We start from the raw sequence: 55306 nt of genomic DNA, 5'->3' as shown, positions 1-55306 counted from the left end.
GATCGCGGGGAGCAACGACGAGGTCGTCGTCCCCGCATCCAGGTAGTAGACGCCGTCGTCGCGGAGCAGCTTCCCCGCGGCGAGGCCGATGGCCGCCTTCTGCGCCCGCTCCGAGCTCGCCTTCGCGTCGAAGCTGGGCTCGACCGCGACGGAGCGCGCCGAACGCACTCCCCCGGGCACCACCGCGGCGACACCCTGGCTCACGAGCTCCCCGATGTCCCGGCGTACCGTCATGTGCGACACCCCGAGCAGCTCCGTGAGCTGATGCACGCTGAGCACCTCGTGAGCGCTCAGCAGCTCGAGGATCTTCTGACGTCGCTGGTCCGGAATCAACGGCGGCTCCTCGGTGTGGCTTCTCATGCGACCTCTAGATCAGTCCTGCGTAGTACAGCACGAGAACGATAGCGAATCCCGTCACGCCCGAGATGATCGAGGCGACGCCGATCGACCTGATCCCCTGGCCGACCGTCATGTTCGACAGGGTCGTCGTCACCCAGAACCCGGACGAGTTGGCGTGCTTGAAGATCTGCGCGCCCGTGCCGCAGGCGAGGTAGACGGCGAGCGCCGACACACCGAGGTCGTCGATGAGGGGAGCCATGATCGCCGACGCGGTGAGCATCCCGAGGATGTTGGAGCCCGTGATGGTGCAGATCGCCGCCGCGACGAGGAAGGGCACGACGAGGGGCGGGATGCCGACGTCCTGGATGACCACCGACATGCGCTCGGCCACCCCGGTCTCGCGGATGAGGAGGGCGAGCGCGCCGCCGACTCCGGTCAGGGCGAGCGGCATTGCGGCCGTGCGCAGGCCGTCCTCGAACATGCCGTTGACGATCTCCTTGCGACGCCACGCGCCACCGAAGAGGGGGAGGGTCGACAGCACGCCGATCGCGAGCGCCATGATGGGCGCTCCGACGAAGCCGACGAGCTCCTGGATGAACGAGCCCTCCGGAAGCGTCGGCCCCAGCAGCGAGTCGATCATGATGAGCGAGATCGGCAGGTAGATGGGGAGCAGGGCGAAGCCGAGTCGAACGGGGAGCCCCGTGAACGGGCTGAGCGCGAGCGTGCGTCCGACGCCGCCGTTCTGAGCGGTGAGCGTCTTCGTGGTGCCGGAGCCGCCTTCGCGCTGCTCCTGCTCTGCCTGCTCCGCCTTGGCGATCGACTCGATGAACTCCGCCTTGGGCGCGACGTAGGTCTTGATGCGCGTCAGGTAGAACGTGGCGACCGCGATGCCGGGCAGCCCGACGAGCAGTCCGTACATGATGGACACGCCGAAGTCGAGGCCGAGGACCCCCGCCGCGGCGAGGGGGCCGGCCCCTGGCACGACCAGCGAGGTCATCACGTAGGCGCCGATGTAGAGGATCGGGCCGAACTTCATCATCGACTCCTTCGACCGGTAGGCCATGGCGGAGACGATCGGGATGAGCATGATGACGGTGGTGTCGGCGATCAGGGGGATGCCGATGATGGTCGAGGCGAGGGCGATGCCCCATGGCATCTTGCGCTTCGTTCCGAGCATCTTCTCGACGGACTGCGTGATGCGCAGCGCCCCGCCGCTGATCTCGAGCGCCTTGCCGAGCACGCAGCCGAACACGATAAGGAGCCCGACGTTCGCGAGCGTGTTCCCGAAGCCCTCGTTGATGAGGGACACGGTGCCGGCGCCACCCTGCCCGAACATGAGGCTCAGCACGGCGACCACCACGAAGAGCACGAACACGGGATGCACCTTGAACCGTCCGATCATGAGCACGAGGCCCACGATCGCGAACGCGAAGGAGAGGAGGATGAAGACGTCAGACATGGCTGCCCTCCCGGACGTCTTCGCCAGCCCACGCGGCGAGGAGCTCGGCGTCATGATCGGCGAGGTCCTCGATGAGGATGAGCTCGCCGGCACGCACGTCCCGGGCGAGCGTCGCGCGCGACGAGACGTAGAGCGGGGCCACCCTCGCAGACTCGGATCCCGCCTCGAGCAGCACTGCCTGCACGCCGGTCACGTCGTGGTGGTGGCCGCCCATCTCGAGCAGCGTCCCCGCGGCCAGGTCCGCTTTCGCTCGCCCTGCCATGAGGATGCTCCTCGTCGGCTCTGGACTGCCGTACGGCGCCCCGAGGTGCACGGCGAGGAGCAGTGTCATCGGCGTCTCGACGCCCATGAAGTGGTAGGGCAGGTAGATGCAGGCGTACTCGCCGGAGCGACTGACGACGTGGCCCTTGCCGCGCAGCACCTCCCAGGTCTGGGCGTCGTAGGTGCGCACGACGACGAAGACGCCGCCCCCGAACGATGCCTCGTCCGGGGTTCGCAGCACGGAGAACACGTCGACGACGCCGGTGCGCTCGAGCACTCCGCCGGAGGACTTCGGCGCGTAGATGTCGGCGAGCTCGCTGATGCGAGCCACCGGGTAGTGCATGAGCTCGTCGTCGACGACGAAGCCGGTGTGGTTGGCGACGACCGCCATCTCGCAGTAGTCCGCCGTAGCGCCGGTGGGGAGCGCCGCGACGGCTTCGGCGCGAGCGCGCAGCGTCGCGGGGATGTCGTCGCCGAGCATCAGGTGCTCGCCGAGCTGCGGTGCGTGGATCTGCTTGTCGAGGTGGGTGACGGTGCCTGCGGACGGGTCGAAGACGAGGTCGTACTCGCTGGACTTGCCGATGGCGACGATGTCGAGTCCGAGCGTCCGCACCCAGGAGACCAGGGCGATGAGGTTCGCGGGCTGGTCTCCGCTCGCGGGCGTGTAGACGACGTCGTTCTCGCGGGCGATCGAAGCGAGCTCGATGCCAGCGACCGAGTCGACCTCCTTCGAGACCATGGCGACCGGCCTCGACGCTCGCAGTGCATCCGCGGCCACCCGGTAGCCGAACCCGGGGTCCCCGGTTGCCTCGACGAGGATGTCGAAGACCTCGGGAAGCAGGAGCTCGCGACTCGCGACCACGGCGGTCTTGCCGGCCGCGACGACCTCGAGCACCTCGCCTGGGGTGCCGCAGACGACGAGGGACTCGGCGGCGAAGCCGACCTCGAGGGCGAGCGCACGCGCACCCTCCGGGTCGAGGTCGCAGAGCACACTGGCGTGCAGGTCCTCGATCTGCGTGGTCTGCGCGAGCAGGGTGCGAGCGAATCCGCCCTTGGCCCCGGTGAGCGCGTACTGCACGCGGGTCCCGCGATGCGCGGCGAGAAGATACTCGATGTTCATTGGTCTCCGTTTGGCGTCGTTGCCAACGACCGGCAGGTCGTCGTGCTGACATCATGTATAAAGGATTCACAGATCATGTGCAAACACTCACAGATATTCACACTGTCTCGTTCGAGTGCTGCAGCAGGAGGGAACCCAACTTGACGATTCTTCACGGCTGCGTGGCCGACGACTTCACCGGAGCAGTCGACCTCGCCGGAAACTTCGCGGCACGGGGGCTGAACGCAGTTGTCATCACCGAGCCCGACTCCGCGCTGCACGAGCTCCCCAGCGACACCGAGGCGGTCATCATCGCCCTCAAGACGAGAACCGCAGCCCCCGACGCAGCTGTCCGTCAGAGCGTGGATGCGTTCCGCCGGCTGAGCGAGGCAGGCGCACGCCAGCTGTACTTCAAGTACTGCTCGACCTTCGACTCGACCGAGCACGGCAACATCGGCCCCGTCATCGACGCCACGCTCGCCGAGCTCGACCTCACGACGACGATCGTCGTCCCATCGTTCCCCGGCAACGGGCGCACCGTGCGCGACGGCCAGCTCTCCGTCTGGGGCGAGCTGCTCGAGCACAGCTCGATGCGCCACCACCCGCTGACGCCCATGACCGAATCCGACGTGCGCCTGCTGCTCAGCCGTCAGGCGCAGACCCCGGTCGGCTTCATCGACCTCGCGACGGTTCGCGACGGCGTGGATGCGCTCCGCGCGGCGCTCGAGCGCGCCTCGTCTCCCAGCGCCGTGGTCATCGACGCCGTCACGGACGCCGACCTCACCACCATCGCGGCCGCCGCCGCAGGGCTGAGGTTCGTCACGGGCGGATCCGGGCTCGCGCTCGGCACCCCGGTGCCCGAACGACGCGCAGCCGAGACGCCCCGACTCGCGGCGCTCGCAGGCAACCGCGTCATCCTCTGCGGCAGCGCCTCCACGCGAACCCAGGAGCAGGTGCAGGCAGCCAAGAAGGCGGGATTCCTCAGCCTTCAGGTCGACCCCCGCGCCGGCACCGAGCAGATCGCGTCCATCGTCAGGTGGGCCCGCGAATCCTGGGCGGAACGCCCGGACGTACCCGTCCTCGTCTACGCGACCGGTTCCCCCGACGACCTCGCCATCGACGACGCATCAGCGCATGCCGACGCCGCCGATCGCATCGAGCGCACGCTCGCCGAAGCCGCAGCCGCGCTCATCGACGCCGGCGCCGTCGAGGTCATCTCGGCAGGCGGCGAGACCTCCGGCCGCATCGTGACCGAGCTGGGAATCAGCAGCCTCAAGCTGGGACAGCCCATCTGCCCTGGCGTGAGTTGGGCCCGAGCGACGACCGCAGACGGCCACGTGATCAACCTGGCCCTCAAATCCGGGAACTTCGGCTCCACCGAGTTCTTCGTCGAGGCCTGGGACGAGCTCGCGTGACCCCGACCGCCCACCTCGACCAGGCCACCGAGCTCCTCGAAGCCGGACGCCGGCTCTCCGACCTCGGACTCAGCCCAGGCACCTCAGGCAACATCTCCATGCGACTGGGCGAGCGGATGCTCATGAGCCCGACCGGCACGGAGCTCGGTCGCCTCGAAGCCGACCACCTCTCCGAGGTCTCCCTGGCGGACGGGGCGCACCTCGCCGGCCCGCGACCGTCGAAGGAGCATCCGCTGCACCGCGCGTTCTACGAGCGCAACCCGGACACGCACGCCGTCATCCACCTGCACTCCATGCACGCAGTCGCCGTGTCCCTGCTCGACCCGTGGACCACGAGGTCGGCACTCCCGCCGCTCACCCCGTACTTCGTCATGCGCGTGGGGCAGACCCCGCTTGTGCCCTACGCGCACCCCGGCGACCACGACCAGGCCGACGGCATCCGCGCACTCGACTTCGCGTTCGATGCCGTGCTCATCCAGAACCACGGGCCAGTGACGAGCGGCGCCACCATGGATGCCGCGATCCAGGCCGCGATCGAACTCGAAGAGGTCAGCAAGATAGCCCTCATCACCCGAGGGCACCGGGTCGCCCAGCTCACCCAGACGCAGGCGCAGGAACTCGCGCAGCAGTACGGGCGGAACTGGGACTGACCCGGGCCGAGCTAGCTGTTACAGCGCGCCGCCGGCCGCCGCAGGCGCGTCCGCATCCTGCCCGCTGTCGCCGATGGTCTCGCGGGCGATGAAGTTCTCGATGTCGAACAGGTTGTCGCCGGCGCGCTTCGCGATCGTGACGAGCGTCGACATGGAGGCGACCTCCTCGACCTGCTCCTTCAGGAACCAGAGCATCGCCTGCTCGCCGATCGCGTCGCCGTCAGCACGCGCAGCACGGAACAGCGCCTCGATCTGCGACGTCACCTCCTGCTCCTGCGCGAGCGCAAGCGCGATGGGCTCGACCACATCGGCGAACTCGGTCTTCGGCGCTGCGACGCCGGGGATCGTGACGCCCAGGTCGCGGTCGAGGCGGTACTGCACGAGCATCATCGCGTGGTTCCGCTCCTCGACCGACTGCTGGTAGAAGTGCGCCGCGAGCTGCGGGAGGTCGTGGTTGTCGAACCAGACGGCGATCGCGATGTACTGCTGCGAGGCCGAGAACTCGTTGCCGATCTGGGCGGTCAGAAGGTCATTGAACGTAGATGAAGTCACGCCGCAACGCTACTCCTGGCAGGTTTCGCGTGGCGGTCAAGTTTCGTCGCGGCGCGAATCGTCCTCAGGAGTAGGGCGACACCGGTCGCCAGCACGAATGGCAGGCAGGTCAGCACGAAGGCTTCCCCGATGATCGCCCCCGTGCTCCCCCAGTACCTGGTCTGGTCGGCATCCACGCCGATGCCCGCGACGAGACTGTTCACGATGACGGCCACGCTCAGGGCTGCGCAGGCGGATGCAGCCAGGACGGCGACGGAGGCAAGCCAGAGCAGCGACGGGCGCAGGCTCAGCGCGATGGCTCTCGTCACATCGAGCGCCAGCCACACGCCGAGCACCACCGCTGCCGCGATGCTCCCGTACGCGATCGGGATGAGCGTGCCGGCGAGGCGCGCACCCTCAGCGGAGTCGCGATCGACGTCGGATCCGGCCGCCGCGTTCGGGAACACCAGCAGCATGTACGCGAGGTACCCGGCGATGATGACGAGCAGCACCGCCCTGATCGCGGCGCGCACGACCCAGCCACGGTCGGCACCAGCGCTCGTCTCGCTCATGACCGCAACGCTAGAGCCAGGCGCGCCCAACACCAAACGACGCAGGCGGGCCGGTCGGCGAAAGCTAGGCTTGAACGGAACCCCGGAGGCTGCATGAGCGACGCATACGACCACGACCAGATCGGCGTGGGCTCCGTGCACCGCGAGGTCGACCCGGCCACGGTCGGCCCGCAGCCGGGCGACCTCGAGCGTGCCATCGCCATCCAGGTGCGCGCGTACCGCCTCGCGACCGGGATGTCGGTCGCCGAGATGGCCGACAAGGTCGGCATCTCCAAGGCCATGCTCTCGAAGATCGAAAACGCCCTCACCTCCTGCAGCCTCACCACGCTCGGCCGCCTCGCCCACGGCCTCGACGTGCCCGTCACCGCCCTCTTCCGCGGCGTCGACTCCGACAGGGAGGCCGTCTACGTGCCGGCCGGCCACGGGGCGCAGATCGTGCGCCGCGGCTCCAGATCCGGCCACCTCTACGAGCTCCTCGGCGCCCTGCGCGGCCAGCACAAGCGCATGGAGGCGGTGCTCGTGACGCTGACCGAGGCGAGCGAGGTGTTCCCCCTGTTCCAGCATCCGGGCACCGAGCTGCTCTACATGCTCGAGGGCCGCATGGCCTACGGGCACGGGGACGCGCGCTACGAGATGGGCCCTGGCGACACCCTGCAGTTCGACGGCGAGGGCCCGCACGGTCCGGAGGAGCTCATCGAGCTCCCGGCGCGTTTCCTCTCCGTCACGGCATACGGAGACCGCGCGGAGGGCTGAGCCTCGGCTGGTACCTTGGCCGGCACGACGACTCGCGCACCTGCCAGGGGGAACCATGGAACAGCTCGACCACATCCCGACCACCGGCCCCTACGAAGCGCAGCCGCTGCTCGCAGAAGATCTGCTGCTCCTGCTCTTCAATCCAGACGACGGAACGATCGGCGGCGAGGGCACCCTCTTCTACGTGCTCGCCGGTGCCGTGCTCACCGAGCTGGCCCTGAACGACCAGGTCGCGATCGAGAAGGCCGGCATGCGCGGGACCCTGGTGCTCTCGGTGGGTGAGACGGTGCCGGACGACGAGATCCTGCGGGCCGCGTGGGAGTACTCCGACGGAAAGCGGCGCGAGGTGCAGGGCATGCTCGCGTCCATCGGCCCCCAGCTGCGCGGCCAGCTGCTGGAGAGCCTCATCTTCCGCGGCGACCTGCACCGCGAGCAGGGCAAGACCTTCGGGTTCATCCCCAAAACCACCCTCAGCCTGGGCGACACGGGCCGACGAGCGAAGCTCATGAGCCGAGTCCAAGCCGTGCTCATCGACGGCGCCGAGCCCGACGCCCGCACCGCCGCACTCGCGGCGCTGCTCTCCGCGAGCGGATCACTGCCGACCCTGCACCGAGAGCTCCCGTGGGAGACCGACGTGATCAACCGAGCGAAGGCCCTCGAGGCCGGCGACTGGGGTGCCGCCGCCGCGAGCTCGGCGGTCGCGCGCACCATGAACGCGATCACCATCAACGCCGCCGTCGCCGCGAGCGTCGCCGCCAACGCGAACGCGGCGAACAGCTAGCCCGGGCTGCCCCGGGGCCGCGGTCTCGCCCCGCGGCCCCCGCGAACCCCGCGAGCAGTCTCCAGGTGGGTTCCACGCCTCGGGATGGGTTGCAAGCCATCCCGAAGCGTCAAAGCCATCCCGAACATGGCAGGAGAGCAGACGAGACGCGAGCCTGCCGACAACTACCGCATCTCGACCGACTCCGCGATTGCGGCCGCCGCCGGCGCCACCGCTGGCTTGAGCCGCCAAGGTCCGCTCGAACCCTTCGCCCCACGCCCCCGCTGGCCCCACGAACCCCGCGGTCCCGACCGGCCCCGGCGAACCCCGCGATCAGTCTCCAGGTGGGTTCCACGCCTCGGGATGGGTTGCAAGCCATCCCGAAGCGTCAAAGCCATCCCGAACACGGCAGGAGAGCAGACAAAACGCGCGCCCGCCGACAACTACCGAACCGCAACCGGTTACGAAACCGCCACCGACGGAGCCACTCCGGTCCCGACCGACCCACGGCCGTCTCGAACTCTGCGCCCCACGCCCCACTGGCCCCACGAGCCCCGCGAGCAGTCTCCAGGTGGGTTCCCCGCCTCGGGATGGGTTGCAGGCCATCCCGAAGCGTCAAAGCCATCCCGAACACGGCAGGAGAGCGCACGAGACGCGCGCCCGACCGAACCCCGCGGTCCCGACCGGCCCCGGCGAGCCCCGCGAGCAGTCTCCAGGTGGGTTCCACGCCTCGGGATGGGTTGCAAGCCATCCCGAACACGGCAGGAGAGCGCACGAAACGCGAGCCTGCCGACAACTACCGGATCTCGACCGGCTCCGAGATTCCAGCCGCCGCCGGCGCAACCGCTGGCTTGAGCCGCTCCCGGCGCCGCCTGAGCGCGATCGACAGGGTCGTCAGCGCGAGGGCGGCGACGAGCCAGACGGTGAGCATCCCGTACGCCTCGCCGATGCCGATCGACCCGCCGGCCACGAGCGAGCGGAACGCCGTGACCGCGTAGTTCAGCGGCAGCCACGAGTGGATCAGCTGGAAGAACGCGGGCGCCGTCTCGACCGGGTAGGTGCCGCCGGCCGAAGAGAGCTGGAGCACGATCATGATGAGCGCAAGGAATCGACCGGGAGGGCCGAGCAGCGCGTTGAAGGCCTGGTTGACGGCGACGAAGGTGACGCTCGTGAGCAGCGCGAGCGCGACGAGCCCGGGCATGTCTGCCGGCTCGAGGCCGAGACCGAACCGCACGATCGTGAGCATGAGGAGGCTCTGCGCCGCGCCGAGCATCGCACCGGGCGCGAAGCTTCGCAGGGCCACGACGATCGCCGGCTGGCGACCCAGCACGAGCCGCTCCCGCAGGGGCGCGAACATTAGGTAGAAGGCGAGCGCGCCGACCCAGAGGCCGAGCGTCATGAAGTACGGCGCAAGACCGTATCCGTACGCCGGCACCTCGTTGAGGCGGGTCTTCGTGATCTCCACAGGCGTCGACGTGACCCCGGCGAGGTGGTCGGCCTGCGCATCCGTGTAGCTGGGGATGTCGGAGACCCCGTCGTCGAGGCCGTCGGCGAGGGTCTTGCTGCCGTCCGCGAGCTGCGTGATGCCGTCGTTCAGCTCGGTGCCGCCCGACTCCGCGTCGGCCGTCCCGTCGGCGAGCGTCGTCGCGCCCTGCTCGAGCTGCGTCGCGCCGGAGGCGAGCTGCGGCGTCGACTGCGCGAGGGTGGATGCACCAGCCGAGAGCGTCTGCGTTCCCGTCGCGAGCGTGGATGCGCCATCCGCAAGGGATTGCGTGCCCGTCGCCAACGTGGCTGCACCGTCGGCAAGCGACTGCGTGCCCGTCGCGAGGGTCGACGCGCCGGATGAGAGCTGCGAAGTGCCAGCCGCGAGTTCCGCGGACTTCGTCGAAGCCGTCGAGATCGCCGCGACGAGCTCGTCGGCCTTGCCGCTGAGCGGCGCGACGGATCCGGAGAGCTGGGTTGCACCGGCCGCGAGGTCTGTCGACTTCGACTGGAGGAAGCTGAGCCCCGTACCGGCCGCGGCGTCGCCGACCAGGCCCGTCATGCCGGCGCTGAGCCCCGCAGCTTGCGTGTTTGCGGCTTCTGCGGATTCGGAGAGCTGCGTGATCTGCTCCTTGCGCTGCTCGTCCGAGAGCGTGTCCCAGCTCGAGAGCAGCGAGTCGACGTCGCCCGAGAGCTCGCTGGTGCTCGACGCCAGCTGCGACGCCCCGCCGTTGAGCGTCTCCGCTCCGGTCAAGGCGGTGTCCACTCCGCCGGCAAGTGCTGTCGCCCCTGAGTCGAGCGCCGTGGCACCGGATGTGAGGGCGGTGACCTTGCCTGGCAGGTCCGTGGCAGCCGTGGACAGTTCCGCGAGTCCATCGCTGAGGAGCTGCGCGCCGGAGCTCGCCGTGCTCAGCCCCGTGCTGAGCTCCTGCGCGCCGCCGTTCGCGCTGGCCGCGCCTGCGCTGAGCTGCTGCGCGCCCGTGTTCGCATCCGCGGCGCCGGAGCTGAGCTGCTGGGCACCCGAGTTGGCGGTGACGAGGCCGGTGTTGAGCTGCTGTACCCCCGCGTCCACCTGGGTCGCCCCATCGGCGAGAGTCGCGCTGCCGTCGGCAAGCGCGAGGCCGCCTTCCCGCAGCTGCCCGAGACCCACAACCAGCTCGCCGGAACCCGTGCGCGCCTGCTCGGCGCCGTCGTTGAGCTCGGTCGCACCGTCGGCAGCCTCCGAGACGCTCTCGTGGATATCGGTGAAGCCCACGTAGACGTTGCGGAGGTACTCGTCGGAGACCTCGGCGGCGAGCTCGTCGGCGACCGTGGTGCCAACCGTCGACGCGATGTTGCCGACGATGATGTTCGCGCCGTCGTTGGTGGTGATGGAGAGGCGGGCGATCGCCGCATCGAGCGGCTCGTCGCCGCCCGCCGAAACGGCCGCCGCCGAGAAACCTGCCGGAATGTCGAGCACGGCGAGCACCTGGCCGGACTCGAGCGCGCTCTGCGCCTCCTCCGCCGACATCTCGTGCCAGCTGAAGTTGTTCGACTCGGTGCTGTCGACGAGCTTCTCGGTGAGCGTCGCACCGAGGTCGACGGGCTCGGCGGGCTCGCCGTCGGTCGTCGTTTCGGGCGTCGCGGCCTGGTCGCTGTTCACGATCGCCGCGTTGATGTGGTCGAGGCGGTGCGTCGGGTCCTCGTTCGACCAGATCAGCGAGCCCGCGTAGATGAGGGGGATGAGCATGATGCCGACGATGACGATGAGCGTCCGCCGGTGCGTGCGCACGAAGTCGGGGAGGGAGAAGGAACGCATGGGCGTGGGGAGTCCTATGAGCGAGCGTGCTCGACGCGGAGGGCGTCAAGCTCGGCGACAGTCGCGCCGGAGGATGCGAGAAGCAGGGAGGAGAGGCGTTCGACGAGCTCGTCGATGGATGCGCGTGCATCCGCTGCCGTGCCGGCAGTCGTGGTCGTCGCGGCGGGGGCATCGGCCTCGGCGGCGACCTGAGCGGCGGCGAACAGCCACCTCGTGACATGCCACATGGCGCCGGCCGCGAGGAACTCGGCTCGATCCTGCGGGGTGTCCGGGCCGTGGCGGCGGCGGATGACGGGGCCGAGCGGCGACGACTCGAGCAGTCGCGTTGCGAGGTAGGCGATGATGTCGCCCGTGAGGAGGCCGAAGCTGCTCTCGAGCGCCGCCCGGTAGAAGGGCGCGTCGGCGGCGAGCTCGCCGAGCAGGGCGCGGAGCGTGCCACGCACGAAGGTCGGCCACGACGGGTCGTCGCCGACGCTCGGGATGCGGTCGAACGCCGACTGCAGACGCCGCAGGGCGGCCTCACGGATGAGGGCCGCGGTGTCGTCGAAGTGCTTGTAGAAGGTGGGGCGGCTCACGCCCGCGCGGCCGACGATGTCGGTGATGCTGAGCTGCGCCGCATCCGTCCCCTCATCCAGCAGTTCGACGACGGCTGCGACGAGCGCCGCCCGCGAACGGACGAACCTCGCATCTTCCTGGGTCACGGCACTCCTCGATCGGAACTAATTTACAAATGTAAATTAGCACGATCAAGTGAGAACGCAAGGGCCAGGCCGGAGACGGCCGGGGCGAGGCTGGAGACCGCCGGGGCGAGGCCGGCCCAGCGCAGAGCGGGGTCGAACGAGGGACGGACGCCCGATGCCCGCACCGCCTGACCAACATCAGTGCAGAAACCTGCAGATTGGGGCGCGAGGCCTCGAAACGCCGCCGATTTGCACTGAAGTTGGTCAGGCGTCGCGGCGAGCCGCCCCGCGCAGACCGGCCCGGGCGCGGCCGGACTCGGACGACGCCGGCCGCAGACCGGCGCGGGCCGCCGACCGGCGCGGGCCGCCGCCCTACCGCAGCACGCGCCGCGTGAAGTCGTTCGCGAAGACGCCGTCGGGGTCGTAACGGTCGACGAGCTTCCGGAAGTCGGCGAAGCGCGGGTACAGTTCCGAGGCCCTCACGCGCTCGTCGAAGACCTTGCCCCAGTGGGGGCGCCCGCCGAGCGGCGCGAAGATCTCGTCGAGCAGCGGCAGCAGCTCGGCGACCTCCGGGTCCTGCTTCCACGTGAAGTGCAGGCCGACGACATCGTTGCCGTGCATGGGGCTCAGCCACAGCGAATCGCGCGCGACCGTCCGCACCTCGTTGACCAGCAGGTGGGGGCAGATGCGGTCGGCGATGCCCGCGAGCGCGAGCAGCGCATCCTGCGCCCGAAGCCGCGGGATGAGGTACTCGCTCTGCAGCTCAGCACCGTTGGAGGGCTGGAACTCGAGCTTGAAGTGCGGCAGGCGCTCATACCAGGGGCCGGCGATGCCGAACTGCTCGCTGCAGGCCACGGCCGAGACGCCGCGGATGGGGTGCATCGCCTCGGTGGCGGGCGTTGCGCCGAAGAAGTCGCCAGGCGCCACCTCGCTTGCGAGCTGCTTCACCCACACCTGGTCGATGAGCTCGGGCTCCGCCCACGTCGTGAAGGCGCTCACGCTGTACCCGGCGCCCGTGATCTCGTCGAAGTTCTCGAGCAGCGCCGCGAAGGGCAGGTTCTCGAAGACGCGCTGCCGCACCTCGAAGTGGGGCACGACGTCGAGGCGGATGCGCGTGACGACGCCGAGGGCACCCAGCGATACGACGGCCCCGTCGAATCCCTCGTCTCCCCGCTCCAGCACCACGACATCCCCGTCGCCGGCGACGAACTCGATGGCGGCGACGGCGGCCGCGAGGCTCCGGTTGGTGTTGCCGGAACCGTGTGTTCCCGTGGCGACCGCGCCCGCGATGGAGATGTGCGGGAGGGAGGCGAGATTCGCGAGCGCCAGGCCATGCTCGGCGAGGTCGATCGCGAGCTCCCCGTAGCGGGTGCCCGCTCCGATGGAGACCCACCGCCGGTCCTCGTCGATGCGGAGCGGGCTGCGCAGGCCCCGCGTCGAGACCTGCACGCCGCCCGTGTCCGCTATCCGGTTGAAGGAGTGCCCGCTGCCGAGCGCGCGCACCGAGTGCCCGCCGGCCACCGCGGCCCGCACCACCTCGCTGACCTCGGCCGTGCTCGTGGGGGTGGCGATCTGCTCCGCCTCGAAGGTGATGTTCCCGGCCCAGTTGGAGGTCACTGCGGTCCTGCTTTCTGCGACGTTGCGAAGTGGATGCACCCGGCGGAGCCGAACCAGTCCGTCAGGCCCGAAGCTCCACCGCCGACCACGATACGGGGGCAGGGCGGGTTGATCAGACGCCGGCCGACTTCCGCGACGAAACCCGCCATCCGAACAGAGCAACACGCCCCCTGACCAACATGAGTGCGATTTCGCGCCGATTCGCCCCTGGACAGCGACAACGCGCTGTTTTCGCACTGATGTCGGTCAGCCGAGCGCGAGCTCCGGGCCCACCCCGTGGCGGTGAAGCCGCGCACCACCTAGGCTCGCCTGCCATGCGGATCGTCGTGTCGGGAACCCACGCAAGCGGCAAGAGCACGCTCATCGGCGACTTCGTGGCCTCGCATCCGCAATACCGTGTCCTCCACGATCCGTTCGAGGAGCTCCTCGACGACCGCTTCGATGACCTCGACGCTGACCTGTTCAGCCGCCAGCTCGACATCGCCGCCCACCGCCTGGCCGAGCTGCCAGCAGGCACTGACGTCATCGCGGAGCGCGGGCCGCTCGATTTCCTCGCCTACCTTCACGCGCTCGAGGCGCTCGGCAGGCCCGGGCGGTCGCGCGCGGCGATCCGACACGGTGCAGCGCTCACTCGGCACACGGCCGAGCGGGTGGATCTCCTGGTCCTACTCCCCCTCGCCTACCGCGACCAGATCTCGGTGAGCGATGACGAGGACCTCGAACTCCGGGATGCCATGAACGACGCGCTCCTGGACCTCGCCGCCGAGCCGGAGCTCAGCAGCCCACGCGTCGTGGAGCTCACGGGTGACCGAGCCGAACGCCTCGCTCAGCTCGAGGCGGTCTGCCTCGAACGCTGACCAGCTTCCGTGACGAAGCCCCCGCATCCTGACTTTCAAAGCCCGGATGCAGGGGTCTCGTCACGGAAGTCGGCCAGGCTGCGACGAGGGCCGGCCCCTCGCCCTAGTACTGCTTGCCGGGGATCCAGCTCGTGCCCGCGAGCGGCACGTTCGCCATCGCGGCCGATTCGACGGTCAGCGCGACGAGGTCCTCCGGCTCGAGGTTGCGGATGTGCGACTTGCCGCACGCACGGGCGATGGTCTGCGCCTCCATGGTCAGCACACGCAGGTAGTTCGCGAGGCGCCGCCCTCCCTCGACGGCGTTGAGGCGGGAGGCGAGCTCCGGGTCCTGCGTCGAGATGCCGGCCGGGTCGCGCCCGTCCTGGAAGTCGTCATAGAAGCCGGCGGCCGAGCCGATGTCGGCGTACTCCTGCTGGTAGCGGGGGTCGTTGTCGCCGAGCGCGATGAGCGCGGCCGTGCCGATCGCGACCGCATCGGCGCCGAGCGCCATCGCCTTCGCGACGTCGGCTCCCGTGCGGATGCCGCCGGACACGATGAGCTGCACCTTGCGGTGCATGCCGAGTTCCTGGAGCGCCGCCACGGCCTGCGGGATCGCGGCGAGCGTCGGGATGCCGACGTTCTCGATGAACACCTGCTGCGTCGCCGCCGTGCCTCCCTGCATGCCGTCGAGCACCACGACGTCAGCACCGGCCTTCACCGCGAGCGCCGTGTCGTAGTAGGGGCGGGATGCCCCGATCTTCACGTAGATCGGCTTCTCCCAGCCGGTGATCTCGCGAAGCTCGGCGATCTTGATCGTCAGGTCGTCCGGGCCCGTCCAGTCGGGGTGGCGGCTCGCGGATCGCTGGTCGATGCCGATGGGCAGGGTCCGCATCCCGGCGACGCGCTCGGTGATCTTCTGCCCGAGCAGCATGCCGCCACCGCCCGGCTTCGCGCCCTGGCCGAGGACGATCTCGATCGCATCCGCCTTGCGCAGATCGTCGGGGTTCATGCCGTACCGCGAAGGCAGGTACTGGTAGACGAGGTGCTTCGACTCGCCACGCTCCTCCGGTGTCATGCCGCCATCGCCGGTCGTCGTGGAGGTGCCGACCTCGGACGCCCCGCGCCCGAGGGCCTCCTTGGCGTTCGCGGAGAGGGCGCCGAAGCTCATTCCGGCGATCGTGACGGGGATGTCGAGGTGCAGGGGCTTCGAGGCGAAGCGGTCGCCGAGAACGACGTCGGTGCCGCAGCGCTCGCGGTACCCCTCGAGCGGGTAGCGCGACATGGATGCGCCGAGGAACAGCAGGTCGTCGAAGTGCGGCAGCTGCCGCTTCGCACCCCACCCGCGGATGTCGTAGATGCCCGTGCGTGCGGCGCGCTGGATGTCGGAGATCGTCGCGCGGTCGAACGTCGCGGACTCGCGGAGGCCGAGCTCGGCGAGGCGAGCGGGTGACTGCGGTGCGCCGACGGTAGACGTGGGCTGGTCGATGAGAGTCATGAGTGGCGCTTCCTGCTCGGCCTAGTAGGCGTTGTCGACGTTGAAGTGGTAGAGCTTGCGGGCCGAGCCGTAGCGCTTGAACTCGGCCGGGTCGTCGTCGCGGCCGGCTGCGACGAGCAGCTCGGAGAGCTCGGCGAGGTGCTCCTCGCGCATGGGCTTCTCGATGCAGTCGGCGCCGAGCGATTCGACGGTGCCCTGCACGTAGATGCGGGTCTCGTAGATGGAGTCGCCGAGCGCTTCCCCGGCGTCGCCGCACACGACAAGGCGACCGGCCTGCGCCATGAACGCCGACATATGCCCGATGCTGCCCCCTACGACGATGTCGACGCCCTTCATGGAGATGCCGCAGCGGGCTCCGGCGTTGCCGTCGATGACGACGAGGCCGCCGTGGCCGGTCGCAGCAGCCGACTGGGAGGCGTCCCCTGTGACGTGCACGCTGCCGCTCATGATGTTCTCGGCGAGCCCGACTCCGGCGTTGCCGTTGATGGTGACGGCGCCCCGCTGGTGCATTCCGGCGGCGTAGTAGCCGACGTGCCCGTCGATCGTGACGTCGATGGCCGAGCTGATGCCGACGGCCACGTTGTGCTTGCCGGCGGGGTGCTGGATGCTCCACCTGGTTCCGTCTTCCGCTGCCTGGACGGCTGCGTTCACGACTCGCACGTCCTGGCCGGCGAGGTCGATCGTGGTGGGGGTGGCCGCAGCCGTCGCGGACGACGACGAGGTGGCCGTCGAGGGAGCCGCGCGAGGAGCTGCCGCTGCGGGCGCTGAGGCTGCCGCGTACTGGGTGCTGTCTAGAGTGACCACGTGTAGACCTTTCCGGGGACTGGTTCGAAGATGTCGGCGGATTCGATGCCGGGGAGCTGCGCAAGGGCGCGGTACTCGGAGGCCATGGCCACGTAGTCGTCGGTGACGGCCACGATGGCGGGCTTGCAGGCGATGGGGTCGCGCACGATGGCCATGCTGTCGGCGGTCGTCACGACAAGCGTGTAGAAGCCGTCGAACACGTCGCCGAGGTTGATGAGCGCCTCCTCGAGGGTGTCGCCCTGCTCGAGGCGGGAGGCGATGTAGCGCGCGCCGACCTCGGTGTCGTTCTCGGAGTCGAACTGCACGCCCGCGCGCTTCAGTTCGCGACGGATGGAGGCGTGGTTCGAGAAGGATCCGTTGTGCACCAGGCAGAGGTCGTCGGCGACAGCGAAGGGGTGCGTGCCGCCCGCTGTCACGGCCGATTCGGTGGCCATGCGGGTGTGCGAGACGCCCTGACTCCCTGACATGGATTCGAGGCCGTGGTTGGAGGCGACGTCCATGGGATTGCCGACGCTCTTCATGACGGCGAGGTGGCCGCCGCGGCCGATGATCGTGGCGGTCGGGAGGGCCGCGCTGACCGCATCCGCGAGGATGCTCGTCGACAGCTCGCCGCTCACGAGCGTCGTGTCGCCGACGACGGATACCTTCGGCGCCGCCCCGGCGGGGAGGGTGCGCTCGAGTTCGGCGGTGAGCTCTTCCACGGTGAGCAGCTGCGTGCCGCCGAGGAGGCTGAGCGTCGACGCGGCGCTGCCCGTGAGGTCGGGGTTGTCGTACACGGCGAGGCCCGCGGAGTCGGGTCCGCGGTCGACCATCTCGCAGAGCATGGTCTGGAGCAGGTCGCCCATCTGCGGCCTGAGCTGGGGGTTGCGCAACTGCAGCGCGGCGATTCCACACACGGGCGTGGTCCTTTCGGGGGTGGTCTTGTCTGGTCTCTGGATGCGGGCGGGTCAGAAGGCGGTGAGGTAGGTGTCGAGCTCCCAGTCACTGACCTGCGCGTGCCAGGTGAGGAACTCGGTCTCCTTCGCGTCGGCGAAGTAGCGGCCGGTGGCCTCGTCGCCGCTGAGGCTGGCGAGGATCACGGGGTCGCGGCGCAGCGCTTCGACGGCGTGGAGGAGCGTCGCGGGCAGTACGGCCGCACCTTCGGGCGCCTGGCCTGGGCCCGAGGGGTTGCCTGGGTCGATGCTGTTGTCGATGCCGTCGAGGCCGGCCATGATCGAGGTCGCGACCGCCAGGTAGGGGTTTGCTGCGCCGTCCCCCGAGCGGAGCTCGACGCGCTTGTTGTCCGGAACCCGCACCATGTGCGTGCGGTCGTTGCCGCCGTACGACGCCTTCCGCGGCGACCAGGTCGCGCCCGAGCTGGATGTGGCTGTGCCGATCCGCTTGTAGGAGTTCACCGAGGGAGCGAGGAACGCCTGCAGCGCGGGCGCGTGCTCGAGGAGCCCGGCCACGAAGCCGTACGCGACGGGCGAGAGGCCGAGGCCCCGCGCATCCGCTGCCGGCTCGCTCGCGGCGTCATCGGTGGATGCGGCGGTGCCGCCCGCGCCCGGGTTCGCCGGGAAGAGCGGCTCGTCCTGCTCGCTCCACAGCGACAGGTGGAGGTGCAGGCCAGTGCCGGTTCGGTTCGTGAAGGGCTTCGGCATGAACGTCGCCGTCATGCCGCGCTCTTCGGCGAGCACGTTGAGGATGTAGCGGAGCGTGATGACGCGGTCGGCGGTCGTGAGCGCGTCGGCGTAGTCGAAGTTCTGCTCGAACTGGCCGGCCCCGTCTTCGTGGTCGTTGGCGTAGTTGCCCCAGCCGAGCGAGTTGATGGCGGTCGAGACAGAGGAGAGGTGGTCGTACATGCGTGTCACGCCGCGGGCGTCATAGCAGGGGCGAGGGCCGTTGTCGCGCTTGTCAGCGGGGGCGAGGGTGCCGTCCTCGGCGCGGTCGACGAGGAAGTACTCGACCTCGGCGCCGACCTTGGCCGTCATGCCGCGCGTGGCGAGCTCGGCGATGGCGCGCTTCAGGATGTTGCGGGGCGCGTACGGCCACGGCTTCCCGTTGACGTGCGGGTCGCAGTGCACGAGCGCGAGGCCCTCGCGGACGAACGGCAGCGGGGTGAACGAGTCGAGGTCGGGGATCGCGATGAGGTCGGGGTCGTGCTGCTCCTGGCCGATGAGGCCGGCGGCGAAGCCCGCGAAACCGAGGGCGCCTGCCTCGAGCTCGTCGGCGGCAGAGGTCGGCACGAGCTTCGCGCACGGCTTGCCGTTGAGGTCGACGAACGTGGCGAGGATGAACTGCACGCCGTGCGCCTGGGCGAGGTCGCGGAGCGTGATGCGGTCGTCTGCCGCGAGCTCTCCTTCGACCAGCTTGGGGGCTAGTTGTGTCATGGTCGTCTCCCGCATGATGTTGATGTTACCTGACATGAAACCTTGTTCGCCAATAGTAGACAGACGGATGTTTCCACAGCGTTCGCCCCTGTAAACACTGGGTTACGGGAAGCGGGGTGAGGGCCCCGTCCGCATCCGCACCCGCAGACCTCGCACTTGCGCACCCCCGCACACCGACAGGCATGCACAACCCCCAGGTCTGACGAAGCCCCATCCGCAGACCTCGCGCCTACGCACCCCCGCGCGCCGAAAGGCGTGCACAACCCCCAGGTCTGGCAAAACCGCATCCGCAGACCTCGCACTTGCGCACCTCAGCTGGCGCCTTCTGGTGCCCTACCCCCAGGTCTGGCAAACCCGCACCCGCAGACCACACCCGCAGACCTCGCACTTGCGCACCTCACCTGGCGCCTCCTGGTGCCCCAGCCCCAGGTCTGGCAAAACCACACCCGCAGACCTCGCGCCTGCGCACCGCTGTGCGCCGAAAGGCGTGCACAACCCCCAGGTCTGACGAAGCCCCATCCGCAGACCTCGCGCCTGCGCACCCCTGCGCCCCGAAAAGGCGTGCACAACCCCAGGTCTAGCGAAGCCGCATCCGCAGACCTTGCGCCCACGCACCTAAGCTGGCGCCTTCTGGTGCCCTACCCCAGGCCTGACGAAGCCCCATCCGCAGACCTCGCGCCCACGCACCTCAACTGGCGCCTCCTGGTGCCCCAGCCCCAGGTCTGGCAAAACCACACCCGCAGACCTCGCGCCCACGCACCTCAGCTGGCGCCTTCTGGTGCCCTACCCCCAGGTCTGGCAAAACCACACCCGCAGACCTCGCGCCTGCGCACCCCTGTGCGCCGAAAGGCATGCACAACCCCCAGGTCTGGCAAAACCGCATCCGCAGACCTCGCGCCTGCGCACCTCAGCTGCCACCTTCTGGTGCCCTAGCCCCAGGTCTGCAGCCGACTGGGCGGGGCAGGACGGGACGGGACGGGGCAGGACGGGGCAGGACGGGGCAGGGCGGGGCAGGGCGGGACGCGGCGCAGGGGGCACTGCCAGGGCCTCCCTGGTGTCGGTGGTGCGCCATACGCTCCTGGCATGGAGTACACGAACCTCGGCCGCACCGGCCTCCGCGTCAGCCGCCTCGCACTCGGCTGCATGAGCTTCGGCGACCCGAAGCGCGGCCTGCACAGCTGGACCCTCGACGACGACGCGGCGGCACCGCTGCTCCGCCAGGCGGTCGAGCTCGGCACCACCTTCTGGGACACGGCAAACGTGTACCAGCAGGGCACAAGCGAGGAGATCATCGGGCGCGCGATGCGTCGCTTCAGCCGCCGGGAGGAGATCGTGCTCGCGACGAAGCTCTCCGGCAAGATGCACGACGGCCCCGGCGGCTCCGGCCTGTCCCGCACCGCGATCCTCGAGCAGGCGAACGCGTCCCTCGAGCGACTCGGCACCGACCACATCGACGTGCTCTACATCCACCGCTTCGACGACAGCACCCCCGTCGAGGAGACCATGCAGGCGCTTGACGACCTCGTGCGCTCAGGCAAGGTGCGCTATCTCGGCGCATCGTCGATGTACGCGTGGCAGTTCGCGAAGCTGCAGCAGGCCGCGGCGGTAGGCGGATGGACCCCGTTCGTCGCCATGCAGGACCAGTACAACCTGCTGAAGCGCGAGGAGGAGCGGGAGATGATCCCCATGTGCGCCGACATGGGCGTCGGTCTCGTCCCGTACTCGCCGAACGGCAAAGGGCGCCTGACCCGGCCGCGCGGCGAATCGACGGCACGCGCCGAGCTCGACTCGGTCGCGAAGGCGTTCGACGCTGATGCCGACGGCCCCATCATCGACGTCGTGGAGCAGATCGCGGCCGAGCGCGAGGTCCCGATGGCACGAGTCGCACTGTCGTGGGTGCTGCGCAACCCGACGGTCGCAGCGCCCATCGTCGGGGCGACCAAGGCGAAGCACCTCGATGACGCCGTCGCGGCCCTCGAGCTGACGCTCACCGAGGACGAGGTCGCGCGACTCGAGGCACCGTACGTCACCCAGCCTCCATTCTGGTGGTGACCCGACGCTTCTGGCGGTGATCGAGCGGCGGGCGTAAACACTGCGTTAAGAGCGGTCGCAGGCAGGTTTCCGGAGGGGCATCGCGCCCTTCCGGGGCGATGGAATGGGCGCATCCACCGCATTCTCGAAAGGCGCACCATGCCAGTTGCTCCCCTGTTCGACCTCTCCGACACTCGCGTCGTCGTCACCGGCGGCACGAAGGGCATCGGCTTCGGCATCGCCAGCGTGTTCGCACAGGCGGGCGCGCGGGTCGCTGTCGCTGGTCGCTCGCAGGCGGGGGTGGATACGGCCGTCGCCGCACTCTCGCTCGTCGCCGGCGCAGACACTCGGGCCCGGATCTCGGGGTTCACGGTCGACGTCACCGATCCCGAGTCGTGCCGCGCGCTTGCGGCGTCGACCGCGGCGGTGTTCGGCGGCATCGACGTGCTCTGCGCCAACGCGGGGATCTTCCCGCAGGCGGACCTCGCGACGATGACGCCGGCGCAGCTCGACGAGGTGCTCGACACGAACGTGAAGGGAACCATCTACGCCGTGCAGGCCTGCCTGCCCGCCCTGCGGGAATCAGGCCGCGGTCGTGTCGTGCTGACCTCATCCATTACCGGCCCGACGACCGGCTACCCGGGCTGGTCGCACTACGGGGCTTCCAAGGCCGCGCAGCTGGGCTTCATGCGCACCGCCGCGATCGAGCTCGCGAAGCACGCCATCACCGTGAACGCGGTCCTGCCGGGCAACGTCGAATCTGCTGGGCTCGACGAGATGGGCGAGGACTACCTCGCGTCGATGACCTCAGCCGTCCCGCTGCGCAGACTGGGCCGAGCCGAGGAGATCGGCTACGCCGCGGCGTTCCTCGCGAGCCGCGAGGCGGGGTACATCACCGGTCAGACGATCGTCGTCGACGGCGGACAGACACTCCCCGAATCCCCGGATGCGCTGGGCTGACACCCGAGCAGCACCTCATCCAGCGAACCCCATGGCTACTCTCAGGATTAGCTAGCTAACCTAACTATCCGATCATCCACTCTTGAACCGAGGAACCCCATGAGCCTGCTCGAGATCCACCGCGAGTCCACGACCCGTACGGTCGTCGATTCCGCCCCTCGACAGCTCCGCTGGCTCTCACCCGCGAACGGACTCTGGGTCGCGATGAGGGAGACGGCCTCCGGCGACGACTTCGCCGGGTTCGTGGAGCTCGTGCAAGGAGAGTTCCGCGCGCACGACGGGCAGGGCACCTTCCTCGGCGCCTTCGCGACGCGCGAGGCCGGGCGCAACGCCATCGAGGGCGCAACCCGCAGCTGAACCGTCGCGCCGAGCGACCGGAGACCGGAACCGACCAGCTGGTAAAGTTGGGGCCACCAGACACCAACGACCAGCGACTCTTCCGTCGCCGGCCGTCGCGCGCCAGGGCTGAGCCCGCGCGAAGCGGTCCGCCGAGGACGCTGCTGGCCTACCGCGAGATTGGATCCCATCCCGCATGCCTCTCCTCACCATCCTCATCGGTGCCGCCCTCGTCGTGACGGGCGCGATCGCCTACTTCGTCAGCGACACCGGCAGCCTCACGGCCCTCATCCCGGCCGCCGTCGGCCTCCTGCTCGTCATCGCCGGCCTCATCGCCCGCAACCCGAAGCTCCGCAAGCACGCCATCCACGGCGCGCTCGCCATTGCGCTCCTCGGCGCGCTCGGGTCGCTCATGAACGTCGCCCAGCTGGGAGACCTCTTCGCCGGCACCGCCGAGCGGCCCGGCGCGATCATCAGCAGCACCATCATGCTGGTCCTGCTCGTCGCCCTCATCACGGCCGGCGTGCGCTCGTTCATCGCCGCCCGCCGCAACCGCCAGACGCCAGCCGTCACGGGCTAGCTGGCAGCTCTCCGCCCCAGGCTCGCCTGGAAGCGGATCAAGTACCCGTCGGGGTCCGTCACAAGGAATTGGCGGACCCCGACTTCGTCCCCACCCACCCGGTACCACTTCGTCTCTGGCTGCATGAAGAGCTCCCGCCCGGTCGCGAGGAGGGCCGCCGCGACCTCGTCAGCGTCGGCCACGGAGATCTGGAAGTTGATGCCCCTCCCGAGCGGCCGCTCGAGCGGCCCGGTTACCCAGTTCCGGCCGACGCCGCGCTGTTCGAGCATGAGATGAGCGCTGCCACGAGTCAGATACGCGAACCCCTCCTCGGGCCGGTCATACTTCACAGCGAAACCGCATCCATCGACCCAGAACGCAAGGCTGCTTCGGACGTCGGCGACGAGCAGCTCGGGAACGAGGTCGGGCAGATCTTCTGATGCGGCGACAGCAGTCATCTCCGCATCGTCGCACGTCGATGCAGTCATGCTCCCGTCAAGTCGCAGAGCTACGTCGTGACCCGCATCCGCCGCTCGTTTCCACTGACCCGACGCCCAGTCTCGCGACGTACGGTCGATCGATGCTCGGATTCAACCCAATGCACACCGTCGTGATGGTCGCCTACTTCGCGGTCATCCTTGCGATCCTCGTCCTCACCATCTGGGCGCTGATCCTCGCCATCAAGGCTCTCCGCAAGTACCTGCGCACCCCGGATGCACCGCAGCAGCTGCGGACGCCAGCTCCGCCTGAGATCGACGAGATCGACTGAACCCGGACTCGGGACTTCGACGTTCCCCGAGGTCCCGCGCGTCGAGGCCTACACCCGGGTGAGCACGCGGAGCCCGGCGATCTCGCAGTGGCTGCTTCCGTAGCCATCGAGGTCACGCACCGAGTCTCCCGGCGCGAGCCGCGATTCGGTGGATGCGAGCACGCGCTGGGCTGCGTTCACGACGCTCACGTCGCCGAACTCACGCAGCGCCGGGAGCAGCTCTCGTTCGACGTCGTCGACGAGGAGGTCCATGGCGACGACGCCGAGGAATCGCCGGCCGTTCCAGACGGGCATGCTGACGGTGAGCGTGTACTCGTCGCTGCACAGGTAGTCGACGTGCGGGCCCGCGACATGACCTTCGCCGGTCTCGTGGGGCACGCGGAACCATTCGAATCCGCTGTAGTCGATGTGCTCTCGGCTGGGCGTCTGCGCCGCGAGCCGCAGCTGCGAGCGCATCGGGCCCTGCCACCAGGACAGGTGACCGCGTGACGGGCCGCGAAGGTCGAGGGATGCGACGAATCCGGCCCCGAACGCGGCCGGCCAGGTGCGGGTGAAGACCGCGAGCGCGAGCGGCTCGACCAGCTCGTCGAGGCGACGGTCGCTGAGTTCGCCACGCGACTCGAGGTCGCCGAGCACGGCTCCGAGGTCGCGGCTGAGCGTCTCGAGCACGTCGAGCGTCGAGCGGAAGTAGTCGTCGAGGAGCGCAGCTGGGCCGCGTCGCACTGCAGTGGCGTCGGTCGTCATGGGGCGGCTCCTCTGCTTCGGTGATGGCCGATGTTACACAGCGGAGGGCCACTTGCACAGGGGTGGATCAGCGACGGGCCGTTCGGCGGTCACCAGGCGAGCGGTGACATGCGCCCGTTCAACAGCACCCGCAGCGCCGCGTGCACCTCGAGCGCATTCCTTCGATGGTCTTCGGGCGCGACGTCCTGCGCGGCGCGGAGGCACGCCCCTTGTAGGTCTCGTTCGGTGACCCCCTCGGGGAGGCACAGCATCCACTGCACCGCCCGTGGCGGCGCCGGAACCCCAGCGTCTGCGAGGTACTGGACCATGTCGTCGTGGATCTCGCTGATGTCCTCCTCACTTGAGAAGGCTCCGTCGACTGGCCCGCCGACGCGCTGCCCACCACCGCACGTCTCGACGACGGGGTCATATCGCGCCGGCTCCTGATGCACCCAGCTGGGGCCGGCGAGGTAGGCGATGAGCGCCAGCCACCCGTTCGGCTCAAGCCTCATGAGGTTGGTGGTCTGCATCGGGTGCTGCGTGAAGTCACCCCAGGACCAGTTCGGCAGCCCCGCGAGCGCGACGATCCTCACCTCGTTGTCGTTGATCGGCATGCGTTGGCCCCCCAGCCATATTGGTCCCCAGCACCCGGCACCGTCGCGGCGCCGGCGCGCCTACCGCTCGAGCAGCGACCTGCGCTTTGCCTCAAGCCGTTCGACGATGTCGCTCACAGTCGCGCGCAGAGTCTCGCGCGCGCCGGCCGCGTCCCCCCGAGCGACGTCATCGACGAGTCCAAGTATCTCGCTTCGCTGCGACTCACGCTCTGCGTCGTCCACAGCGAGCAGCCCGAGCAGCGGCGAGAGCTCGGACTGGACGCGCATCTGCTCCTTGGTGAGGCGCACCGACTGCCCGAGTGCGCACAGTTCGACAACGATGTCGTCGGCGACGTGCCGCCACTGCGCGGGCGTCGGCTGAGCCTGCCGCCCGGATATCGCGGCGTCGCTGAACGTCGTGAGCCTGGCGCGGATAGCCTCCACCTCGCTCGGCGCAGCCCTGTGGGCTGCGAGCTCGAGGCAGCCCCCAGTGACGGCGAAGTAGTGCGCGACGAGGTCGCGCAGCGCCGTGCGGGAGATGGATGCGAGCTCGTCGGCGGCGTGTGAGGCGGGATCGGCGCCTGCGGTGACGAAGCTGCCGCCCCCGCGTCCTCGTTTCGTCGTGACGAGGCCGCGTTGCCGCAGGAGGACCAGCGCTTCGCGGACGGTGACGGGCGAGACCCCGAGCGACTTGGCGAGCTCGCTCTCCGGGGGCAGCCGCTCCCCGGCCTGCAGAACGCCGCGGTTGATGGCGACGCTCAGGCGACGCTCGACGAGCGCGGCCTTGCCCTGGTCCGCGACGGACCGAAACACCGCGTTGCGCAGGCGCGACGGCACCCCGGCTTCTGGGTCTGTCCGCGGGGGCATTGGCACCTCGCCATTGTGGCCCATCCGCCCCTGTGCAGCTAGGACACGAGCTTGAAGTTCGACGAGATCCTCATCACCATCTTGACCGCACCACTCTGCGTCACCGCTCCCTGCCCAATGGCTAGCTTCCGGGATGAGACACGAGACCGGCCGCCGCCGGGCTCCGGATGCGGCGATCGATCACGCAAGTTGGTCGCAGACGCGCTGGGGTGTCAGCCCCGCAGGCGCGGGCCGAAGAACGGCAGCGCGATGGGGGCGAACACCACTCCACGCGAGGCCTTCACGCTGCCCACGATCGAGAACACGATGTGCGTCACCGAGACGGCGAACCAGAGCGTGATGGGGATGCCGATGGGGAAGAACGATCCCGAGTAGGTGTCGTCGAGGACGAAGAGGAACGCGATGTGCAGGGCGATGAGGATGATCGAGGAGAGCAGGTAGGTGAGCCCCCAGTTGGCGGCGTTGGTGCGGTTTCGCTCGCCTGCCTCCGTGGCGGGCGCGCGCGACCGGCCAGCAGCGATCATCACGATGCCTGCCGTGATGGCGGTCACGAACGGGAACGGGATGACCGCGATCAGCCCGAGGCTCCACTGCGTCGCGCCGTTGGCCAGCGGCCGCGCCAGGAAGACCGGCGAAGCCGCCGCCCCGGTGGGTGGACCGAACTGCGGTGCGTTCGGGCTCGTCGGCGGGCCGCTGTGGGATGGCGGAATCGTCGCGGGGGCGTTCGGCGCGGCCTGGACGGGCGGCTGCTGCTCGCCGGACGGCTCGAAGTAGAGGCTGCTCGCCCACGCTCCGGAGCCCGTCAGCTCCGGCAGCTTCTCCGGCGGCAGCTCGAGCGCTGCACCGATCAGCGCATCCACGTGCTGCTCGGTGTCGCGGACCATCCCTTGTGCCTCGCGGAGCATCTCGGGGTGCGGGTTCTCGTCGTCCGTGGCGCTCAGCACGTGGATCTCCGCGACCTCGAGCAGCAGGTAGCGTCCACGGTTCGCGGGGTCGCCCAGCACGCTGCGCGCCTCGGCGATCTGCCGCTGCGTCTCCTGGTCCTGCGGGAGCCGAGCGAAGAGGCGCTCGAGGTTGGCGACGCCCTGGTCGTAGTCGCCGAGGATCGCTGCGGCAGGCGCATCCCAGATCGTCGACGGCACCAGTCGCCCAGACCCCGAGACGAGCAGCTCGTGCAGGAGCGGCACATCCCAGTTCCACTCCGACAGGCCGGAGACACGCGTGAGCGGAGCCCCCTGCCCCGGAACCTCGTCGACAACGTAGAGATAGCTGCGGTTCGCCATCACGCGAGCCTAACGGGAGACGCCCGCACGCCGAGATCGCGCGCGGCGATCCGGTGTGCGGGCGTCGAGATCGACCCGGTCAGTCCTCGTCCTCGTCCTCCAGCTCGGCCTTCTTCTCCACCTTCGGGAGGCAGTTGAAGAGGGCGTAGCCGATGAGGCCGACGACGATGGCCGAGATGATGGCCGGATGGAGGAGCGTCTCGGAGGCTCCTTCGATGAGCCAGGGCTGCGCGAAGATCAGCCCGATGACCTGGGCGAAGACGAGCATGAACGCCAGCAGCAGGAAGACGATCATCGCGATGCCGAAGAGCGGATGCAGGATGCGGTGCAGTGAGGTGCGCATGATTTCAGACTCCTATCCGCCGGGGACCGGGACGATCCCGAGCGCGATCAGGACGCCGAGCGCGAAGAACGGCACGACGTAGTAGATGATGAGCGGCACGAACGTGGACTCCGGTTTGGCTCCCGTGAGGCCGCTCGCGACGAAGATGGCGCCTGAGGCGGGCGGGGAGGCGCCCTCCGTCGAGGCGAACACGAGGATCGCAATGACGGCGAGCAGCGGGTCGATGCCCGCGGCGATGAGCGTGAACAGCGACACCTGACCGACGGCGGTGAGGGTTGCCGTCGACGACAGCGGACCCGCGACCAGCACGATCAGCAGCCCGATGAACGTCACGAGCAGCCACAGCGGGATGTCGACGCCGCTCAGCAGATTGTCGACGTCCTCCGCGAGGCCGAGCTCGGCGAGCACCTCGCTCGCGACGACGGCGAAGAAGAGCAGCGCGACGATCGTGTAGAACTTCGGCGCCCCGCTCGTGATGAGCTCCCACCATCCGCGCGGCGAGCGCGGCAGGTCCTTCCAGGCGACGAGCGCGGCGAAGAACATGATGAGGACGGGGATCCACACGATGAGCGAGATCGATCCCATGGCTTCGGAGAGCACCGGCGACGCTTTGAGCACATCGGCGAGGGGCCCGACCGAGATGGCGATCGGGATGATCGCGCCAAGGAAGATGAGGGTCGACGATCCGCCGCGCTTCATCGCGGTCTGCCACGGGAGGAGTTCGGGTCCCGAGGCTGCCGTGATCTTGTCGCGCTTCACGAACCAGCCGATGAGGCCCATCCGGAACACGAACTGGTAGATGCCGGCGACGAGCAGCGCCAGGTAGACCTCGCTGGTCGTCACGAGCGTGCCAGCGAAGCCAATCATGATGACCATGGACGCGCTCGGGGGAAGCGCGGTGCCGAGGCCCGCGTTGCCGGCGATGACGGTCGCGGCGCGTGAGCGCTTCCATCCCGTGCGCACCATCCACGGACCGGTGATCGATCCGGAGGAGGCCGCGTTCCCCGTGTTGGAGCCACCCGCGACGGCTCCCATGGCACCGGACGCGAGTGTGTCGACGATCGCGGGGCCGCCTGGCAGCTTGCCGAAGAGGGAGGAGAGGATGGCGATGAGGCGGTCGATGACGCCGGTGCGCTCGACGAAGTGCGTCATGAAGACGAACGCGACGGCGGCGTAGAGGACCTGGTTCTCGGATGCCTCGACGACGGCGGTCACGGCGTACTCGGGGGCGTTGAACCCGGCGAAGGCGAGGGTGACGAGGAAGCCGAGGATCATGGCTTCCGCCATGTTCCGCTTGACGACGACGTTCCAGGTGACGATCGTCGCGATGAAGGCGACGAGGGCGATCAGTGCGACAGGCATGACCCTCCCCTGCGTCGGCGGGGCGGGTGCCCCTGGTCGGTGATGCTCATGGCAGCTCCTTTGCTGTCTATGGTCTGGTGCGCCGGGTCAGGCGCTGGGATTCGCTTCGGCGCGCTGGCGCAGGATCTCGACACGGCGGCCCGCCTCGTCGGCGAGCACCGCCCGGCCTGCTCTGAGGGCGGCAGCCGCCCGGTCGAGCGGCAGGACAAGCACGCCGTCCTCGTCGGCGACGACGTAGTCGCCCGTCGAGCAGATGGCGCCTCCGAGTGAGATGGTCTCGCCGACCCGCCCGGGGCCGGACTTGTAGGGGCCGGCCGGGGAGACTGCGACGGCCCAGACGGGCAGGCCGATCTCGGCGATGGCCGAGACGTCGCGCACGGCGCCGTCGACGATGATGCCGCGCACGCACGCGCTGACCGCGCGCTCCGCGATGAGCTCGCCGAGCAGCGCACGCTCGGCGTAGCCGCCACCCGCGATGACAAGCACCTCGCCCGGCTGGACCACCTTGAGCGCTTCGTGCAGGGCCCTGTTGTCGCCGGGGTTGACGAGCACGGTGCGCGCGCGTCCGGCGATCGGGCCGGAGGGCCAGATGGGCTTGATGCTCGAGTGCGCGAATCCGAGCCGGTCTCCGCCATCGCCGAGCGCCGCCGTCGGCACCGACTCGAGTTCAGCCGCGAAGTCGGGCTTCGCTTCGAAGGCGAGGTCGACATGTCGGCGCCTGGCGCCTTCGGTGACGGGCCAGCTCCCCGGAAGCGCGCTCAGCAGCTCCAGGCTGTCGCCGAGCTCGTGGCTGCGCCGATCGGCGTGGATACGCGTGCCCTCGTCGAGACGCGTGACGGCGGCGTCTCCGTCGACCAGGGTCTCGACGATCTGGGCGCGCATCCACGCTTCTTCGCCGGCAGCACGGCCGGCGGACATGGCCTCGCTGATGAGCGCGCCGAGTCCCTTCATGTAGACGCTGCGCAGGAGCTTGCGGCCGGATGCGTCACCGATGGTGTCGCTGACGACGTCTGCTGTCGCGCCGATGGAGCGCAGCACATCGGCGGCCGACTCCGCGTCGGGGCCAGAGAGGATGACGCGCACCTGCGCGCCGAACTTCTTCACCGAGCCGATCACGGCCCCGTCGACGACCCTGGCGCGTTCGCCGATCTCGTCGGCGACTGCCTGCTTCAGCTGCGGGGATCCGGCGTTGAGGTCGAGGAACATCGTGGTCGGCTCGAGGTGCGGTGCCGCGTCTCGCGCGGCCCCTGCGGCGTGGGCGGCCGTAGTGAGGCCGAGCACCGCGTCGGCGCCGGCAACCGCCTCGGCGATCGAGGTTGCGCTGGTCATTCCGGGGATCTCGACGCTCCTGGGGTCGAAGCCGACGACCTCCCAGGAGGCTTCGACGAACGCCTTCGCGTACATGCTTCCGGCTTCACCGAGGCCAAGGACAGCGATTCTCATGAACGACTCCGTTGTCATCAGGCAGAGGTTTCTATCACTCTGCGCAAGTTGATTTCGCGTAACGATAGCAGGCGTCCACGTTCACGGCCAGGGACGGAGCCAAGTGGGGTCTCGTTGCACCCGGTGGTACGTTGAGGAATCACCTGGCACTGAGGGGAAAACTGAGTGAGCGTTGAGCGCGTCAATCAAGGCCGGACGCTCGAACGAGCGCTCGATGTCATCGAGTGCGTCGAGGCATCACGGACGCCACTGAAGCTGACGCAGATCTCCAAGGCCACCGGCCTGCACATCACGACGACGCAGCGCATCACCACGACCCTCGCGCGGCGCGGGTACCTCAACTCGACCGAAGCCGGGTACACGCTCGGCCCCGTCGTCCTCGCGCACGCGCACGCGTTCATGCTCCAGGACCGGCTCGCCTCCGTCTCGCATCCGGTGCTGCAGAACCTCACCGAGACAACCGGATTCACGTCGTCGGTCTACGTGCGCTCGGGCTGGTCCCGCATCCTCGTCGCGCGCGTCGAGCCACCCGAGTCGCTCCGCTACCGGTTCCCGATCGGGCAGCGCCTCGACCTCGACGTCGGTGGCGGCAAGGTGCTGCTCGCAGCCGTCGCACCGGAAGAGCTCGACGAGTTCCTGAAGGACTACTCGGGGCTCGCACTCGCCAGCGGACGGCAGCAGACCGCGGACTCGCTTCGAGCGGAGCTCGCCGAAACCGCGGCGACGGGCACCTACGAGAGCCATTCGGAGCGCTACCCGGGAACGGTGAGCCTGACGGCGGCCATCACGGACTCGCGCGGCGCCGTCATCGGCGTCGTGAATCTCGTGACGACGGAAGAGACGATCAGCGACGACGGGCTCGCGAGATTCAGGTCCCGCGTCATCCAGGCGGCCCGCGTCATCGGCGAGCAGCTCTGACGGATCAGGCTCCCAACGCCAGCTCTCGCCCGGCGTGACCGGCGTGACCGGCTTCCGCGATGGATTCGTCGGCCGCGAGCTCAGGAGCCGCCCGCGCGATCATCCAGCACGAAAATCGGTCAGCGCCAAGGCGTGCATCACTTGCCGAACAGGTCTCCGAGGCCGGGGATGTCGAAGCCGAAGTTGCCTGCCTGCTCCTCGACGCCGCCGAGGAACTGGTCACCCGCGCCCGTGAGCTGCTCGCCGGCACCCGCGAACTGGTCGCCGAATCCGCTGACCTGGTCGCCGAGCCCCGAGACGGTCTCACCGATTCCACCGAAATCACCGAGGTCGGCCGTGAGCCCCTCGAAACCCTCGATCCCGGATGCGGCAATGCCGTCGAAGTCGATCCCAGAGGCCATCGCGTCGCCGATCAGCGGGAGCGCGACGGAGCTGGCGACGGCGCCGCCGACGACGCCGAGCGCGATGCCGCCGAGCGCACCCGCCCCGACACCAGCCGCAGCTGCGCCGGCGACGCCCGCGCCACGGCCGAAGCGAGCTGACCCGCCACGACTCGAGCCAGGCGTGAAGTTGGAGCCACCGCGAGAACCCGCGATGCGCTTGCCCGCCCCGAGCACCTTCGCCATGAAGCCGGGTCGCTGCACCTCGCCGCGCGTCGCCGCCCGTGCCAGGTCGTCAGGCGAGCTCGACTGCGGGCGGTCGTACGGTCCGGACTCCGCGCTCAGGCGCTCGCGCACCTGGTCGCGCTGCTCCGGCGTGAGTCGCTGGAACGCCTCACGGTGCGCCTGCTCGAGCTGGTCAGGCGCCGCGGTCTTGAGGAGGTAGTCGTACTTCGCGATGGCCGCCTTGTCCGCTGCCGATCCTGAGCTCGGGCCCGGGCCCGGGCCCGGGCCCGGGCGCGAGCCGTAGCTCGGGGCGCTCGGCGGCTGCTGCCCGTACCGCGGCCCGGAGTCGCGGCCGGCGTACTGGTCGCGCTGCGGGTACTGGTCGCGCTGCTGGGCAGCGTCCCGGGCCGGGTACCCCTGCTGGCCGCGTGGCTGCTGCCCATCCCCCGTCACCTGATCGGCGACCTTGCGGACCATGTCCTTCCAGTCCCCGGAGCCGCTCTTGCCGCCCCGGTTGCTCCCAGTGTTGCCGGAGTTGCCGGAGTTGCCGAGGGCCTTCGAGGCCGCGCCGAGGATCTTGTTGAAGTCAACCATGCGCTTATCGTCACCTATCGATCTATGGAGAACGTATGGAGCGCATCCGCGTCCGCTCAGAGCGTCTTCGACCGCCTCCGGCAGAGCCCGAGCGGCGACGTCTTCTGCCAGCCGCCCACAGGCCGTATCGTTCGCAGAGCGGCGCCCCCACGCCACAGACCGGAGCATCATGCCGTCCTTCATCCCCTCGAGCCACCCGACCGCAGAACGGCCTGCGCCTGGCCGCCCTTCCCGCCGAGCGCTGCTCTCGACCGCGGCCTGGACCACCCCCGTCTTCGCCGCCGCGCTGGCGACTCCCCTCGCCGCCGCATCCACGGCCCTCTCCACGATCGAGGGCAACTTCACGCCCTTCGACACCGAGCTGGCAGTCGGCCAGAGCACGGAGGCGGTCATCGCCTTCATCGAGACCTCCGGCGTCGACTACACGGGCACCGTGTCGATCCTCATCTCCCCCTCCCGCGAGACGGACACGGTGATCGCCACCCTCTCCGCGTTCGGCCCGATCACCACCGACCCGGAGACGACCGGCCAATGGAGCTACGCGCAGGAGGGCACCAAGCTGCGCGTCACCTACTCCGGCTACATGGAGGGCTCCGTCGGCATCCGCGGCTACCTGCAGTCGGACACGAATTCCGGGATCACAGTCGACACCGGCGGACAGTACCTGCTCACGGAGACCAGCCACACCATCGAGGTCGAATCGGCGAAAGCCGTCGCCGACAACGTGCAGACGCCGTGGACGATGACCTACGGCACGGACGGCATCGGCGCCCCCTGATCTGGTGCGGGTAGCGTGACGCCATGAAGTTCACCGTCGAACCTGCATCCGTCCCCCGCCGATGAGCACGCGCGCTGTGCAGGCCGGTGCGGCCGCGGAGGTACTCGGCCCGTATCTGGAGCGGCTCCGCGCCGAGCTCGAGATCCCGGCCGACTACCCAGCCGACGCGCGAGCCGAGGCCGAGGTCGCAGCAGCTCATGAGTTCGGCTCGGACTCCGGGCGACACGATCTCCGCGAGCTGCCGTTCGTGACCCTCGACCCTGTCGGGTCGCGTGACCTCGACCAGGCGTTCTTCCTTCGCCGCGTCGAGGCCACCGGCGATGACACTGACGGCTTCGAGGTGTTCTACGCGATCGCGGACGTCGCCTCCTTCGTCGAGCCCGGTGGGGCACTCGATGCGGAGACGCACCGCCGCGCCCTCACCGTCTACGGACCGGACGGCCGATTCGGCCTGCACCCGGCCGTGCTCAGCGAGGGCGCCGCGAGCCTGCTCCCCGAGGTCGACCGGCCCGCCGTCGTGTGGCGGATGCGCCTCGACAGCTCGGGCGCACTGCTCGATGACATCGAGGTGCGTCGATCCATCGTGCGCTCCCGGGCGCAACTCGACTACCCCTCGGTCCAGGCACGGCTCGACGCCGGAACCACCGACGAGCTGCTCAGGCTGCTGGCGGAGATCGGCCAGCTGCGCATCGACGCACAGTTCGCGCGCGGCGGCGCGACGCTCGAGGTGCCAGACCAGGAGATCGATCGCAGCGACGACGCCAAGCGCTACCGGCTCGTTCTGCGCGAGCCGCTCGCCTGCGAGGAGTTCAACGCGCAGCTGTCGCTGCTCACGGGAATCGCCGCCGCGACGGTGCAGCGACGGGCGGGAGTGGGCATCTGGCGCACCCTGGATCCCGCCCGCGACGAAGACGTCGAGCGCCTGCGTCGCGTCGCCGCCTCCCTCGGCTTCGACTGGGCACCGGAGGATTCGTACGCCCAGTTCGTCAGGACCATCGACGTCGCCCGCCCCGAGTACGCGGCGTTCGCGACCGAAGCCACCCGCCTCTTTCGCGGAGCCGGGTACGCGGCCTTCGGCACGCCCGAGCATCCGGACGTGCCGAGCACCGCATCCCACAGCGCCATCGCCGCCGAGTACGCGCACGTGACCGCCCCGCTGCGACGCCTCGTCGACCGCTACGGCACCGAGATCGCGCTGGCGTTCTGCGCCGGAGAACCCGTGCCGTCGTGGGTTGTGGATGCGCTCGAGGCGCTGCCAGGCGAGATGGCCGAGGGCTCACGCCGGGCGAACGCCTACGAGCGGGCGGCGGTCGATCTGCTCGAGGCGGTGCTGCTCGCGCCCCGTGTCGGCGAGGAGCTCGACGGGATCGTCGTCGATTCGTCGCCCACCGGGGCCGCCGATGCAGGCCAGGCGAAGGCGACCGTGCTGCTGCGCGACCCCGCAGTGCGGGCGAGGGTCGTCGGCGACGCCGCAGCCCTGGAACTGGGCACAGCCGTGCGAGTCCGCGTCGAGTCGGCTGACCCGGAGAAGCGCGCCGTGACGCTGAGCGTCGCGTGAGCCGTCGCTGCCGTGGCCGCCGCCGCGCGGGCCTGCGTGAGCGCCGCGTACCCGCCGCCGCTCCCGCTGCCGCCGCTAAATAGGCCACTTTCAGCCCATCCCGGGAGCCCAGGTGGGGCGAAAGTGACCCATCTGAACCGCGTGCTCCCACCAGACCCGCGCGTGCCCGCACGGACCGCGAGCTTCCGCCTGAACCGCGCCGACTCCAACGCTGCCGCAGCTCCTGCCGCTCCCGCCGTCGCCGATTAGGCCACTTTCAGCCCATCCCGGGAGCCCGAGTGGGCCGAAAGTGGCCGATATAAACCGCGTGCTCCCGCCTGAACCGCCTGCTCCCGCCTGGGCCTATCCCGCCTGAACCACGCCGACGCCGACGCTCCCGCCGCTCCCGCCGCCGCCGATTAGGCCACTTTCACCCCATGCCGCGAGCTCGGATGGGGCGAAAGTGACCCATCTGAAAGGCGTGCTCCCACCAGACCCGCGTGCGCCCGCCCGAGCCGCCATCCCCGCCAACTGGATCACTTTCAGCCCATCCCGGGCACTCGGATGGGGTGAAAGTGACCTGCTGGCCGCGGATGCGCAGACAGCGCGGCCAGGGCAGACCGGCCAGGACGAATTGATCAGGCCAAGCGAGGTATCCGCGACCTCGTTGAAGAGGGCCTAGAGCGAGGTCCAGGTGAACGAGTAGCCGTTGCCGTTGCGGTGGCAGGCCTCAGTGATCTTGGTCCACGAGCTGATGTAGGTGCGCTGCACGGCCTGGCAGTCGGCGAGCGAGCCGCCGGTCCAGTACGACTGCGTGGTGCCGGCGCTTGCTATCGCGGGTGCTGAGACGGCGATGCCGACGGCGAAGAGGGCTGCGGTGACGGTCGAGACGATGCGACGCATGTTGACTCCTTCGACTGGCCCGGCTGGTCCGGGGTGTCGGCGAGCGTAGTCCTGCGGATTGGGGTGGGCTGGTGGATTCGCGCTCCGAGATGGGACGGGGAGAACTCCCCTCCCCCGAACCGGCGGGCGAAGCGGCGCCGAGCTGGGCGTTTCCTTGGCGATCTCGCCGGGGCTTGGAGCAGAGAGTGCTATCCACCCCGAGGAGAAACAGCATCAGCCGGACGATGTGAGCAGCTCAGCAGAGCCTGCCTCCACTCGCCGGTCGAGGAAGCGCCATGTTCGGATCCCGCTCGGCACCGCGGTCGGCCAAGGCGAAGTCATCTCGGGTCAAGACGAGCAGCCGTTCGCTCTCGCGTCGGCTGAGCTCGTGAAATCCCAGACGCTCCGCGAGCCTGAGCGATCCGGCGTTGCGCGGATGCACAACGGCGAGGATCATCCGGGCCTGCACAGCCTCGAACGCGAACTGGATGACGGCCTCCGCTGCCTCCCGCGCGTATCCATTGCCCTGAGCATCGGGATGCAGCACCCACCCGATCTCGACGCTGCGCACTTCGCTGGCAACGGTCCGCAGGTGCAAGGAAATATCGCCGATGAGCCGCCCCTCGAGTTCGACGGCCAGCGCCATGAAGTCCTCGGCCCTGCGGAGCCTCGTGGACTGCGTGCGGACACGGAGGTGGCGCAGCGCCTGGCCGCGACTCCGCGGTGGCCAGTTCAGGAACTCGCGAACTCGAGCTTCCTCGTGGAGGAGGAACCACTCCTCAGCGCTCGCCAGAGTGTGGGCGCGCAGCAGGAGACGTCGAGTCTCGAGCACCGGAGCGGAAACCGCTTTGCCGATGCCTCTCCCCCGGAGCCGCCCCACGCCCTCCCTCAGGAATGCACGGAAGCTCATGTCTCCCCTTCACCTGCTCCGGTCTCCGTCGGCCGGAATGCCGACCGCCGGCCGACGAAGGTCAGCAGCAACGCCACCGCCCCGATCAGCATCATGGCAACGGGCAGGACAAGGCCATCGAAGACTTCGAGGAGCCCTGCGCCGAGAATGCCGGCGCCGAAGATCGCCAGATTGAACGCGACGGGAAGGAATGAGTTCGCGACATCGGATTCCTCGCCCCCGGCTCGAGTGAGCGCGTTCTGCAGCTGCGGCGAAGCCCCTCCGAAGCTCACGCCCCACAGCACCGCCGCCGCCAGGAGCGCGACGGGCGAGCCCTGCCCCGCCAGCAGCACGACCGCGGCGACGATGAAGGCCAGCACACTGAGATGGAGCAGCAGGCGCGGATACCTATCGAGGAGCAGGCCGGTCACCGCCACGCCGAGGAGAGACGCGATCCCGTAGGCGAGCAGCATCAGGTCCGGGGTTATCGCGGTGCCCGTCTCACGGAGGTAGGGCGCGACGTAGGTGTAGATCGTGCTGTGCGCGAGCATCCAGACGAAGATCACCGCGAGCACGACGGGGACCCCTCGCAGGCGGAGCACCCGCGCCATGGGCAGGCCCGCGAGCGCAGGACGGCCTGGCGCGTCCGGGACGACAAGGACAACCGCGATGGCGACCAGTGCTGCGAGCGCGGAGAGACCGGCGAACGACCATCTCCAGTCGGACACGGCTCCGATCCAAGCCCCAAGTGGCGTCCCGAACGCGAACCCGAGGGGCGCGCCGATCGCGACGATCGCGATCGCAGCCCCCAGCCGCGAGGGCGGACTGATTCGCACGGCGTAGGGCGCGAGCATTCCCCAGATCACTCCAGAGAATGCCCCGGCGATGAACCTCGAGACGAGGGACAGCGCGATGTCCGACGAGAACGCGGTCACGGTGTTGGCCACAAGCAGCCCCGCGATGCCGACGAGCAGCAGGGGCTTTCGACGGAAGCGGCGCGTCAGCGAGATGGCGGGAATCGTGACGATGACCGTGCCAAGCGCATAGGCGCTGACGAAGAGCCCCACGGTGCCCTCCGCGGCAGTCAGCCCGTCTGCGATCTCCGGCAGAAGACCGGCGGGCATGGTCTCCATCGCGACCAGGATGAATCCCATGAGCGCGAGGACGATGAGCGGTGCGAGGCGCAACTGCGAAGCCCTCGCGCCTCCAGTGGACGCCGGTTCTTCGGATGTGCGCGACGAGGGTGAGGTCATTCGGCGGACACCGTTCCAGTCGCCGGCACCGCAGCACGCACTGCCTCGACGTCTTCGAACGTGCCGATCGGGATGATCCCGGGGAAGTGACTGACGGAGTCGTAGTAGAGGACAAGCCCCTCACTGGGCGCGTAGTAGCCGATCATCCCCGCTTCGGCGGCGCTCCCGGACGGCCTGCCCTCGAGGGAGAGCGCCCTGGGGAGGGTGGCGATCTTCTCCTGACCACCGAAGTCCTCGAACGACAGCTCAAGGGGCAGCTGCGTGATGAGATCGTCGGAGGTCGCGGACTGGTTCAGCACGCCTCGGACGGTGACATCCCCCATGCTGATCGTGATGTTCGTCGTGGTGGGCATCAGGTCTTCGTCTTCCGTTGCGCTCGCCGCGGATGGTGGTGTCGAGCTCGTGGTGCCAGTACCGTGCGGTGCCGCCTCGCCTGCGCTCTCTGCGGGGGCATCCACACCCGTGCAGCCCGCCAGCAGGAGTCCTGCCGCGAGCAGGCTCGCGGCGGCGGCGCGCGCCTTGCCTGCGCAGATGATTGCGATGGTGCTCATGTGGTCCTCTCCGAGGGAGCGGTCGTCGTCCCTGTGTCGTCCAGCAGTCAATGCCTCACGTGAGGTAGGAGGGAGAGTCCCGCTAAAGGGGTTCCAGCAGAGGTACCCCAGAAGGCGGCCGCTGCTCGTACCGTGGATGCATGGACAACCGGGGCGAAGTGCGAGCATTCATCAGCTCCCGCAGAGGCAGGCTGACCCCAGAGCAGGCGGGGATCGATCCGGGCACGACCCGACGGCGTGTGACCGGCCTCCGACGGGATGAGGTGGCGCGGCTCGCAGGGGTGAGCGTGGAGTACTACACCCGCGTGGACCGGGGCAACCTGACGGGTGTCTCCGAGAACGTGCTCGATGCTGTGGCTCGGGCACTGCAACTCACCCAGGCGGAGCACGACCACCTGAGGGATCTCGCTCGGACGGCCAACCTGGGCGCGAAGGTCCGCTCTCCCAAGCCGCGGGCGTCCGGGCTGCGCCCGACCGCGCAGCATCTGCTCGACTCGATCACGGGCGGTGCCGCGATCATCGGGAACACCCGCATGGATATCGTGGCCGCGAACGAGCTCGGCTTCGCGCTCTATTCGGAGATGTACCGGGGCACTGCGCGGCCCGCGAACCACTCCCGCTTCATCTTCCTCGACCCTCGTGCGCGCGATTTCTACCCTGACTGGGAGCGGGCAGCCAACGTCAACGTCGAGATCCTCCGGCGGGAGGCCGGCCGTTCGCCGTTCGACAGACAGCTCACGGACCTGGTCGGAGAGCTGTCTGTGCGCAGCGATGAGTTCCGCATCCGATGGGCAGCCCACGATGTCCGCCGACATTACTCCGGCGCGAAGCATTTCCGCCACTCGGCGGTCGGCGCGCTCGAGCTGGTGTACCACGCGATGGACCTCGAAGACGACCCCGGCCACACCATGACGGTCTACACCGCCGTGCCAGGCAGCTCTTCCGAGGAAGGCCTGCGTCTGCTCTCGTCCTGGGTCGCCACGGAGAACATTGCGGCCATCGCCCGCGAAGGAGCGGCGCGGCACATCGCGCGGGCTGACCGCGCTGACGCCTAGCAGCGTCACGTCGATCGAGTGCTCCCTGCCGCCCGTGCCGCTCGGAATAGGATCGACAGCGTGCATTTCTCGAACTCGCCCATGCAGGCAGACGTCGTCGCCCAGTCGAGGTCGATCCGATGAGGCTCGCCGTCATCGGTGCCGGCCAGATCGTCGCCGACTTCCTGCCGCACGTCGCGAACGTGCCCGGGCTGGAGCTGGCGGCGATCTACGGTCGCCCGCCGCGCCTCCAGCACCTGGAGGAGCTGCAGGAGCGGTTCGGCATCGAGCGCGTCTTCACCGACCTCGACGAGTGCCTCGCCGACCCGAGCGTCGACACGGTCTGGGTCGCCGTCCCGAACTCGCTGCACTTCGAGGTGTCGCGCAAGGCGCTCGAGGCGGGGAAGCACGTCATCTGCGAGAAGCCGTTCGTGCTCCAAGAACGGGAGCTGCAGGAGCTGCGCAGACTCGCGACGGCGCGTGACCTGATCCTGATCGAGGCGATCACGACCCAGTACCTCGCGAACTACCGGTGGATCAAGGAGCATCTCGACCTCGTCGGCAGGATCAAGGTCATCCAGTCGGACTACTCCCAGTACTCGTCCCGCTACGACGCCTTCCGCGAGGGCACTGTGCTGCCCGCGTTCGACCCCGCGCAGGGCGGCGGGGCGCTCATGGACCTCGGCATCTACGCCATCCACTTCGTCGTCGGGCTGCTCGGCCGGCCGAAGCGGGTCAGCTACACCGCGAACGTGCAGCGTGGGGTCGACACGTCCGGCGTGCTGATCCTCGACTACGGCGAGACCACGGCGGTCTGCGTGTGCGCGAAGGACTCGGACGGCCCCATCCGCAGCAAGATCCAGGGCGAGGACGGGTGGATCGTCGCCGACGGCTCCCCGAATGTGCTGCCATCGCTGAGCTACGCGACCCGCGGCGGCGAGCCCGAGCGGATCGACCTCACGAAGTACCCGCACCGCATGGTGGAGGAGTTCCGCGAGTTCGAGCGCATCATCCGCGAACACGACACCACCGAGCGCGACCGGCGCCTCGACCACAGCGCCGACGTGCTCTCCGTCCTGACCATCGCCCGAGAGGGGCTCGCATGACAACACCACTCATCCTCGTCGCGAACGCAGGCGAAGGCTCGATCTCGGTCTTCCGCTTCGACGGCGCCTCCCTCGAGCGGACCTCGGTCGCAACGGGCCTGAAGGGATGCTCGAACTTCGTCGTCGACGCCAGTCGCGACCTCGTCTACGCCGCGGTCAAGGGCAGCCCCGCGGCGATCGTCACGCTGCGCCTCGACCGCGAGGCGGGCGAGCTCACCCCGATCTCTCGGCGCGAGACGCCCCGCGGCGGACTGAACTACGTCGCGCTGACGCGGGACGGATCCGCGCTGCTCGGCGCGGCCTACTCCGCCAGCTACGGCCTCATCGCGCCGATCGACAAGGGCACGGTCGGGGAGCCGACGACGATCGTCGAGCACCTGCACCTGCACTCCGTCGTGGCGAGCAGGGACGGCCGCTTCGCGTACTTCGTGTCTCTCGGCGACGATCTGGTCGGGCAGTACGCCATCACCGATGACCTCGAGCTCGAGGCGCTCCACCCGGTGGGCGCGACCGCGCCGACCGGCAGCGGCCCGCGCCACATCGTGCTCAACGCTGCCCAGACGCAGGCCTACGTGATCACCGAGTTCAGCGGCGAGGTGCTGCGCTTCGAGCGCGACTCGAGCACCGGTGTGCTCTCGCTCCTCGATTCGGCGAGCTACGCGGACGCGCTGCAGGGCCTTAAGCGCGGAACCCTCGGCGCGAATCCGCTGGAGCCCCGCTCGATCTGGGGAGCCGACGTGCACTGGGGCGCGGATGAACGGTTCCTATGGACCTCGGAGCGCACGACGAGCACCCTCGCGCCGCTCGAGGTCGCCGAGGACGGCTCCCTCGAGGACGCGAGGTCGTTCACCGTCACCCAGCAGCACCCCCGCGGGTTCGCGCTCAGCCCCGACGGTCGCTTCCTCGTCGCCGCAGGCGAAGGCGGGGCGCAGGTGTCGCTCTACGAAGTACGCGACGACCACCTCGCCGAGCTGCAGCAGGTCGAGACCGGCGCCGGCGCGAACTGGGTGCGCTGGGTCTGACGCGCGGCCCGGCTGTTAGCGTCGTGCCGTGACCGAGCCGATCATCCGCCCCGCCGTTCCCGCCGATGTCCCGCAGATCCTCGACCTCATCCACGGCCTCGCCGTGTACGAGCGCGAACCGGATGCGGTGAAGACGACCGAGGCGCAGCTGCACAGGAGCTTCTTCGGCGAGCGGCCTGCGGTGTTCGCGACCGTCGCCGAGGCGGCGGGAGCGAGCACAAGCGAGTCCGGCGCCCCTCGCCTCGACGGCATGGCGCTCTGGTTCCTGAGCTACTCGACGTGGGAGGGCGAGCACGGCATCTGGCTCGAAGATCTCTACGTGCGAGAGGATGCGCGCGGCAGCGGCCTCGGGACGGCACTCCTCCGCTCGCTCGCGCAGGAGTGCGTCGCGAAGGGCTACCGGCGCCTCGAGTGGTCGGTCCTCAAGTGGAACGAGCCGTCCATCGGCTTCTACAGGAGCCTCGGCGCGTTCCCCATGGACGAGTGGGACACGTTCCGCCTCACGGGCGATCCGCTGCAGGCGCTGGGCGGCTGAGCAGGATCTCGCCGAGCCAGGCGGCGGCGGGTGGCACGGCGCCCCGTCGGGTGACGTACGACACGTGCCGCTCCCCCAGGTCCTGCGCTGCTGGCCGCAGCACGACGTCGAAGTCGTGGTCGATGGCGGCGTCCGTCGAGAGGGCGAAGCCGAGCCCCTCGGCGACGAGGCCGTGGATCATGTAGAGGTCGTCCGTGCGCATGAGCTCCCGTACGGGGTAGCCGAGCGATTGGCCGACGCGGCGCAGCACGCGGTCTGAGGCTTCGTCGTTGCTGCGGCTGAAGACCCACGGCACCTCTCGCAGCTCGGCGAAGTCGATGCTGTCGCGGCTCGCCCATTCGCTGTTGCGCGCGACCATCACGCCGTATGGCTCGGTGAGGAGCCGCTGCAGCATGAGGTCCGGGACGGCGAAGGCGGGCTCCACGGACACGTCGAAGATGAGCCCCGCGTGCACCTCGCCGCTCCTGAGCATCCGCACGATCTCCGTCGGCTCCCCTTCGACCACCTCGACCCGCACCGACGTGCGCTTCTGCAGGCTGGCGATGGCCGAGGGAAGCAGGCGTGAGCCCATCGAGGCGAACGTGCCCACGCGCAGGGTGACGACGCCCGCGTCGCGCTGATCGGCGACCAGCTGCTCGGCCCGGTCGATACGCGCGATCGCCTGCTCGATCTCGGCGGCGAACGACACTCCGAGCGGGGTCAGCGACGTGCCCCGCCGCCCGCGGTCGACGAGGCGCGCGCCGAGGTGCGACTCGAGGCTCCGCAGATGGTGCGTCACCGTCGGCACCCCGTACTGCAGCGCCTTCGCGGCACCCGTCAGGCTCCCATGCTCCTGGACGGCGAGGAGCACACGGAACTGTTGGAGGTTCATCACACCTAGACCGTATGTCACTGACGGCAGGATCCTGCTATATCGCCGTCGTCACTTCGTTCCTAACCTGAACGCATGTCCATCCTCCACGCACCTGGCCCGAGCAGCGCCGCTCGGGCCGACGGCATCACGGCCCCCGCCGAGCGCCACATCCCGCGAGCGCAATTCGAGACCCCGTACGCAGACGCCCTCCGCTCACTCGCCACCCACGACTGGCAGCGGATGCATGTGCCGGCACATCACGCGAAGGCGGTGAATGCGCCCGGCGTCGCGAGCATCGTCGGCGCCGACGCGCTGAGCCTCGACTTCCCGATGCTGTTCAGCGGCGTCGACCAGGAGACGTGGCGCCTCACGACGCCGGGCCGAGTCACCCCGCTCATGCGGGCGCAGGACCTGGCCGCCGATGCGTGGGGAGCGAGCCGCGTCTGGTTCACGACCAACGGGGCCTCCGGCGGCAACCACGTCGCGACGACCGTCGTGCGTGGCCTCGGCACCGAGTTCGCGGTGCAGCGCAGCGTGCACTCGAGCGTCATCGATGGCATCACGCACGCCAACCTGACCCCGCACTTCGTGCACGGGGCCGTCGACTCCGGACTGGGTGCCGCGCACGGCGTGACGGCGGCGCAGGTCGCGGCGACCCTCGCCGAGCATCCGCAGTCCGCGGCCGTCTACATCGTCTCGCCGAGCTACTTCGGGGCGGTGGCCGATATCGCGGCGATCGCGGCAGTAGCCCACGGGCACGGGGTGCCGCTCATCGTCGACGAGGCATGGGGTTCGCACTTCGGGATGCACCCGGCGCTCCCCACGAACGCGGCACGCCTCGGCGCAGACCTCGTCATCTCCAGCACCCACAAGGGCGCGGGATCGCTCACGCAGTCGGCCATGCTGCAGCTCGGTCACGGGCCTCACGCCCAGCACCTCGAGTCGCTCGTCGACCGAGTCGTTCGCTCGTACCAGTCGACGAGCTGCAGCGCCCTGCTGCTCGCCTCGCTCGATGAGGCGAGGCGGCACCTCGTGACCCGGCCAGACGCAGTCGACAACGCTCTTGCATCCGCACAGCGCATCCGCCGACTCGTGCACGACGACCGCAGGTACCGCGACGCGACTCCCGACATCCTCGCCAGCCCCGATGCCATCGCGAACGACCCCTTCAAGATCGCCATCGACACTCGAGGCGCCGGCATCACGGGCACGGATGCGCACTACCAGCTGCTCCGCGACCACCGTGTGTACTGCGAGCTGTCGACCCCCTCCGCGCTGCTGGTGCTCGTCGGCGCGACCGCGCGGGTCGACGTCGAGCGCCTGTGGGGCGCACTGCAGGCGCTTCCCGAGGCGGAGGTCGAGCCGATTCGACCCGTCTCGCTCCCCGCGAGCTGCGAGCGCGCGATGGGCCTCTCGGACGCGTTCTTCAGCCCCGTCGAGACGGTGCCGCACACGGAGGCGGTCGGCCGCATCTCCGCCGACTCGCTCGCCGCCTACCCGCCAGGTGTGCCCAACGTGCTGCCAGGCGAGGTGCTCAGCCAGGAGGTCGTCGACTTCCTCCGGCACACGGGCGCGGCGCCGTCCGGTTACGTGCGCGGTGCGAACGACCCGGAGCTCTCCACGTTCCGCGTCGTCGCCTGACCCTCGATCCTGCCAACAACCCGCAGCGCGCACGCAGCGCCCAACCTCAGCACGACGACATCAGCACAAGGGAGTGTCATGTCCACGACAACCACCACGCATCCGCCTCAGGGCGAGATGCAGCGCGGCCTCAAGAACCGCCACCTGCAGCTCATCGCCATCGGCGGCGCCATCGGAACGGGGCTGTTCCTCGGCTCCGGCAAGCTCATCAGCGTCTCCGGGCCGTCGATCATCTTCGTCTACATGGTGATCGGGTTCTTCGTCTTCTTCATCATGCGCGCCCTCGGCGAGCTGCTGCTCTCGAACCTGCACTACAAGACCTTCGGTGACATCGCGAAGGACATGCTCGGGCCGTGGGCCGGCTTCTTCGTCTCCTGGAACTACTGGTTCTCGTGGGTGATCGCATGCGTCGCCGACATCGTCGCCATCACCGCCTACGTGCAGTGGTTCAACGCCGATATCCCGAACTGGCTGCCCGCGCTCATCGCCGTCGTCGTGCTCACCGTCCTGAACCTCCAGCCCGTGAAGTGGTTCGGCGAGACCGAGTTCTGGTTCGCGATCATCAAGATCGTCGCCATCCTCGGCCTCATCGCCGTGGGCATCGTGCTCATCCTCACCCGGTTCCAGAGCCCAGATGGCGACACCGCCACGCTCGCGAACCTCTGGGAGCACGGCGGGATGTTCCCCATGGGCGCGAGCGGGTTCGTGCTCGGCTTCCAGATGGGCATCTTCTCGTTCATCGGCGTCGAGCTCGTCGGCACGGCCGCCGCCGAGACCGAGAACCCGCGCAAGACCCTGCCGAAGGCCATCAACTCGATCGTCGCGCGCATCCTCATCTTCTACGTGGGCGCCCTCATCGTCATCATGAGCGTCACGCCGTGGGACAAGATCGAGGCGGGCAAGAGCCCGTTCGTGTCGACCCTCGCGATCGCCGGGTTTGGCCTCGCCGCGTTCGCGATCCAGCTGGTGGTGCTCAGCTCGGCCGCATCGAGCGCCAACTCCGGCCTGTACTCGGGCACTCGGATGCTGTTCGGGCTCTCGAAGGACGGTCACGCCCCGAAGGCGTTCGCGATGACCAGCAATCAGGGCGTGCCGACGAAGGCCGTCTTCTTCACCTGCGTCTTCCTCTTCTCTGCCATCCCGCTGCTCTTCGCGGGCGACGAGGTCATCGCCGCCTTCACGTTCGTCTCCTCGATGTGCGCGACCCTCATCCTCTTCACCTGGGGCTCCATCGTGGTCAGCTACATCGTGTACCTGCGCCGCTTCCCCGAGAAGCACCGCGCGTCGAAGTTCAAGATGCCGATGGCGCGCGTCGCGCCCTGGCTCGTGCTCGCCTTCTTCGTCTTCATCGCGGGCACGCTGCTGTACGGCGACGACACCCGGCTGCCGTTCCTCGCGGCCCCGGTCTGGTTCATCATCCTCACCGTCCTGTGGCAGCTGCGGAAGCGGAAGCTGCAGCGGGAGGGCCGTCCGCTGACCGCCCCGATCCCGACCATCCCGCATCCGCTCGACGAGCGGGACTGACCGGGTGGAGGTGCGGCATGCGCGTCGCACCTCCACCCTCTGCCCAGGACGGCCGGGCATGCTCAGCGCATGAGGAAGCTGATGCTGAACACGTACCTGTGGGTGGCGGTCGCCTTCTACGTCGTCGCTCTCGCCGATCTCGCGAACGACGGCAGCATCTGGATCGTCTGGTTCGCCCTCGGCATGGTGTTCACGATCATCGCCTTCCGGAGACCGAAGGCCGAGCCTCACCCCGAGACCGCCGAGCAGGAGGAGAGACCGTGACCGCAGATCTGAGCAAGGGCGACCGCGTGAGCTGGAACACCCCGCAGGGCCGCAGGCAGGGCGAGGTCGTCGAGAAGAAGACGAGGGACTTCCAGTTCGACAAGCAGAAGTTCACCGCCTCCGAGGACGAGCCGGCGTACATCATCGAGTCGGAGAAGTCTGGGGCGAGGGCCGCGCACAAGGGATCCGCGCTGCGCAAGCTCTCGTAGGCTGGAGCGCATGGCAGATACCGTTCTCGAGACCGCCGACCGCCACTACGAGTCCTCGCTTGAGGGCAACGACGTGCGCCTCGTCGTCGCCGACATGGACGGCACGCTGCTGCTCGACGACCACACGGTTCCCGACGCGTTCTGGGCTCTCCTGCAGCGGATGCGCGAGGCTGGCGTCGAGTTCACCCCCGCGAGCGGCCGACAGTACGCGACCCTCGCGAAGCTCTTCGAACGCGACTCCGACGGCATGTCGTTCATCGCCGAGAACGGCACGTTCGTGGTCCGCGACGGCCAGGAGGTCAGCTCGCTCACACTCGACGAGTCGTTCATCCGGCAGGCGATCGCGCTCCTGCGCGGCCTCATCGAGCAGGGCCACGATCTCGGGGTCGTGCTGTGCGGCAAGAAGTCGGCGTACATCGAACGCGGCGACGACGCGTTCATCGCCGAGGCCCGCAACTACTACGAGGCGCTCACGGTCGTCGACGACATGCTCGGCACCGATGACGAGTACGTGAAGATCGCCGTCTACGACTTCGCCGAGGTCGAGACCGGGGCAGCCGCCGAAGTGGACGAGCTGCGCGAGTCCCACAGGGTCGTCGTGTCGGGCCACCACTGGATGGACATCATGCCGCCGGAGGCCAACAAGGGCCTCGCCGTGCGCCAGCTGCAGGAGCGCCTCGGCGTGACCTCGGAGCAGACGGCGGTCTTCGGCGACTTCTTCAACGACGTCGAGATGTTCGCGGAGGCCGAGCGCTCGTACGCGATGGCTGGCGCGCATCCCGAGGTCAAGGAGCTCGCGAAGTACCTCGCCCCCTCCAACCAGGATCAGGGCGTCGTCACCGTCGTGAGCGCGCTCCTCGACGCGCAGGCGTAGCGCTCCAAACCCGTTGCTCCCCGAGCCCCGGGGATGTGTCCGTGCTGGGTCCCGGCGACCGTGCGGGGTTTCCGTGACCGTGATGGGTTTTCGCTCGGGCTCGTGATGGGTTTCTGCGACTGGTGATGGGTTATTTCCCATCACGGTCACCGAAACCCATCACGGCACCGTTCGGGCTTCCGACTGAATGCCCACGGCTCGCGCCTGGGCCCCTCGCAGGCAAGGCCGGCACCGCAGCCGGCTGTGACCTGACGCTGTCGAGCACAGTTGTGGCCCGGTGCTATTCCCAGGACGGGGAATGACACCAGGCCACAACTTTCCCGCGTGGATGCTGCGGACCCTCCCGCGTGGATGCGCGCGACCGGCGGGCGAATCCACCGGCCAGGGAGCTCGCAACCTGCCTCGCCCCTCAGACCAGGAACAGGGCGTTGTCACCGTCGTGACCACGCTGCTCGGCGCGCAAGTAGAGGACTAGGAGCTTTCACGCACAGACGAGGCGCCCACGAGCAGGACTCCGTCGACTCTCGTTGGCACGGGCTCGCGGGGGTCCTCCCTCAGCTCGTCCGGCAGGAACCGATCAGGGGTGCTCTGCCAGGTGACAGGCCTCGTCCACCGGTCGATGGCGGAAGCACCCACTGAGGTGCTCGAGGGACTCGTCGAAGCGGGGTACGGTCCACCGTGCGTGGTGGACCAGGCCACCCGCACCCCCGTCGGCACGCCGTTCACCACGACCCGTCCACTCGTCGCCGCTGCGACGTCGACGAGCCCCTCGATCATCTCGAAGTCACCATCCACGGCGTGCACGGTTGTCGTCAGTTGCCCACCGAGCGACGAGAGCGCGCCAGCCAGGTCGTCGAATGCGGCGTAGGTGACCAGCACGGTTGCTGGACCGAACGTCTCCTCCGTCAGTGTGCCGTTCAGCTGCTCGATCGGAACTGCCACGAGCGTCGGTGCGACTCCGCTCGGGGAGACCGATCCCGGCGTGCGCTCCTCCGCCCCACCCGCTCGGAGCTCCGCGAGGCGATGCAGGTAGCGCTCGGTGATATTCGATGACAGCAGCCGCCGGGGCTCAGCCACGGCGAGGAGCTCGGAGATCGCCTCGATCAACGCCAACGCGTCGCGCGGCAGGAAGATGAGGCCCGGTTTCGTGCAGAGCTGACCGGCACTCGAGGTGACGGCAGAGACAAGTTGCTGTGCCAGCCCGGCGACGTCGGTCCTCGCCGCCTCGGGGGCGATGATCGTCGGGTTCGTGCTGCTCATCTCCGCGAAGACCGGAATCGGGACAGGTCGCGCTGCCGCGAAATCGAACAGTGCACGCCCACCCGCGGCGGACCCCGTGAACCCGACTGCGGCAACGCTCGGGGCCTCCACGAGCGCTCGGCCAGCATCCGCCTCGGTCACGATCTGCAGCGCATCCGGCGGGATGGCATGGCCAGCCAGGGCCTCGCGGACAAGCCCGAACGTCGCCATGCTCGTCATCGGCAGGTCTGGATGCGCCTTGACGATGACGGGGCAGCCCGCGGCCAGCGCAGACACCGTATCCCCGCCGAACACTCCGAACGCGAACGGGAAGTTGCCCGCCGCGAAGACGACAACTGGGCCGACCGGCACGCGAATTCGGCGCAGCTCCGGCCCATTCGCTGAAGCGTGGTCTACGGCGGCGTCGAGGTAGCTCCCCTCGACGATGACATCCGCGAACAGCTCGGCCTGTGACGCGGTCCGTTCGATCTCACCACGGAGGCGAACCTCGTCGAGGTGGGTCTCAGCTGACGCGATCGCGACCAGATCGTGGTCTCCTCGGAGCGCCGCAGCAACAGCGCGGAGCGCCCGAGCTCGTCCCCCTCGCCCCATGGCGCGAAGCTCCGAGGCCGCGTGCGAACTGGCCGCGGCCGCTGCGCGGATGGTCGGCTCAGCGGTAGCGACGCTCATCCCTTGACCGCGCCCGCGCTCAGCCCCTGGACGAGGTACTTCTGCACGTAGGCGAAGACCGCGACGACAGGAACCACCGCGACAACGCCACCCGCCGCGAGTGCCCCGAAGTCGGTGCCGAACTCGCCGAGCAGGTAGCTGAGGCCGACCGGGATCGTGAACTGATCCTGCGACGTGATGAACATGATCGCGAACAGGAAGTTGTTCCATGCGCTGATGAACGCGAACGATCCGACGGCGACGATGCCCGGCTTCAGGAGGGGCAGCACGACGGTGATGAAGGCCCGGAATCGGGAGCACCCATCCACCCACGCCTGCTCCTCCAGATCGATCGGCACGTTGCGTATGAAGCCCGCCATCAAGACCAGCGACAGCGGCAGTTGGAACACGGTGTCGGAGATGATGAGCGCCCAGAGCGAGTTCGTCAGCCCGAGCCCGTTGAACACCTGGAAGAGCGGGATCAGGAGCATGGCGCCCGGGATGAACTGCGTGCACAGCATGATCAGCACGAACGCAGACTTGCCGCGGAATGCGAAGCGGGCGAGCGCGTAGCCGCCGAGGAGCCCGATCACCGTCGAGATGATGAGACTGACGCCGGCGACATACAGGCTGTTGAGGAAGAAGACGCCGAAGCCGTTGCCGTTCCACACCTTGATGAAGTGGTCGAACGTGATCGGCCACGGGACGAGTGAGGTCGACCCGGCGGGCCGGAACGCGAAGAGCAGCATCCAGTAGAACGGGACGAGCGTGAAGATGAGCGCGATGGTCAGCGGCACGGCGAGCAGGAGCCGGTCGAGCAGCGGCTTCGGCCGCGGCTTGTTGAGCGGCGCCTGTGTCTTGCTCCGCGGCGCCTCGGGTTCGGTGGGCGCCGGGAGCCCCTGCGGTTGCGCGAGTGTGGTGAGGGACATGTCAGTTCTCCCGTCCGAAGCGGTTGGCTCGGAGATAGATCACGGTGAACACGATGAGGATGATGAAGGCGATGACGGTGAGCGCTGAGCCGTAGCCGAACTCACGGTCGAAGATGGCGGTCTGAGCGACATAGAGCGGGAGCGTCGTCGTCGAACCTGCGGGCCCACCGCCTGTCAGCGTGAAGAGGAGGTCGACGTTGTTGAACTCCCACACCGCCCTCAGCAGGGTCGCGATGACCACGGCCTGACGCACGTGGGGCCAGGTGATCGACACGAACTTGCGGATGCGGCCCGCACCATCCATCTCGGCGGACTCGTAGAGGTCCTGCGGCACCGACTGCAGGTCCGCGAGGATGAGGATCGCGAAGAACGGGGCGCCCTTCCAGAGCTCCGCGAGCACTGCGGCCCAGAATGCGGTTCCCTCGCCGGACAGCAGCGAGGTTCCGTACTGCACGAGGCCCATGTCGGCGAGGTACCGGCCGAGGCCCGTGGTCGGGTTGTAGATGAGCAGCCAGATCGTGGTCGTCAGGATCCCGGCAACAGCCCACGGCGTGAAGACCAGTGAGCGGACGATGCCGCGGCCCTTGAACGCCTGGTTGATGAGGAGCGCCAAGATCATGCCGAACACGAACTGGAGCCCGACCTCGACAACCACCCATTGGAAGGTGAACCCGAGGCTGCGCCAGAACTTCTCGTCTGCGGCGATGTCAGCGAAGTTGCCCAGGCCGACGAAGCCGTTGTAGATGGGGAACGTCGGGTTGTACTGCTGCAGGCTGTAGTAGAAGACGCTGCCGACCGGGTAGACCAGGAAGATCAGCACCAACGCAGCGGCGGGCGCGATCAGCGCGTACGGATACCACTTGGTGCGGTTCATACGCCGGCGGGGAGGCTTCTGAAGGGGGACCGTTTTCGTCATCATTTCCTTTCCACCGTGGCGGGAGAGAGAGCTCCCGCCACGGTGAAGCTCGGTCGCAGGATCACGAGGTGAGTTCCAGGAACCGTTCGTTGGCCTCCGTGAGCGAATCGGCCCACTTGGAGCAGAACTCGGAGGCGGTCATCTGCCCCTGCAGGACCCGCTGCCAGTCCGGGAGCATGTCGGTGCCCGTGATGGAGGTCCACTCGGGCAGGTAGTAGGGGACGTTCATGGAGACGGCGTTCGGGCTCTGACTCGCTGCGATCGCGGTCGAGATGGCCGGGTTGTCCTGCACCCACTGGTCTTCGAAGACCGCGGTGTTGCCCGGGATGTATCCGGAGGCCTCGGCCCAGAAGCTGTTGCCCTCCTGGCTCATGGTGAACTCGAGGAACTTCGCCGCAGCTTCCTTCTTCTCACTCTGCTCGAACATGGCGAATCCGGCGGTGACACGGCCGATGACCTCGACCCCGTTCGAGGCTGGGAACGGTGCATGCACGGCGATCTGCTCGGGCTCGAGCGTTTGGAGCATGGTCGGGTATGAGCCGATGGAGTGGCTCAGCATCCCCGCTCCCCCGCCCGTGAACTGGGCGATCATCACCTTGAAGTCGGCCGTCAGGTCGCTTTCGGCCGTCGTGGCCTTGTAGAGCTCTGCGTACTTCTCAGTAGCCTCGACGATGGCGGGGTCGTCGAGCGTGGCCTTTCCGCTCTCGTCGAAGATCTCCGAGATGCCTGCGCGGGTGTAGACCATCTCCATGAACTGCGGGAAGAAGCCGTTGCCTCCGCGGATCGTGTACCCGAACTGCCCTGTCGACTGATCAGTGAGGGCGACGGCGGCCGCGTCGAACTCCTCCCAGGTCGTGGGGGCCTCGAGACCCGCATCGGCGAGCCAGTCGGCCCGGGAGTACAGGGTGTCGGCGATGGCGGTCGCCGGGGTCATGTAGAGGGCACCGTCCGGCACTGCCTTTCGGGTGCTGTCGACGAGGCCGGGATCAAGCTGGTCTTCCCAGTTGCCGTCCGCGATGAGGTCGTCGATCGGGGCCAGCGCACCCTGCGCGACAAGCGCGGACAGGTCCGAGGCCTTCGGGGTGACGAGGTCCGGCGTCGAGTTCGTGGCGATCGCGGTGCCGATCTTCTGCATGTAGGAGTCGGTCGGCAGCCCGAGGTACTCGACTTTGATGTCCGGGTTCTCGGCCTCGAACATCGAGATCAGCTCCTGCAGGCTCTCGGTGCGCTCAGGACGCGTGTCCGTATCCCAGAGCTGGAGCGTGACGACACCGTCTTCGCTGGCGTCACCTCCGCCGGCGCACGCCGTGAGTGCGAGGGTCGTTGTGAGTGCACCTGCGAGCGCGATGGTCGTGAGCTTCCGTCTCCGGGGGTGAGAACGCGTCATTGCGATTCCTTTCGTGGCGTCGTTGCCTCAACAGCGCCAATCGGCGATGCGGTCGATCATATACTAGACACCATACATGCTCGATTAGATCGTGCTAGTGTCCATCTCGAAGGAGGGCCACATGAGCTTTGAACCATTGGCCCCGATGGCGACGCCGTTGTCGCGTACGGGGCATGTTGTTGAATCACTGAGGAAGTCGATCCTCTCCGGAGCACTTCGAGCTGGGCAGCCCCTGGTCGAATCAGAGCTCGCAGCGAGCTTCGGAGTATCCAAGACCCCCGTGCGAGAAGCGCTGAAGACGTTGGCAGGCCTCGGCCTGGTCTCGATGATGGAGTACCGCGGAGCCGTCGTGAGGTCTGTCGATTTCGAGATGGCACGTTCCGTCTTCGAGGTTCGCTGCCTCCTCGAACCCGAGGCTGTGAGGCTCGCCGTGACGAACGGCATCGACCTCTCGGCGGCACGGCTCGCGCTTCAGCGCTCGGAGGCGGCGGTCGACAGCGCCGAGCGAAGCATCGCCAATCGCGACTTCCACCGCCTCACCTACGCGAGCTGCGGCAACCCGCTTCTGCTGTCGATGCTCGACGACCTCCGCGACCAGACCGCCCTCATCAGCGTGACCGCCTGGCGAAACGGCATCACCTGGGTCCATGAGGCTCACGAGCACGTGGCGATCCTCGAAGCCGCCGAGCGAGGAGACGCAGTCGAAGCCAAGCATCTCGTCGACCTCCACATCCGACGCTTCACGGAACACGCCCTCTCCCTCCTGGAGGAACACGATGCATGAGAACGCTGCCCGCCTTGCTGACGTCGTCGCCATCCCCGTGACGCCCTTCACCGACGGCGCTGTCGACTTCGACGACCTCCGCCTCGTCCTCGACCGGATGCTCGACGCAGGCGTGCGAGTCCTGACGCCCAACGGCAACACCGGCGAGTTCTACGCCCTTCGCCCCGACGAGCGACTGCAGGTACTGCAGGCCGTTGCCGCGCACGCCGCCGGACGCGCACTGATCGTCGCCGGAGTCGGCTTCGACACCGAGACGGCCATCGCCGACGGTCTCGCAGCCGCCACCGCTGGCGCCGAGATGGTGATGATCCACCAGCCGGTGCATCCCTATGTCTCCCGTGCAGGATGGATCGACTACCACGCGACGATCGCGGATGCGCTCCCCGAGCTGGGCGTCGTGCTCTACATCCGCAACCCCTGGGTGACCGGCGACATGATCGCCCAGCTCTCAGCGCGCTGCCCGAATGTGGTCGGAGTGAAGTACGCGGTCGCCGACCCCGTCATGTTCGCGCGAGTGAAAAGCGCGGCTCCGCACCTCGTCTGGATCGCTGGGCTCGCCGAACCGTACGCCCTCTCGTACTTCGCGCACGGTGCGACCGGTTTCACCTCGGGTCTCGTCTGCGTCAACCCGCGACTCTCCCTCGACCTTCTCCGCACGCTGCAGGCGGGCGATCTCAGCGCAGCGCGACGCCTCACGGAGTCGATCAGCGAGTTCGAGGAGCTCAGAGCACTCGACTCGAACGCCAACAACGTCAGCGTCATCAAGGAGGCACTCTTCCAGCTCGGGATCGGCTCGAAGGCCGTGCGTCCGCCCAGCCATGAGGTCGACGAGGCGACCTCGGCGCGGGTGTCGAGGATCCTCGCCGAATGGTCGGTCGAGCACGAGCTGCAGCCGAGCGTCGACCTCGCGGCGAACGCGTGAAGATCGTCGGCCTCGAGGCGTTCCTCGCGCGCGTCGGCGACCGCCCGCGCGTGCTCGTTCGCCTCGATACCGATGAGGGTGTGTCCGGCTGGGGAGAGGCCTACAACCACGGGCCGGATGGGGCGCTCTTCCCGATCTTCCAGTACCTGCTCGAGCAGATCGAGAACGAGGATCCGACTCGAGTCGAGCACGTCACGCAGAAGATGCTGCGTCTGGCGCGCTTCCCACCGGGCGCGCTTGGCCTGGCGGCCATCGCCGCGATCGACCACGCCCTCTGGGACATCGCCGCCCGCTCGCTCGGGGTGCCTGTGTACCGCATCCTCGGCGGTCGCGTGCGCGACCGGGTCAGCGTCTACTGCGGCCTCTACGCTGCCCCGGACCCAGAAGATGTTCGAGACCGCACAGCAGAGCTCAACGAGCGCTACGGGTTCACATCCTTCAAGCTGAGCCCGTGGCGTTCTGACATCCACGAGCGCAGATGGGGCCTCGTCGTGAACGAGGTGGCCTCGTACTTCGGCGACATCCGAGAGCACGCGGACCCACGTTGGGACTTCAGCTTCGATGCCCACGCCCAGATCTTCGAACCGTACAAGGCGATCGAGCTGGGCAACGCGCTCGCGCCCTACCAGCCGATGTTCCTCGAGGAGCCGCTCAGACCTGAGCACTTCGCGTCCTGGGGACACCTGCGGAGTCAGCTCAGGGTTCCGCTTGCGACCGGCGAGAGCCTCTACTCGGCCCATGAGTTCCTCTCGCTCTTCAACGCCGGCGGAGTGGACATCGCACAGCCCGACATCGCGGTGGTCGGTGGGCTGTCGCAGATGCGCCGTATCGCGACCGTCGCCGAACTGCACAACATCATGCTCGCCCCGCACAACCCCATGGGGCCACTGGCAACCGCGCACAATGTGCACTTCGCGGCCGCTTGCAGCAACTTCCTGACGCTCGAGTACAAGTTCGACGACACCACCTGGTGCCCGGATCCCTACGTTCCGTGTGATGGCTACCTGGACCTGCGCGACGATCGGCCAGGCTGGGGCATCACGATCGATGAGGAGGCCCTGCGAGCGTCGGATACCACCGTCTGGCACCGCGCGCTGAACGTCCGGCCGGATGGCGCCTGGGGCTGGGCCTAGCTGCCGCCCCTCACGCCGAGCAGACAGTTGTGGCCTGGTGCTGTTCCCCGGAGGGGGAGCAGCACCAGG

At 68.7% G+C, this 55306-nt stretch carries 56 protein-coding genes (1 of these 56 cut by a window edge); 26 read left to right on the top strand and 30 right to left on the bottom strand.

Features of this window, described 5'->3' with window-relative positions; translation table 11 throughout:
* The 3 genes in view from ITJ67_RS08580 to ITJ67_RS08570 are tightly spaced (at most 7 nt apart) and all read right to left on the bottom strand, a layout consistent with a single transcriptional unit that may run on beyond the window.
* Positions 1-360 carry the beginning of a DeoR/GlpR family DNA-binding transcription regulator gene (locus ITJ67_RS08580; RefSeq protein ID WP_104297975.1) on the bottom strand. The gene continues 441 nt to the left of window position 1, outside the view, so only the first 360 of its 801 coding nucleotides appear in the window; it begins with the start codon at positions 358-360; its stop codon lies beyond the left edge, outside the window.
* Between the two features lie 7 nt (positions 361-367).
* On the bottom strand, positions 368-1798 hold the full coding sequence (locus ITJ67_RS08575) for a GntP family permease (protein WP_160073170.1): 1431 nt from the start codon (positions 1796-1798) through the stop codon (positions 368-370).
* Entirely contained in the window at positions 1791-3179 is a 1389-nt protein-coding gene (locus ITJ67_RS08570; RefSeq protein ID WP_194677347.1) for a homoserine dehydrogenase, read from the bottom strand. Before ITJ67_RS08570 ends, ITJ67_RS08575 begins: the two co-directional genes overlap by 8 nt.
* Before the next feature lie 140 nt (positions 3180-3319).
* Here ITJ67_RS08570 and otnK point away from each other — a divergent pair, with 140 nt between their 5' ends.
* Positions 3320-4573, top strand: coding sequence for a 3-oxo-tetronate kinase (otnK, locus tag ITJ67_RS08565; protein WP_228502506.1), 1254 nt, complete (start codon positions 3320-3322; stop codon positions 4571-4573).
* A complete protein-coding gene (locus ITJ67_RS08560; protein WP_160073176.1) occupies positions 4570-5223 on the top strand; it encodes a class II aldolase/adducin family protein in 654 nt (217 codons plus the stop codon). The genes otnK and ITJ67_RS08560 overlap by 4 nt, the downstream gene beginning before the upstream one ends.
* A gap of 18 nt (positions 5224-5241) precedes the next feature.
* On the opposite strand, the gene ITJ67_RS08555 is transcribed toward ITJ67_RS08560, so the two are convergent.
* Together ITJ67_RS08555 and ITJ67_RS08550 are read right to left on the bottom strand one after the other, a co-directional pair.
* A complete protein-coding gene (locus ITJ67_RS08555; RefSeq protein WP_104239975.1) occupies positions 5242-5775 on the bottom strand; it encodes a ferritin in 534 nt (177 codons plus the stop codon).
* Complete coding sequence (locus ITJ67_RS08550) at positions 5772-6326, bottom strand: hypothetical protein (RefSeq protein ID WP_160073178.1); 555 nt, start codon at positions 6324-6326, stop codon at positions 5772-5774. The genes ITJ67_RS08555 and ITJ67_RS08550 overlap by 4 nt, the downstream gene beginning before the upstream one ends.
* 93 nt (positions 6327-6419) lie before the next feature.
* On the opposite strand from ITJ67_RS08550, the gene ITJ67_RS08545 reads away from it, so the two are divergent.
* Together ITJ67_RS08545 and ITJ67_RS08540 are read left to right on the top strand one after the other, a co-directional pair.
* The gene (locus tag ITJ67_RS08545) at positions 6420-7079 is read left to right on the top strand and encodes a helix-turn-helix domain-containing protein (protein WP_194677345.1); all 660 of its coding nucleotides are present in this window, start codon (positions 6420-6422) and stop codon (positions 7077-7079) included.
* A 55-nt stretch (positions 7080-7134) separates the two neighbouring features.
* Entirely contained in the window at positions 7135-7860 is a 726-nt protein-coding gene (locus tag ITJ67_RS08540; RefSeq protein ID WP_194677344.1) for a GOLPH3/VPS74 family protein, read from the top strand.
* Positions 7861-8635: 775 nt separating this feature from the next.
* Here the strand turns inward: ITJ67_RS08540 and ITJ67_RS08535 are convergent.
* The 3 genes from ITJ67_RS08535 to ITJ67_RS08525 form a co-directional block, all read right to left on the bottom strand.
* Positions 8636-11119, bottom strand: a complete 2484-nt coding sequence (locus ITJ67_RS08535; protein WP_194677343.1) for a YhgE/Pip domain-containing protein — start codon at positions 11117-11119, stop codon at positions 8636-8638.
* Positions 11120-11133: 14 nt separating this feature from the next.
* The gene (locus tag ITJ67_RS08530; RefSeq protein WP_194677342.1) at positions 11134-11820 is read right to left on the bottom strand and encodes a TetR/AcrR family transcriptional regulator; all 687 of its coding nucleotides are present in this window, start codon (positions 11818-11820) and stop codon (positions 11134-11136) included.
* A gap of 351 nt (positions 11821-12171) precedes the next feature.
* Positions 12172-13416 (bottom strand): FAD-binding protein, encoded by a 1245-nt coding sequence (locus ITJ67_RS08525; protein WP_323741428.1) that lies wholly within the window; start codon positions 13414-13416, stop codon positions 12172-12174.
* A gap of 314 nt (positions 13417-13730) precedes the next feature.
* Here ITJ67_RS08525 and ITJ67_RS08520 point away from each other — a divergent pair, with 314 nt between their 5' ends.
* Positions 13731-14273 (top strand): AAA family ATPase, encoded by a 543-nt coding sequence (locus ITJ67_RS08520; protein ID WP_194677340.1) that lies wholly within the window; start codon positions 13731-13733, stop codon positions 14271-14273.
* Between the two features lie 103 nt (positions 14274-14376).
* Here the strand turns inward: ITJ67_RS08520 and ITJ67_RS08515 are convergent, their stop codons facing one another.
* From ITJ67_RS08515 to glnT, 4 genes are read right to left on the bottom strand one after another with little or no spacing between them, the layout of a single operon-like run.
* Positions 14377-15747: an FMN-binding glutamate synthase family protein gene (locus ITJ67_RS08515; RefSeq protein WP_228502502.1), complete on the bottom strand. Its 1371-nt coding sequence runs from the start codon at positions 15745-15747 to the stop codon at positions 14377-14379.
* Between the two features lie 21 nt (positions 15748-15768).
* Entirely contained in the window at positions 15769-16551 is a 783-nt protein-coding gene (locus tag ITJ67_RS08510; RefSeq protein ID WP_323741427.1) for a protein glxC, read from the bottom strand.
* Positions 16539-17447 (bottom strand): glutamine amidotransferase, encoded by a 909-nt coding sequence (locus tag ITJ67_RS08505; protein ID WP_194677339.1) that lies wholly within the window; start codon positions 17445-17447, stop codon positions 16539-16541. Before ITJ67_RS08505 ends, ITJ67_RS08510 begins: the two co-directional genes overlap by 13 nt.
* Before the next feature lie 51 nt (positions 17448-17498).
* The gene (glnT, locus tag ITJ67_RS08500) at positions 17499-18956 is read right to left on the bottom strand and encodes a type III glutamate--ammonia ligase (RefSeq protein ID WP_228502501.1); all 1458 of its coding nucleotides are present in this window, start codon (positions 18954-18956) and stop codon (positions 17499-17501) included.
* Positions 18957-20003: 1047 nt separating this feature from the next.
* On the opposite strand from glnT, the gene ITJ67_RS08495 reads away from it, so the two are divergent.
* The 4 genes from ITJ67_RS08495 to ITJ67_RS08480 all read left to right on the top strand — a co-directional run bounded on the left by ITJ67_RS08495 (position 20004) and on the right by ITJ67_RS08480 (position 22827).
* Entirely contained in the window at positions 20004-20972 is a 969-nt protein-coding gene (locus ITJ67_RS08495) for an aldo/keto reductase (protein ID WP_194677338.1), read from the top strand.
* 138 nt (positions 20973-21110) lie between these two features.
* Positions 21111-21911: a 3-oxoacyl-ACP reductase FabG gene (gene fabG / locus ITJ67_RS08490; RefSeq protein ID WP_228502499.1), complete on the top strand. Its 801-nt coding sequence runs from the start codon at positions 21111-21113 to the stop codon at positions 21909-21911.
* 99 nt (positions 21912-22010) lie between these two features.
* Entirely contained in the window at positions 22011-22268 is a 258-nt protein-coding gene (locus ITJ67_RS08485) for a hypothetical protein (RefSeq protein ID WP_160071383.1), read from the top strand.
* Between the two features lie 175 nt (positions 22269-22443).
* Positions 22444-22827: a hypothetical protein gene (locus tag ITJ67_RS08480; protein WP_160071384.1), complete on the top strand. Its 384-nt coding sequence runs from the start codon at positions 22444-22446 to the stop codon at positions 22825-22827.
* On the opposite strand, the gene ITJ67_RS08475 is transcribed toward ITJ67_RS08480, so the two are convergent.
* Positions 22824-23264, bottom strand: a complete 441-nt coding sequence (locus ITJ67_RS08475) for a bleomycin resistance protein (protein ID WP_160071385.1) — start codon at positions 23262-23264, stop codon at positions 22824-22826. The two genes, ITJ67_RS08480 and ITJ67_RS08475, sit on opposite strands and share 4 nt — an antisense overlap.
* Before the next feature lie 122 nt (positions 23265-23386).
* Between ITJ67_RS08475 and ITJ67_RS08470 the strand changes: the two genes are divergently transcribed.
* Positions 23387-23575, top strand: coding sequence for a hypothetical protein (locus ITJ67_RS08470; protein WP_194677337.1), 189 nt, complete (start codon positions 23387-23389; stop codon positions 23573-23575).
* Between the two features lie 48 nt (positions 23576-23623).
* On the opposite strand, the gene ITJ67_RS08465 is transcribed toward ITJ67_RS08470, so the two are convergent.
* From ITJ67_RS08465 to ITJ67_RS08435, 7 genes are all read right to left on the bottom strand, one after another.
* A complete protein-coding gene (locus ITJ67_RS08465) occupies positions 23624-24319 on the bottom strand; it encodes a cache domain-containing protein (protein ID WP_160071387.1) in 696 nt (231 codons plus the stop codon).
* An 89-nt stretch (positions 24320-24408) separates the two neighbouring features.
* The gene (locus tag ITJ67_RS08460) at positions 24409-24912 is read right to left on the bottom strand and encodes a DUF5956 family protein (protein ID WP_160071388.1); all 504 of its coding nucleotides are present in this window, start codon (positions 24910-24912) and stop codon (positions 24409-24411) included.
* A gap of 60 nt (positions 24913-24972) precedes the next feature.
* Entirely contained in the window at positions 24973-25758 is a 786-nt protein-coding gene (locus ITJ67_RS08455; RefSeq protein ID WP_228502523.1) for a FadR/GntR family transcriptional regulator, read from the bottom strand.
* A gap of 212 nt (positions 25759-25970) precedes the next feature.
* Positions 25971-27041: a DUF4870 domain-containing protein gene (locus ITJ67_RS08450; RefSeq protein WP_194677335.1), complete on the bottom strand. Its 1071-nt coding sequence runs from the start codon at positions 27039-27041 to the stop codon at positions 25971-25973.
* A gap of 79 nt (positions 27042-27120) precedes the next feature.
* A complete protein-coding gene (locus ITJ67_RS08445; RefSeq protein WP_194677334.1) occupies positions 27121-27384 on the bottom strand; it encodes a hypothetical protein in 264 nt (87 codons plus the stop codon).
* Between the two features lie 12 nt (positions 27385-27396).
* A complete protein-coding gene (locus ITJ67_RS08440; RefSeq protein WP_194677333.1) occupies positions 27397-28746 on the bottom strand; it encodes a TRAP transporter large permease subunit in 1350 nt (449 codons plus the stop codon).
* 87 nt (positions 28747-28833) lie between these two features.
* Entirely contained in the window at positions 28834-30189 is a 1356-nt protein-coding gene (locus tag ITJ67_RS08435; RefSeq protein WP_194677332.1) for an NAD(P)-binding domain-containing protein, read from the bottom strand.
* Between the two features lie 165 nt (positions 30190-30354).
* On the opposite strand from ITJ67_RS08435, the gene ITJ67_RS08430 reads away from it, so the two are divergent.
* Positions 30355-31107 carry an IclR family transcriptional regulator gene (locus ITJ67_RS08430; RefSeq protein ID WP_194677331.1) on the top strand — a complete coding sequence of 251 codons (753 nt, stop codon included), beginning with the start codon at positions 30355-30357 and terminating at the stop codon, positions 31105-31107.
* A 137-nt stretch (positions 31108-31244) separates the two neighbouring features.
* Here ITJ67_RS08430 and ITJ67_RS08425 read toward each other — a convergent pair whose 3' ends face one another.
* Complete coding sequence (locus ITJ67_RS08425) at positions 31245-32306, bottom strand: hypothetical protein (protein ID WP_194677330.1); 1062 nt, start codon at positions 32304-32306, stop codon at positions 31245-31247.
* A 169-nt stretch (positions 32307-32475) separates the two neighbouring features.
* Here ITJ67_RS08425 and ITJ67_RS08420 point away from each other — a divergent pair, with 169 nt between their 5' ends.
* From ITJ67_RS08420 to ITJ67_RS19975, 3 genes are all read left to right on the top strand, one after another.
* Positions 32476-33084 carry a hypothetical protein gene (locus ITJ67_RS08420; protein ID WP_194677329.1) on the top strand — a complete coding sequence of 203 codons (609 nt, stop codon included), beginning with the start codon at positions 32476-32478 and terminating at the stop codon, positions 33082-33084.
* Between the two features lie 61 nt (positions 33085-33145).
* Positions 33146-34642, top strand: a complete 1497-nt coding sequence (locus tag ITJ67_RS08415; protein ID WP_194677328.1) for an RNB domain-containing ribonuclease — start codon at positions 33146-33148, stop codon at positions 34640-34642.
* 123 nt (positions 34643-34765) lie between these two features.
* Positions 34766-34891 (top strand): hypothetical protein, encoded by a 126-nt coding sequence (locus ITJ67_RS19975; RefSeq protein ID WP_267238539.1) that lies wholly within the window; start codon positions 34766-34768, stop codon positions 34889-34891.
* Between the two features lie 408 nt (positions 34892-35299).
* Here the strand turns inward: ITJ67_RS19975 and ITJ67_RS08410 are convergent, their stop codons facing one another.
* From ITJ67_RS08410 to ITJ67_RS08395, 4 genes are all read right to left on the bottom strand, one after another.
* Positions 35300-35524: a hypothetical protein gene (locus ITJ67_RS08410; protein WP_104244826.1), complete on the bottom strand. Its 225-nt coding sequence runs from the start codon at positions 35522-35524 to the stop codon at positions 35300-35302.
* A gap of 235 nt (positions 35525-35759) precedes the next feature.
* Complete coding sequence (locus ITJ67_RS08405; protein WP_194677327.1) at positions 35760-36413, bottom strand: GNAT family N-acetyltransferase; 654 nt, start codon at positions 36411-36413, stop codon at positions 35760-35762.
* Positions 36410-37579, bottom strand: coding sequence for an MFS transporter (locus tag ITJ67_RS08400; protein WP_228502497.1), 1170 nt, complete (start codon positions 37577-37579; stop codon positions 36410-36412). Before ITJ67_RS08400 ends, ITJ67_RS08405 begins: the two co-directional genes overlap by 4 nt.
* Before the next feature lie 62 nt (positions 37580-37641).
* A complete protein-coding gene (locus tag ITJ67_RS08395; protein ID WP_194677326.1) occupies positions 37642-38196 on the bottom strand; it encodes a cyclophilin-like fold protein in 555 nt (184 codons plus the stop codon).
* Positions 38197-38336: 140 nt separating this feature from the next.
* Here ITJ67_RS08395 and ITJ67_RS08390 point away from each other — a divergent pair, with 140 nt between their 5' ends.
* From ITJ67_RS08390 to ITJ67_RS08375, 4 genes are all read left to right on the top strand, one after another.
* Positions 38337-39251, top strand: a complete 915-nt coding sequence (locus tag ITJ67_RS08390; RefSeq protein ID WP_194677325.1) for a helix-turn-helix transcriptional regulator — start codon at positions 38337-38339, stop codon at positions 39249-39251.
* 119 nt (positions 39252-39370) lie between these two features.
* Entirely contained in the window at positions 39371-40336 is a 966-nt protein-coding gene (locus ITJ67_RS08385; RefSeq protein ID WP_194677324.1) for a Gfo/Idh/MocA family protein, read from the top strand.
* On the top strand, positions 40333-41358 hold the full coding sequence (locus tag ITJ67_RS08380; RefSeq protein ID WP_194677323.1) for a lactonase family protein: 1026 nt from the start codon (positions 40333-40335) through the stop codon (positions 41356-41358). Before ITJ67_RS08385 ends, ITJ67_RS08380 begins: the two co-directional genes overlap by 4 nt.
* A gap of 28 nt (positions 41359-41386) precedes the next feature.
* The gene (locus ITJ67_RS08375; protein ID WP_194677322.1) at positions 41387-41893 is read left to right on the top strand and encodes a GNAT family N-acetyltransferase; all 507 of its coding nucleotides are present in this window, start codon (positions 41387-41389) and stop codon (positions 41891-41893) included.
* Here the strand turns inward: ITJ67_RS08375 and ITJ67_RS08370 are convergent.
* The gene (locus ITJ67_RS08370; protein ID WP_194677430.1) at positions 41859-42764 is read right to left on the bottom strand and encodes a LysR family transcriptional regulator; all 906 of its coding nucleotides are present in this window, start codon (positions 42762-42764) and stop codon (positions 41859-41861) included. The genes ITJ67_RS08375 and ITJ67_RS08370 overlap by 35 nt on opposite strands.
* A 75-nt stretch (positions 42765-42839) precedes the next feature.
* On the opposite strand from ITJ67_RS08370, the gene ITJ67_RS08365 reads away from it, so the two are divergent.
* The 5 genes from ITJ67_RS08365 (at position 42840) to ITJ67_RS08345 (ending at position 47258) form a co-directional block, all read left to right on the top strand.
* Positions 42840-44387 (top strand): aminotransferase class I/II-fold pyridoxal phosphate-dependent enzyme, encoded by a 1548-nt coding sequence (locus ITJ67_RS08365; protein ID WP_194677321.1) that lies wholly within the window; start codon positions 42840-42842, stop codon positions 44385-44387.
* 78 nt (positions 44388-44465) lie between these two features.
* A complete protein-coding gene (locus ITJ67_RS08360; protein WP_194677320.1) occupies positions 44466-45911 on the top strand; it encodes an amino acid permease in 1446 nt (481 codons plus the stop codon).
* 69 nt (positions 45912-45980) lie between these two features.
* Entirely contained in the window at positions 45981-46175 is a 195-nt protein-coding gene (locus tag ITJ67_RS08355; protein WP_194677319.1) for a hypothetical protein, read from the top strand.
* Complete coding sequence (locus ITJ67_RS08350) at positions 46172-46384, top strand: DUF2945 domain-containing protein (protein WP_194677318.1); 213 nt, start codon at positions 46172-46174, stop codon at positions 46382-46384. Before ITJ67_RS08355 ends, ITJ67_RS08350 begins: the two co-directional genes overlap by 4 nt.
* Positions 46385-46394: 10 nt before the next feature.
* Positions 46395-47258, top strand: coding sequence for a Cof-type HAD-IIB family hydrolase (locus ITJ67_RS08345; RefSeq protein WP_194677317.1), 864 nt, complete (start codon positions 46395-46397; stop codon positions 47256-47258).
* A 471-nt stretch (positions 47259-47729) separates the two neighbouring features.
* On the opposite strand, the gene ITJ67_RS08340 is transcribed toward ITJ67_RS08345, so the two are convergent.
* From ITJ67_RS08340 to ITJ67_RS08325, 4 genes are all read right to left on the bottom strand, one after another.
* Positions 47730-49187, bottom strand: a complete 1458-nt coding sequence (locus tag ITJ67_RS08340; protein ID WP_194677316.1) for an aldehyde dehydrogenase family protein — start codon at positions 49185-49187, stop codon at positions 47730-47732.
* Positions 49184-50095 (bottom strand): carbohydrate ABC transporter permease, encoded by a 912-nt coding sequence (locus tag ITJ67_RS08335; RefSeq protein WP_160071413.1) that lies wholly within the window; start codon positions 50093-50095, stop codon positions 49184-49186. Before ITJ67_RS08335 ends, ITJ67_RS08340 begins: the two co-directional genes overlap by 4 nt.
* A 1-nt stretch (position 50096) precedes the next feature.
* The gene (locus ITJ67_RS08330) at positions 50097-50969 is read right to left on the bottom strand and encodes a carbohydrate ABC transporter permease (RefSeq protein ID WP_228502494.1); all 873 of its coding nucleotides are present in this window, start codon (positions 50967-50969) and stop codon (positions 50097-50099) included.
* A 103-nt stretch (positions 50970-51072) separates the two neighbouring features.
* Positions 51073-52398, bottom strand: a complete 1326-nt coding sequence (locus ITJ67_RS08325; protein WP_194677315.1) for an ABC transporter substrate-binding protein — start codon at positions 52396-52398, stop codon at positions 51073-51075.
* Positions 52399-52519: 121 nt separating this feature from the next.
* On the opposite strand from ITJ67_RS08325, the gene ITJ67_RS08320 reads away from it, so the two are divergent.
* Genes ITJ67_RS08320 through ITJ67_RS08310 form a run of 3 tightly spaced genes read left to right on the top strand, consistent with a single transcriptional unit; the run spans position 52520 to position 55237 of the window.
* Complete coding sequence (locus tag ITJ67_RS08320; RefSeq protein ID WP_160071416.1) at positions 52520-53182, top strand: GntR family transcriptional regulator; 663 nt, start codon at positions 52520-52522, stop codon at positions 53180-53182.
* Entirely contained in the window at positions 53175-54104 is a 930-nt protein-coding gene (locus tag ITJ67_RS08315; RefSeq protein ID WP_194677314.1) for a dihydrodipicolinate synthase family protein, read from the top strand. Before ITJ67_RS08320 ends, ITJ67_RS08315 begins: the two co-directional genes overlap by 8 nt.
* Positions 54050-55237: a mandelate racemase/muconate lactonizing enzyme family protein gene (locus tag ITJ67_RS08310; RefSeq protein ID WP_228502492.1), complete on the top strand. Its 1188-nt coding sequence runs from the start codon at positions 54050-54052 to the stop codon at positions 55235-55237. The genes ITJ67_RS08315 and ITJ67_RS08310 overlap by 55 nt, the downstream gene beginning before the upstream one ends.
* The last annotated feature ends 69 nt before the right edge of the window (positions 55238-55306 follow it).

This window comes from Pseudoclavibacter sp. VKM Ac-2867 (genome assembly GCF_015351275.1).
Classification (GTDB): Bacteria; Actinomycetota; Actinomycetes; order Actinomycetales; family Microbacteriaceae; genus Pseudoclavibacter.
Note: the sequence above shows the minus strand (reverse complement) of the source record. Positions and strands in the feature narration are given on the sequence as shown.

Bases quoted from the DNA above. Each gene is read 5' to 3' on its own strand.
- ITJ67_RS08575 (WP_160073170.1), bottom strand. From the start codon at position 1,798: ATGTCTGACGTCTTCATCCTCCTCTCCTTCGCGTTCGCGATCGTGGGC.
- ITJ67_RS08570 (WP_194677347.1), bottom strand. From the start codon at position 3,179: ATGAACATCGAGTATCTTCTCGCCGCGCATCGCGGGACCCGCGTGCAG.
- ITJ67_RS08550 (WP_160073178.1), bottom strand. From the start codon at position 6,326: ATGAGCGAGACGAGCGCTGGTGCCGACCGTGGCTGGGTCGTGCGCGCC.
- ITJ67_RS08545 (WP_194677345.1), top strand. From the start codon at position 6,420: ATGAGCGACGCATACGACCACGACCAGATCGGCGTGGGCTCCGTGCAC.
- ITJ67_RS08540 (WP_194677344.1), top strand. From the start codon at position 7,135: ATGGAACAGCTCGACCACATCCCGACCACCGGCCCCTACGAAGCGCAG.
- ITJ67_RS08535 (WP_194677343.1), bottom strand. From the start codon at position 11,119: ATGCGTTCCTTCTCCCTCCCCGACTTCGTGCGCACGCACCGGCGGACG.
- ITJ67_RS08520 (WP_194677340.1), top strand. From the start codon at position 13,731: ATGCGGATCGTCGTGTCGGGAACCCACGCAAGCGGCAAGAGCACGCTC.
- ITJ67_RS08515 (WP_228502502.1), bottom strand. From the start codon at position 15,747: ATGACTCTCATCGACCAGCCCACGTCTACCGTCGGCGCACCGCAGTCA.
- glnT (WP_228502501.1), bottom strand. From the start codon at position 18,956: ATGTCAGGTAACATCAACATCATGCGGGAGACGACCATGACACAACTA.
- ITJ67_RS08495 (WP_194677338.1), top strand. From the start codon at position 20,004: ATGGAGTACACGAACCTCGGCCGCACCGGCCTCCGCGTCAGCCGCCTC.
- fabG (WP_228502499.1), top strand. From the start codon at position 21,111: ATGCCAGTTGCTCCCCTGTTCGACCTCTCCGACACTCGCGTCGTCGTC.
- ITJ67_RS08485 (WP_160071383.1), top strand. From the start codon at position 22,011: ATGAGCCTGCTCGAGATCCACCGCGAGTCCACGACCCGTACGGTCGTC.
- ITJ67_RS08480 (WP_160071384.1), top strand. From the start codon at position 22,444: ATGCCTCTCCTCACCATCCTCATCGGTGCCGCCCTCGTCGTGACGGGC.
- ITJ67_RS08475 (WP_160071385.1), bottom strand. From the start codon at position 23,264: ATGACTGCTGTCGCCGCATCAGAAGATCTGCCCGACCTCGTTCCCGAG.
- ITJ67_RS08470 (WP_194677337.1), top strand. From the start codon at position 23,387: ATGCTCGGATTCAACCCAATGCACACCGTCGTGATGGTCGCCTACTTC.
- ITJ67_RS08465 (WP_160071387.1), bottom strand. From the start codon at position 24,319: ATGACGACCGACGCCACTGCAGTGCGACGCGGCCCAGCTGCGCTCCTC.
- ITJ67_RS08460 (WP_160071388.1), bottom strand. From the start codon at position 24,912: ATGCCGATCAACGACAACGAGGTGAGGATCGTCGCGCTCGCGGGGCTG.
- ITJ67_RS08455 (WP_228502523.1), bottom strand. From the start codon at position 25,758: ATGCCCCCGCGGACAGACCCAGAAGCCGGGGTGCCGTCGCGCCTGCGC.
- ITJ67_RS08450 (WP_194677335.1), bottom strand. From the start codon at position 27,041: ATGGCGAACCGCAGCTATCTCTACGTTGTCGACGAGGTTCCGGGGCAG.
- ITJ67_RS08445 (WP_194677334.1), bottom strand. From the start codon at position 27,384: ATGCGCACCTCACTGCACCGCATCCTGCATCCGCTCTTCGGCATCGCG.
- ITJ67_RS08440 (WP_194677333.1), bottom strand. From the start codon at position 28,746: ATGCCTGTCGCACTGATCGCCCTCGTCGCCTTCATCGCGACGATCGTC.
- ITJ67_RS08435 (WP_194677332.1), bottom strand. From the start codon at position 30,189: ATGAGAATCGCTGTCCTTGGCCTCGGTGAAGCCGGAAGCATGTACGCG.
- ITJ67_RS08425 (WP_194677330.1), bottom strand. From the start codon at position 32,306: ATGGTTGACTTCAACAAGATCCTCGGCGCGGCCTCGAAGGCCCTCGGC.
- ITJ67_RS08420 (WP_194677329.1), top strand. From the start codon at position 32,476: ATGCCGTCCTTCATCCCCTCGAGCCACCCGACCGCAGAACGGCCTGCG.
- ITJ67_RS08415 (WP_194677328.1), top strand. From the start codon at position 33,146: ATGAGCACGCGCGCTGTGCAGGCCGGTGCGGCCGCGGAGGTACTCGGC.
- ITJ67_RS08410 (WP_104244826.1), bottom strand. From the start codon at position 35,524: ATGCGTCGCATCGTCTCGACCGTCACCGCAGCCCTCTTCGCCGTCGGC.
- ITJ67_RS08405 (WP_194677327.1), bottom strand. From the start codon at position 36,413: ATGAGCTTCCGTGCATTCCTGAGGGAGGGCGTGGGGCGGCTCCGGGGG.
- ITJ67_RS08395 (WP_194677326.1), bottom strand. From the start codon at position 38,196: ATGAGCACCATCGCAATCATCTGCGCAGGCAAGGCGCGCGCCGCCGCC.
- ITJ67_RS08390 (WP_194677325.1), top strand. From the start codon at position 38,337: ATGGACAACCGGGGCGAAGTGCGAGCATTCATCAGCTCCCGCAGAGGC.
- ITJ67_RS08385 (WP_194677324.1), top strand. From the start codon at position 39,371: ATGAGGCTCGCCGTCATCGGTGCCGGCCAGATCGTCGCCGACTTCCTG.
- ITJ67_RS08380 (WP_194677323.1), top strand. From the start codon at position 40,333: ATGACAACACCACTCATCCTCGTCGCGAACGCAGGCGAAGGCTCGATC.
- ITJ67_RS08370 (WP_194677430.1), bottom strand. From the start codon at position 42,764: ATGAACCTCCAACAGTTCCGTGTGCTCCTCGCCGTCCAGGAGCATGGG.
- ITJ67_RS08365 (WP_194677321.1), top strand. From the start codon at position 42,840: ATGTCCATCCTCCACGCACCTGGCCCGAGCAGCGCCGCTCGGGCCGAC.
- ITJ67_RS08360 (WP_194677320.1), top strand. From the start codon at position 44,466: ATGTCCACGACAACCACCACGCATCCGCCTCAGGGCGAGATGCAGCGC.
- ITJ67_RS08355 (WP_194677319.1), top strand. From the start codon at position 45,981: ATGAGGAAGCTGATGCTGAACACGTACCTGTGGGTGGCGGTCGCCTTC.
- ITJ67_RS08345 (WP_194677317.1), top strand. From the start codon at position 46,395: ATGGCAGATACCGTTCTCGAGACCGCCGACCGCCACTACGAGTCCTCG.
- ITJ67_RS08340 (WP_194677316.1), bottom strand. From the start codon at position 49,187: ATGAGCGTCGCTACCGCTGAGCCGACCATCCGCGCAGCGGCCGCGGCC.
- ITJ67_RS08335 (WP_160071413.1), bottom strand. From the start codon at position 50,095: ATGTCCCTCACCACACTCGCGCAACCGCAGGGGCTCCCGGCGCCCACC.
- ITJ67_RS08330 (WP_228502494.1), bottom strand. From the start codon at position 50,969: ATGAACCGCACCAAGTGGTATCCGTACGCGCTGATCGCGCCCGCCGCT.
- ITJ67_RS08325 (WP_194677315.1), bottom strand. From the start codon at position 52,398: ATGACGCGTTCTCACCCCCGGAGACGGAAGCTCACGACCATCGCGCTC.
- ITJ67_RS08320 (WP_160071416.1), top strand. From the start codon at position 52,520: ATGAGCTTTGAACCATTGGCCCCGATGGCGACGCCGTTGTCGCGTACG.
- ITJ67_RS08315 (WP_194677314.1), top strand. From the start codon at position 53,175: ATGCATGAGAACGCTGCCCGCCTTGCTGACGTCGTCGCCATCCCCGTG.
- ITJ67_RS08310 (WP_228502492.1), top strand. From the start codon at position 54,050: ATGGTCGGTCGAGCACGAGCTGCAGCCGAGCGTCGACCTCGCGGCGAA.